The sequence below is a fragment of the Bifidobacterium santillanense genome (assembly GCF_018555385.1).
Taxonomy (GTDB): Bacteria; Actinomycetota; Actinomycetes; order Actinomycetales; family Bifidobacteriaceae; genus Bifidobacterium; species Bifidobacterium santillanense.
Genome location: NZ_JAFEJS010000012.1, coordinates 1 through 55,455, shown reverse-complemented (window position 1 = coordinate 55,455; position 55,455 = coordinate 1). Strand labels below are relative to the sequence as shown.

Sequence of the window (55,455 nt, the reverse complement as noted above, 5' to 3'; positions counted from 1 at the left end):
AACCCTCAAGAGGGAGGTAAGGAAACAATGAAGGCATATATCCAAAGGCTCGGCCGTGCGCTGATGCTGCCGGTCGCATGCCTGCCGGCCGCGGCGCTCTTCCTGGGCGTCGGTTACTGGATCGATCCGAGCGGATGGGGCGGCAACAACGTCGTCTCCGCCTATCTGTGCAAGACCGGATCCGCGATCCTCGACAACCTCGGCCTGCTCTTCGCGGTCGGCGTGGCCGTCGGCATGGCCCGCGAGCGCGACGGCGCCTCGGCCCTGTCCGGCCTCGTCGGCTTCATGACCGTCACGACGATCATGGGCTCGGCCTCGATGTTCCTCGGCTTCGACGCCGAGAACCCGCCGGCGGCCTTCGCCCCGGGCGCCATCGGCAACAAGAACGTGTTCTTCGGCATCATGGTCGGCTGCGTGGCCGGCTCGCTGTACAACAAGTTCCACAAGACCAAGCTGCCCGACTTCCTGGCGTTCTTCTCCGGCCGCCGCTGCGTGCCGATCCTGACCGCCGCCCTGATGTCGGTCATCTCGCTGGCCCTGCTGTTCATCTGGCCGCTCATCTACAACGGCCTGGTCGCCTTCGGCGAGGGCATCATGGGCATGGGCGCGGTCGGCGCCGCGATCTACGCGTTCTTCAACCGCCTGCTCATCCCGACCGGCCTGCACCACGCCCTCAACAACGTGTTCTGGTTCAACCTCGCCGGCATCGACGACATCACCAAGTTCTGGAGCGGCACGGGCGGCCTCGACGGCAAGACCGCCGCGGTTCTGGCCACCGGCGGCTTCCACCCGTGGGGCACCTATGTCACCGGCATGTACCAGGCCGGCTTCTTCCCGATCATGATGTTCGGTCTGCCGGCCGGCGCGTTCGCGATCTACAAGAACGCCAAGCCGCAGAACAAGAAGGCCGTGGGTTCCCTGATGCTCGCCGGCGGTCTGGCCGCGTTCCTGACCGGCGTGACCGAGCCGCTCGAGTTCTCCTTCATGTTCGCCGCCTTCCCGCTGTACGTCGTGCACGCGCTGCTGACCGCCCTGTCGGTGTTCATCGCCGCCTCGTTCCAGTGGATCGCCGGATTCAACTTCTCCGCGGGCTTCATCGACTGGTTCCTCTCGCTCAACGTGCCGCGCGCCCACATGCCGGTGATGCTGCTCGTGCAGGGCGTCGTGTTCGCGGTCATCTACTACTTCGTGTTCGACTTCATGATCAAGAAGTTCAACATGAAGACCCCGGGCCGCGGCGATGACGACGAGTCCATCTCCTCCGCCGCCTTCGACGACGCCCCGGCCGCTGCCACCGCCTCCAAGGCCGGCGACAAGGACTCCGCGCTCGCCGCGAAGCTCTACGAGCTGCTCGGCGGCAAGGCCAACGTCGTCGACATCGAGAACTGCGTGACCCGTCTGCGCATGGGCGTCAACGACACCTCCAAGGTGGACGTCGACGCGATCCGCAAGCTCGTGCCGGGCGTCAAGGTGCTCGACGCGAAGAACATCCAGGTCGTGGTCGGCACGCAGGTGCAGGCCGTGGCCGATGCGATGGAGGAGATCCACCGCAAGGCGTGACGGCTGCGCCATCGGTCATCGCCCCCCACGCCGACCGGTCCCGTCGCATCGCGCGTCGATGACGGGACCGGAGCATCCTTCCCCGCCCGGCCGCAGACGTCCGTCACGGCCGGGCGGCCGGTTGCGTACGGTCATGCGTGATGGTGCGATCGACGCCGATTACGCACGATCGCGGGCGATTGCAGGCGATTGCGCGGCGCCGTGGTGTAGCGTGGATGTGTACCTTCAGTACTTCGATGTTGTTCGACCCATCAAATCAAGGAGGATCATCATGGGACTGTTCTCGGGTCTGTTCCATAAGGACGAGCCCGCCGAGGAGACCGCCGCGCCGAAGACGCTGACCGTCGTGGCCCCGGTCGACGGCACGTACAAGCCGGTCGAGGAGGTGCCCGACGACACGTTCGCCGCGAAGATCCTCGGCGACGGCTTCGGCGTCACGCCCGCGTCCGGCACGGTCGTGGCACCGGTGTCGGGCACGGTGACGACCGTCGCCGACGCCAAGCACGCGGTCGGCATCACGACCGAGGGCGGCGTCGAGGTGCTCGTGCACATCGGCGTCGACACGGTCCAGCTCAAGGGCGAGCCGTTCGACATGCTCGTCGCCCCCGGCCAGAAGGTCACGGCCGGCAAGCCGATCGAGCGCGTGGACGTGCAGGCCGTCAAGGACGCGGGCAAGCCCACCGACGTCATCGTCGTGTTCACCAACCCCGCCGCGATCGCCTCGCTCGATCTGACGGCCTCCGGCGCCGTGACCGCCGGCCAGAACGTCGGCACGATGACCGTAAAGTGACGTTCCGGGCGGCGCCGAAAACCCGGATCGGCTTACCTACCGAGCCGTGCGCGCCACCCACTGGCGGAAACCTCTCGCTTGGGCACCCCTGAGCGAGAGGTTTTCACCATGATATGGCGGGAATCTCTCGCTCAGACGCCCTCGTGAGAGGTTTCCGCCACTTTATGGCAGGACCATCTCGCGTGGAGGCATCCCAGCGAGAGATTTTTGCCACCATATGATGAAGCCGTCCCGCTGGGAGAACCCGGTGGGACGGCTTCGTTCGTATCCGGCGATATCCGGTGGCCGGATCACTCGCTCACGTCGAGGGCGAGGAGGTCGTCGACGGTCTGGCGGCGCAGCATCAGGTGGGCGCCGTCGGCCGAGACGGCGGCGACGGCCGGGATGAGCGCCTGGTTGTAGTTGCTGGCCATCGTGCGGCCGTACGCGCCGGTGACCGGCACGGCGAGGATGTCGCCGCGGTGCGTGTCGGCGGGGAGCCTCACCTCGTGCACGACGATGTCGCCGGACTCGCAGTGCATACCGACGACGCGCGCGAGCATCGTCTCGGCGGAGCCGCGGCGGTTCGCGAGGACGGCGGTGTAGTCGGCGCCGTACAGGGCCGGGCGGATGTTGTCGCTCATGCCGCCGTCGACGGACACGTACACGCGCTCGGAGATCGGGTTGCCGGCCTTGTCGGTCGGCTGCTTGCCGTCGTGGGCGCTCAGCGTGACCGGCTTGACGGTGCCGACGCGGTACAGCGTGACGCCGGCCGGGGCCACGATCCAGCGGCCCGGCTCGAAGCTGATCGCGGGCGCGGGCATGCCGAGCGCGCGGTTGATCGCGCCGACCGCCTCGGCGAGGCGCTTGAGCTCGACGCGCACGTCCATCGAGTCCTCGCCGTCGGTGTAGGCGACGGAGTAGCCGCCGCCGAGGTCGACCTCGGGCAGGGTGTAGGCGTCGGTCGCGTAGAAGGTCTTGCGCAGGAGCATCATGCGCTTGGCGGCCTGGATGAACGCGTCGGCGTCGTGGATGTTCGACCCGATGTGCGAGTGGATGCCGACCAGCTCGAGCACGTCCTGATGCGCCTGGATGTCCTTGAGGACGGCGAGCGCCGGGCCGTCGGCGACGGCGGTCATCGCGGCGGCGAGCGCCTTGTCTTTCTCGGAGACCTGCTCGTGGCTCAGGTCGTACGGGTACTTGACGTCGTACTGCAGCTCGCGCTCGGGCCTGCCGTCGTCGTCGCGGCGCTCGGCGAGGCGCGCGTTGGTCGCGGCCGGGGTCACGTCGGCGAGGTCGTCGAGCACGGCGAGCACGTCGGTGTCGGCGCCGGCGGGCAGCAGCGGGACGCCGAACTTCTGGTCCTCGTGCGCGGTGGAGATGTACTCGTGGCCGCCCGCGTGGATGCCGGAGGTGACGCGCAGCATCACCTTGGCGCGCTTGCCGAGCTTGGCCGCGATCGCGGCGATGCGCGCCGGCTCGTCGGGCGAGTCGACGACGATCTTCGCGAAGCCCTGCTCGATCGCGAGCGCGATCTCCTCGTCGGACTTGTTGTTGCCGTGCAGCACGAGGCGGCGGCCGGGGGCGCCGGCGGCGAGGGCGATGCGCATCTCCCCCATCGAGCAGGTGTCGACGAGCATGCCGGCGGCGGTGACGAGGCGCACGATCTCCTTGCTCAGGAACGCCTTGCCGGCGAAGCTCACGTGCGTGGTGGAGTTGGTGAACGCGTCGGCCGCGGCCCTGACGAAGTAGCGGGCGCGGTTGGCGACCTCGTCGGTGTCGATGAGGTAGAGCGGCGAGCCGAACTCGTCGAGCAGCGACTCGGCGGTGCGGCCGTGGAACGTGACGGCGCCGGACACGGGGTCGAGGGCCGAGGCCTCGGGCCAGATCGGGGTGATGGCCATGATGGGCGCCCCCTACATCTGCTCCGGCGCGGTGACGCCGAGCAGGTCGAGGCCGGCGGCGATCACGTCGCGCACGGCGTCGTTGAGCTTGAGGCGGGCGGCGGCGCGGGCCGGCTCCGGGGCCTTGGCGATGCGCAGGGCCTTGACGGCCTCCTCGTCGCCGCGCTCCTCCGGGTCGGTCAGGTCCATCGGGACGACGCGCTCGACGTTGTACCACTTGTGGTACGCGGCGGCGAGGTCCTCGAGGTAGTGGGCGATGCGGTGCGGGGCGCGCTTGTCGCCGGCCTCCTTGACGACCGCCGGCCACTGGGCGAGCGCGGCGAGCACCTCGCCGTCGGCCTCGGTGTCGAGGAGGGCCAGATCGGCGCCATCATACGCGATGCCCGCGGCCTCGGCGTTGCGGTCCACGTTGCAGGAGCGCGCGTGCGCGTACTGCACGTAGTACACCGGGTTGTCGTTGGAGTGGCTGGCGAGCAGGTTGAGGTCGATGTCGACCGGGGAGTTGTAGTCGGTGCGGGCCAGCGAGTAGCGGGAGGCGTCCACGCCGATCGCGTCGACGAGGTCGTCGATGGTGACGACGTTGCCGGCGCGCTTGGACATGCGCACGGCCTTGCCGTCCTTCATCACGTTGACGAGCTGGCCGATGAGGATCTGCATGTTCTCGCCCGGCTTGTCGCCGAACGCCTCGCACATCGCCATCATGCGGCCGATGTAGCCGTGGTGGTCGGCGCCGAGCATGTAGATCGCGACGTCGGCCGGATCGTGCTCGCGGTGGCGCTTGTTCCAGTAGTACGCGATGTCGGCGGCGAAGTACGCGAACTCGCCGTTCGACTTGATGATGACGCGGTCCTTGTCGTCGCCGTGCTTGGTGGACGCGAACCAGGTGGCGCCGTCCTTCTCGAAGATGTCGCCGCGCTCGCGCAGCTCGGCGATGGCCTTGTCGACCTCGCCGTCCTGGTAGAGGCTGTTCTCGTGGAACCACACGTCGAAGTGGACGCGGAAGTCCTTCATCGACTTGCGGATCTCGTCGAACATCATCGGCACGGCGCGCTTGCGGAACTCCTCGCGCACCTCGGAGTCGGACTCGCCGACCGGCTCGCCGTCGGCGTTGAGGCCCTGGTCCTCGTGCTGGAGGGCGGTGAGGTCCACGCCGTCCTTCTCGGCCTCGGCCTGGACGCGACGGGCGATCTCGTCGATGTAGGCGCCCTTGTAGCCGTCGAACGGGGTCTCGGTCTGGTAGCCCTTGTCGCCGAGGCCGTTGTCGTGCGCCCAGGCGGCGACGAGGGACTTGGCGAAGCGGTTGATCTGCTCGCCGTGGTCGTTGAAGTAGTACTCGCGCACGACCTTGGCGCCGTTGGCCTCGAGCACGCGGGCCATCGAGTCGCCGGTCGCGGCCCAGCGGGTGCCGCCGATGTGGATCGGGCCGGTCGGGTTGGCGGAGACGAACTCGAGGTTCAGGGTCTCGCCGCCCAGGTGGCCGTTGCGGCCGAACGCGGAGACGCCGTCCTCGGTCTTCGGGGCGTCGAGGACCTGGTCGACGACCGCGGCGGCGGACGCGGAATCGAGGGTGATGTTGATGAAGCCGGGGCCGGCGACCTCGACCTTGGCGACGCCGTCGGCGGCGGTCAGTTCGGCGGCGAACAGGTCGGCGAGGTCGTGCGGGCGCATGCCGGCCTTCTTGGCCAGCTGCATCGCGGCGTTCGACGCCCAGTCGCCGTGGGCGCGGTCCTTCGGACGCATGACGGCGAATTTGGCGACCGGCGGGATGAGATCTTCGGTGAGGTTGCCGGCCTTTCCGGCGGCGACAAGCTCGTGGGCAATACGCGAAATGAGTTCGCTCAACGCTTCAGGATTCATTCTTCCAAGGATACCGATTACGGAGACAGGTTCTCCTGTTGCGTACGTGTCCGCGGGGAATCGGGATTTTCCATTCGCGACACGCTCCAGGCCGCTCGGCCAAGCCTACGGTCGCGAACGGAAAATCCCGATTCCCCGCTCCGTTGCGTCGGCACTGTCACCTTGGTGGTGGTGATGCGGGGTTGAGGTCACTCATGGTTCGGCTGGAGCGTCGGTGGGGGTGCGGCGCTTTTCTAGGAGGTGGTGGGTTAGGTAGCAGAGGGCTACGAAGGGGATCATGCAGTAGAGGGTGGAGCGTTGGGTGTCGTCGAGGATGACGAGAACCAGGGCGCCGATGCACATCACGATGGCGAGCCACGGCAGGACCGGGAATCCGGGGGCGCGGTAGCCCAGCTCGTCCGGGGTGCGGCCGGCGGCGGCCCACTCGCGGCGGAAGCGGATGTGGCACACGCACACGGAGAACCACACGACCAGGGTCGCCAGTCCCGAGACGGCGACGAGGACCAGGTACACGGTCGAGGCGGCCACGACGCTCGAGAGCAGCGCGAGCAGGGAGCCGGCCATCGAGAACAGAACGGCCCACACGGGCACGCCGTGGAAGTTGGTCTTCGCGAAGCGGGCCGGGATCAGGCGCTCCTTGGCGAGCGACCACACCATGCGCGAGCACACGTACAGGCCGGAGTTCGCGGCCGAGAGCACGGCCGTCAGCACCACGAAGTTCATCACGTCGCCGGCGAACGGCATGCCGATCGACTGGAAGACGAGCACGAACGGGCTGGTCTCGACGCCGGACTCATGCCATGGGATCAGCGCGGCCATCACGGCGATCGAACCGATGAAGAAGATGGCGAGGCGCAGCACGGTCGTGTGCACGGCCTTCGGGATCGCTTCGGACGGATCCTTCGTCTCGCCGGCGGCGACGCCGACGACCTCGGTGCCGGAGAACGCGAACACCACGGTCAGCAGGGTCGAGAAGATCGGGGCGATGCCCTGCGGGAACCAGCCGTCGGCGTAGAAATTGCGGAACAGCGGCGCCGAATCCTGACCGGAGATCGGGATCGCGCCGAAGATCGCCAAAAGGCCGATGAGGATGAACGCGACGATCGCGAACACCTTGATCGACGCGAACCAGAACTCGGCCTCGCCGTACAGGCGCACGGACAGGATGTTGAGCAGGAACACGACGGCGATGAACACGGCGGACCACGCCCACGTCGGCGAGCCCGGGAACCAGCGCTGCATCAGGAGCCCCGCGGCGGTGAACTCGCTGGCGAGCGCGACCGCCCAGTTGAGCCAGTAGAGGATCGCGATCGTGAACGCGGTGCCGGGGCCGATGAAGCGCTTGGCGTACATGTGGAAGCTGCCGGCGTACGGCATCGCGACGGACAGCTCGCCGAGCGAGACCATCACGCAGTAGACGAGCAGCGAGCCGACCGCGTATGCGAGGATCGCGCCGAGGGGACCGGCCTGGTGGATCGTGTATCCGGAGGACACGAACAGGCCGGTGCCGATCACGCCGCCGAGCGAGATCATCGTCAGATGGCGGGATTCCATCTTCCGTTCGAGGCCGGTTCCGTCGTCGGCGCGGTCGGTCCGTTCCGACCGATTGTCGGCCGCGATGTCGGATCGGGGGCGGCCGTCCGCGGTCTCGTTCATGGTGCCGTCGATCTCGGTGTCGGCCATCTCGCTCCTTCGTCCGTGCTGTTGACGCCTACGTCATGATAGCAACGACGGCGCGGAGGTCTCCCGGATCAGGCCGGCGGCGACCCGCATGGAACCATCGTCATGACGACGTCCGCGGTCCCCGGACGAACAACCGCACCCCGATCATCGCATCCGAATTGCTTCGGTCCGACAATCGGGGTGCGGTTCAGCGGTTCGGATGGCGAAGGCCCATTCGAACCGGCGCATCATCGATTCACAGCACGGCGATGGCGTCGATCTCGACGAGCGCGCCCTTGGGGATGTCGTTGCCGCCGAAGGCCACGCGGGCGGGCTTGACGGAGCCGATGAACACCTCGGCGTAGCGGGCGTCGACCTCCTTGAAGTCCTCGACGTTCTTCAGATAGATGGTGGCGCGCACGACGTGCTCGATGCCGGTGCCGGCGGTGTCGAGGATGTGCTTGATGTTCTTCAGGGCCTGCGCGGCCTGCTCGCCGGCGGTCTCGCCCGCCAGCTCGCCGGTGGCCGGGTCGATGCCCAGCTGGCCGGAGACGAACACGAAGCCGTTGGCCTTGACCGCCTGGCTGTACGCGCCCAGCGCGGCCGGCGCCTCGGAGGTCGCGACCGCTTCCATCTTCTCGCTCATGATGTGCTCCTTCTACGTGCTGTCCGGCCGTCATGGCCGGTCGTCGTTCGTTGCCGCGTACGTTCCCGGGGTTTCCGAGGTCGGAACCACACGAACCGTACGTTACCGTCAGCGTAGCGTACGTTCGTTGCGGCCCGGGGGCCGATGACCACATTTTTCGTACGCGGGCGCCGAGTCAACGTACGTTTTCACGGGGTAGGCCCGTACTGGCCCCGTTCCCCGTACTCTGGCGGATGGCCGGCGTACGCTCCGCGGGGGTCCGCCCCCGGATTACCCACGGTCAGCGGCCGACGCCGGGATACCACGGGATCGAGCCGCCCTTCGCGCCGTTCAGGGTGACCGTGTGGCGGTCGACGGTGCCGAGCGTGCGGCGGGTGTTGCCGCCGAGGATGCCGTCGGCGCCGAGCCTGAGGCATTCGTTGCCCTCGCGGTAGTCGTCGCTCACGCCGGCGAACACCGGCACGCCGTCGCGGCGGGCGCGGGCGAGCACGGCGAGGTTGATCCGGTCGCCGCGCATCACGACGAAGCTGGCGTCCTTGGGCCATTCGACGAGCGGACGGCCCTTGGGGCTCACGCACTTGCCGACCGTCCAGCCGGGGTGGCGCCTGTGGACGATCGCGATGTCCTCGTCGTTGGTCGACATGAACATCGCGCGATCGGCGAACCGCTGGTCCTCGACCTGATCCATCACCGCGTCGTCGAGCTTGGCCGGATGACGCGGATTGCTCTTGAGGTGCAGCAGCAGGCCGAGATGGTCGGACGAGCGCCGCGCGGCGCCGATCGCCTCGGCGAGCGTGGGAATGTGGTAGATCTCGCCGTGCTGGGTCATCGGCATGCGCTGCAGTTCGGCGAGCGTCACCGACGAGACCGGCACATCGACGCCGGCGGCCGACAGACGGCCGGTGCGCCCGTCGTGGAAGACGACGGGGACGCCGTCGCGCGTGAGCCGCACGTCGATCTCGGAGTAGTCGGCGCCGCGCGCGCCCGCGTTGGCGATGGCGTGCAGCGAGTTCTCGGGCGCGGAGTCGTCGCCGCGATGGACGATGGCGAGCGGACGCACGCGCCACCGGGCGTCGTGCATGACCGACGCGGGGCCGACGCCGGCGACCGGGCCGTCGATGCCGTCGCGTTCGCGGCGACGCAGGTTCGCCGCCACGGCGACGCCGGTGACGAGCGAGAGGGTGATGAGCAGGACGACGAGCTGCACGAGCAGGGTGCGTCTGAGGGAGCGGTCCGAAACCGTGATGCCGGTCGTCCCCATACGGCCGAGCGGATCCGGCGAGACCTCCCCGCGGACGGCTCCCCCGCCTCCGGGACCTCCGGGACCTTCGAGACCGGCGTCGTTCCGGCCGAACATGTCGCGCTTCATTCCCGCCATCGCACACCTCCTGATGACCGATCGCCGTCCTCCCGGACCTGGCACCCGCATCGGACTGGACGCCGGCGAAACTGGGAGACGGCTGGAAGTCCACCATCGTGGACACCGTTCGTTCACCTCATTATGGTGTCGTTGGCTGGGCCGCAACCCGCTTTTCAACCCATGTTCATGGTTATCTCAGGGAAATCTCAGGGTCACCCCGGAAAAGGGAAGTCTGCCGCATGCGGACGTTCACATATGAGGTACGGGACCGGACCCGGGATACGGGGCGCGGGCGTCCGACCCGCCCCACGGACGACGAAGGCCCGCCCCCGAACGGGGAGCGGGCCTATCCGTGGGCCCAAAGGGGATCGAACCCTCGACCTTCTGTTCCGGAGACAGACGCTCTATCCACTGAGCTACGGACCCATGCCGCGTTCCACGCGGGCGAGCCGCGCGACGCAACTCCCCCACTCTACACCACGTTCGCCTCCGACGCATCCCCCGGCCCACCGACGCGGGCGGCCGCGGACCCGATGGGTCCGGAAATCCCCCGATTCCGGCCCATGACGGCGGTTGCGAGACGAATGACGATACACTGGGCTTATGTCCGAGCCTGTGAACGATTTCGAATACGAGCGTCGGTTCTTCTGCCGCGAGATGCCCGCCGAATACGACGACGGCGACCTGCCCACGCTGATCCTGCAGAGCTACTACGTGCACGCCGACAACTACGCGCTGCGCATCCGCATGAAATCGCACGACCTCGACATCGCGATGACCCCGGACCTCGACCCGCTGGACGTGCTCGCGCGCTACCGCGACCGCTTCTCCTCCGCGTACGTGACGGTCAAGGGCCCCTCGGTGGGCGGCACGCGCTACGAGATGGAGCACGCGATCGACACGCGCATCGCCGCGGAGCTGGTGCAGCGCGGCGGCTCGCCCATCATCAAGAACCGCTATTCCGTGTGGATCGCGGAGGACGGGTGGAGCGTGGACGTGTTCGGCGGGGCGAACGCGCCGCTCGTCGTGGCCGAGGCGGAGCGCGCCACCCCGGTCACGAACCTGACGATCCCGAAGTTCTGCATCACGGAGATCACCGACCAACCGCGCTTCAACAACGACGGGCTGGCCGGTCGCCCGTTCAGCCAATGGCGCGACGAGTTCGAGCAAGAGCTCGCCGAGACCGGCCCGCACTTCCAGCCGTACTTCGGCCGCAACCGCATGGAGACGGAGGACTGGCCGTTGACGGCCCAGTAGACGCGAACGGGGTGTGGCCGAATCCGGTCGGACTCGGCCACACCCCGGCGGGCTCACCTGCCCCGAGGGGCCCGGCGGCTCAGTACATGAGCGTCGCGAGACGGCGGCGCGCGGCCTTCAGACGCGCATCGGTCGGCTCGGGGATGGCGAAGTACTCGAGCAGACGCTTGCGCACCGGCTCGATGTCGGCCTTGTGGCCGGCGGCGACGAAGTCGAGCAGACGGTCGAAGGCGTCCTGGATCTGGCCGCCGATCATGTCCACGTCGGCCACGGCGAGCTGCGCCTCGACGTCGTCCGGCGCGGCCGCGGCGGCGGCGCGCACCTCGCGCACGTCGGCGTCGGCCGAACGGGCCAGCAGCAGCGCCTTGGCGCGTTCGCGCGCGGCGACGTGATCGTTCGGATCGGACTCGAGCACCTGCGCGTAGGCGGCCGCGGCGCCCGCGTAGTCGCCGGCCTGCGCCAGCTGGTACGCCTCCTGATGCTCCGGCGGCACGACGTTCGCGCCCGCCGGGGCCGCCTCGTCGTCGCCGACGGCCTCGGACGGGTCGCCCGAATACGGTGCGGTGCCGGTCACGCCGGACTGCTGCGCCATCGAGACGATCTTCGGCAGCACCTGCTCCTTGATCTGGGTGAGCTCGTCGTCCGTGGCGACGCCCTGCAGCAGCGGCATCGGGCGGCCCGCGATGAGGGCGAACAGCGCCGGTGCGCCCTGCACCTGCAGCGCCTGAGCGATCGAGGGGTAGGACGCGATGTCGATGCGGGACATCTGCACCTGGCCGTTCATCGCGTTGACCGCGGAGGCGAGCTCGCGGGCCATCGGGAAGAGACGGTCGTCGGTGGGGATCCACAGGAACAGCAGGATCGGGAACGTGGCCGAGGTCTGCACCATCGCCTGGAACGTGTTCTCGGTGGTGTCGATGACGTAGCCGCCGGCCGCGGGCGCGCCGCCCTCCTGGCCGGGCTCGGCCTTCACCTGATGCGCGAGCGCCTCCAGATCGACGGCCCCCGCCAGCGAGACCCCGGGATTGAACTTCGGCTGATCAGCCATACCACGCCTCCAGAAAAAATCGGACGAAAACAAAACGATGCCGCCACATATCTTAGTGGCGGCATCAACCCGAAAGGCGCGAATATCGCGTTCCACGAAACGCAAGGACCGCCCCACGCGAACCGACCGCGAGTCTCACAAGACTCACGCATACGGGATATACGAGGAACGGGTCGTGCCGCGCGTTGTCGGACCGTAGGCTTGGCCGAACGGCCTTGAGTGTGTCCGACGACGCGCGGCACGACCCGTTCCGGTCACGCGCGAATGAAGGCAGACTACAGCGCTTCGACCTTGACGGCGTAGCGTTCGGCGCCGACGGCGGTGATCTTGGCGTGGGATCCGGCCGGCGGGATGTACATCGCGATGACGTTCACGTACGTGACCTTCATCGTGCTGGTGGCCTTGCCGTCGCCGAACAGCGCCTTCTCGTTGTTGTTGGCGGGCAGCGACTCGCGCCCCTCGCCGGCCTGACGCGTCCACACCGAGTCGATGCGCGCGACGACGAGGTCGCCGCCGTCGGTGGAGCGCATCACCTTGATCTGGTCCTTGGGCACGGTGAAGGTCTGCTCCTGCGTGCCCTTGTTGGCTTCCATGCCCTGCTGCACGGTCTGGTCGAGGGTGCGCAGCTCCTGGCGCAGCAGGTCGTCCTCGAACTTGCCGTTGTACTCGCTCGAGGCGTCCTTGTTGAGCAGGTCGGCGTACATCTCCACGGCCTTGGCCGGGGTGGCGACGAGCTTGGAGTCGTTCACGGTGCCCATCTCGGTGCCGAGGCGCGGCACCTCGAACTTCGGCAGTTCGGCGCCCTGGAACAGTCGCGCCAGGCCCCACAGCTTGTAGTTCTCGCGCGGGGAGTTCTGCGTGAGGACGAGCAGTCGCTTGGACTGCTGGTCCTCGGTGGTGGTGGTGATCGTGTACACGGTGCGCGGCCACCCGTCGTCGGTCGGGATGACCGTCTGGGTCATGCCGCGCGGGATGGTGGCGAGCTTGTCGAGCGAACCGGTGACGCTGGCGACGGCGAGCTGGCTGGTGCGGATCTCCAGTTCGGGGCCGGTCAGTCTGGCGGACAGCCCGTCGGCGCTCTTGGCCTGATCGGCGGCGTCGATCGTGTCGAGGATGCTCGAGCGGATCTTCTCCTCCTGCTTGACGGTCAGGTCCGGGGCGTGCGTGGAGGAGTCGGCCGAGGCGACCTTCGGCACCTGGCCCTCGCACGCGGCGAGGGAGACCAGCATGCCGGCGGAGAGCACGAGGGCGACGGCCTTCGTGGCGACGCGGCCCAGGCGGCCGAATCGGGTGGATCGTGCGTTCATGGTCGTCATGTCCGTCATCAGCGGCCTCCCTCCTGTTCGTCGTGTTCGTCCTGTGCGCCGTTCGCGCCGTTCGACTGCGCGGCGTCCTCGCTGGCCTCGCGCGCCAGTCGCGCGAAGTACGCCTGCAGCTCGTCCTGCGAGATGACGGAGGTGGCGCTGTCGTCGACGACCTGATCGACCGCCGGCGGCTGCGTGCCGACATCGCCCTGCTGCTGCGCGGCGTCGGCGACGAGGTTGCGCGACGACGGATCGACGACGACCGGCTCGTCGACGCGGACCACCGGGATCGAGGACGTATCCGAACCGACCGCGTGACGGCGGCGCGGACGCCCGTCCTTCGGCGCGAAGCTCGGCTTGATGGCGTTGAGGCTGCCGGTGAACGCCTCGGCGATGGAGACCTCCTCCTCGCTGGGCCTGGGCGCGCTCTCGACCATGCGCTTGCGGCGCTTGTGCGGCGGCATCGCGAAGACCGTGGCGGTCAGGACCGCGAGGACCGCGAGCAGGCCGCCGAGGAAGTACATCGGGGTGGCGTAGTCGGGCAAGGTCCTGCGCGTCCACGTGAACGAGACGTCGGCGGACGTGTTGCCCTCGCCCAGATCGACCAGCGCGACGTCGGTGATGGCCGTGGACTTGGTCCTGATCGTGGTCGTGCCATCACCGCACTTCACGGAGCGCCACATGTCGGAGTCGGCGAACGCGACCGCATCGGAGGCGTCGCCCTCATCGGAGGCGGACGCGGAGCCGGCCGACGCCTTCTCGGTCGAGAGCGTGGTCCAGTCCGACAGGCCGGTCAGTCGGACGTAGGAGCTGCCGGCGAGCCAGCCGGTCGCGTCCTTGGACGAGGCGATCGCGACGCACACGGTGCCGGATCCGCCGTCGGCCGCGACCGTCACCTGATCGTCGACCAGTCCCAGCACGTCCGGGTCGGTGACGATGTAGCGCGAGCCCGTCACCTTCGCGTCGGCGGTGATCGTGCGGCTGGGCTGCCAGATCGTGGCGTTGAGCAGTCCCAACGCGACCGCCGCGACGGCCATCAGACCGAAAATCGGCGTGACCACGCCGCGCATGATCGTGGCGTGGCGCTTCGCCTTGCGCGCGGAGTCCTCCGCGCTTTCGGGTTCCTTGTTGCGTTTGGTAAGTCTCATAATATGGCCATTCTACAGTCCCTTGCCGAGCGTGGGGAAGGCCCATCGCCGACCGCCCGCGCCCGATCGTCCCGCTCCGGGCGGAAAATCGCGGTTTGCGGCTAGGGTGATACGCATGCGTAAGCCCAAGATTCACACCCTGTTCCGTTCCGCATTGGCGGCCGTCTGCTCGCTGGCCATGTGCGCGACGCTGGCCGCCTGCGGTGGTTCCTCCTCTTCCGACACGTCCTCCAAGAAGTCGTCCTCGTCCTCCTCGAAGTCCGATTCGTCCAGCTCGTCGTCGTCCGATTCGTCGACGAAGATGGATCAGATCGCCGGCATCACGGCGACCGGCACCCCGGGTCAGAAGCCGTCCATCAAGTTCAAGACGCCGATGACCGTCCAGAACAACACGTACGCCGTCCTGCAGGAGGGCGACGGCGCGACGATCGAGAAGGGCGACCGCGTGTGCGCCCAGGGCATCGCGATCAACGTCAAGGACGGTTCGGAGCTGATGAGCTCGTGGGAGAAGAACACCCCCGACTGCTCGATCTCGCTGACCGACGCCAACCTCGCGCAGGTCCCGCCGTACACGAAGATCGTGGGCCTCAAGCTCAACTCGACGATCGCGTTCGGCATCAACGACTCCAACAGCTCCGGCACGTCGTACATCATCGCGTACACGCTGATCTCCAAGTCGAAGGATCTGACGAAGGCCGAGGGCACGCCGGTCGCGGACATCCCGTCGAACCTGCCGAAGGTGACGCGCGCCAAGAACGGCAAGCCGTCGATCGACATGAACGGCCAGGGCTCGGTGGACAAGATGGTCGTGCAGACGCTCATCAAGGGCGACGGCAAGGAGCTGACCGACTCGAACACCGCCGTGGTGAAGTACACCGGCTGGCTCACCGACGGCACGCAGTTCGACTCCTCGTGGGACAAGAACACCACGTTCGACGCGGATCTGTCCGACTCCGGCCAGATCATCACCGGCTGGAAGGAGGGTCTCAAGGGCCAGACGGTCGGCTCGCAGGTGCTCCTGATCATCCCGCCGGACAAGGGCTACGGCGACAAGAAGTCCGGCTCGATCCCGGCGAACTCGACGCTGGTGTTCGTGGTCGACATCCTCGCCGCGTACTGATCCGGCCGTGCCGTATGCGCCGCGCGCGACGTCAGAGCGCACCGGCTGTATTTCCTAGGCAGGTTTTGCGTTTCCTAGGCAGGTATATGCGAATGCCCATATCCGAATGCCTTGGAATCATGGGAGGATCGGGCTCGCAACGCCCACCCGCCTGCCTAGGAAACGCAAAACCTGCCTAGGAAATGGGTGGAGTGACGGATCGAGACCCGTCACTCCACCCATTTTCGTATCGGCGGGCATCCTCGGCGCCCGCTGACGGCCCATCATCGGCTCAGAACAGCCGCAGGGAGTCGTCCTCCGTGCCCTTCATCTCCTCGTAGTCGAGGATGAGGCAGCGGAAGCCGCGGTCCTCGGCCAGGACCCGCGCCTGCGGGGTGATGGTCTGCGCGGCGAAGATGCCGTGGACCGGGGCGAGCAGCGGGTCGCGGTTGAGCAGCTCGCAGTAGCGCGTGAGCTGTTCGACGCCGTCGATGCCGCCGTGGCGCTTGATCTCGATGGCCACGTGCTCGCCGTCAGCGTTGACGGCCATGATGTCGACCGGGCCGATGGCGGTCGGGTATTCGCGGCGCACGAGCTTGGCGCCCTCGCCGATGCGTTCGATCTGCTCGGCGAGATAGCGCTGGAGATGGTCCTCGACGCCGTCCTTGACGAGGCCCGGGTCCTGACCGAGGTCGTAAGACTGGTCGGAGTAGACGTGGTGCAGCGTCACCTCGAGCACGTCGGAGCTCTTGGCCGCGCTCACGCGCAGGACCTTCTCGATCGGGGATTCGTCGCCGTCGTCAGCGTTCGCGCGCGACTCGGGGTCGATCTCTTTGATCGTGCAGGGGGCGGCCATCCAGTTGAGCGGCTTGTAGGAGCCCAGTTCGGAGAAGATCAGCAGGCTGTTGTCCGCCTTGATGAGCAGCACGCGCCTGGCGGGCGGCAGGGAGGCGTTGAGTCGACCGGAGTACACGGCGGAGCAATCGGCAACAAGGATTCGCATAGCCCACCACTGTAGCGTATGGGCCCGCGCGGCCCGCATCCCGCGCATGCGGATGCGGGCCGACGGGCGCCGCGGCATCGGACGGCTCGCCGCGGAACCTCACAGCGCGGCGAGGACGGCGGCTCCGAGGATGACGAACAGGACCGCGACGAGCAGCCCCTGCAGCAGCGCGCACAGGAACCTGGTCCATTGCGGGTCGAGGCCGCGACGCACCTCGCCGTTCCACACGAACGAGGTCATCCACACGATGCGTGTGACGGTGGCGAGCGCCCACAGCAGGATCGCGAGCGGATCGAGCCGCACGAGCGCGAGCAGGAACGCCGCGAGGTTCATCGCCGCCCACGGTGCGAGCGCGTGGACCACGCGGTCGTGGAACGTCCCGAACGGGGTGGGGTCGCCCTCGATGAGCAGCATGAGCCATGCGATGCCGATCGACCCGTAGTCGAACAGGGAGAACACGATCCACGACGCCAGGAACACGGCCGGGGCGATCTTCGACAGCGCGCCGGCCGAGGCGGGACCGAGGACGGGGACGGACTCGAGGACCGTGACGCCATGGGCCACCACGAGCAGGCAGGCCAGCACGGAGAACAGCGAGATCATCAGGATGGCGACGGGCGCATACCACGGTCTCGCGGACTCCGCCGCGGACGGCCTGACGAGGCATGTCCTCAGCCACCCGCCGAACGCGCGAGCCTCCGTCTCGAGGCGGGAGCGGTGGGAACCGGACCGGTGACCGCTCTCTTCGGCCGTCGGGGCGGGCTGCGGCTCGGATGGCCGTTCGGTCTCATGCGGGGGTTCCTCGGCCGGAACCGGATACGGCTCGGCCGGCGGAACGGGAGGCGCGGATGGCTCCGGCGCGATCTCGCTGTCGTCCCGAGGCGCCTGCGGTTCTGCAGGCTCATGGGAATCCTCGGCATCCGCCGGTTCCGGTTCCATGTCAACCGGCGATTCATCAGTCTCCTGCGGCTGCTCGGCATCCGCCGGTTCCACAGTCGCCGGTTCGGTGGCCGCCGGTTCGGTGGCCGCCGGTTCGAGCGTCGAGGCGTTGATCAGTTCGGACAGCTCGGACAGGGCGTCGATCGGGGCGTTGATCACGTCGTCGGGACGCGCGATCAGCTGCGTGGCCATCGTCTCGTCGTTCCCATCGCCCTTCTCGGCCGGCGGCGGCACCAAACGCGTCTGGCCCGTGGCGACCCGATCGGTCAGGAAGTGCATGTCGATCGCCTCGGTCGGTTGCGCGTGGTCCGACTCCTCCGGCGGGACGGGCGGCATGACGGTCGTCTTCTCGGCCTCCGGCACCTGCCCGCCCGGCGCCGGCTCCTCGCCCTCTGGCGTGCGCGCGGCCGGCGACGGCGTCTCGGCCTCGGGCACACGCCCGGCGGGCGACGGCTCCTGCGGTACGTCGGGCATGAACGGGGTCATGACGTCGCGGAAGATGTCCTGCTGCGGGGGAAGCTCGGGCTTGGCCGAAGGGGCTGGCGGCATCGGGGCCGGGGACGCCGCCGAAGCCGGGGTGCTCCCCTGTGCCGTCCATTGGGACGCCGCGGCCGCAGCCCCGGGCACCATGGGCGCCCCGGAAGCCGCATCCCCCCGATTCGCGAACGGGTGGCCGCACTGGCGACAGAACCGCGCCTCGTCGGGGTTCGACACCCCGCATTGCGAACAGTATTTCATGGCGTCCTCCTTGCCTGACGACCTTGACGACCCGCGGACCATGGGCTCACGGCCGCGGGCTCACGCACCACGCGCGTGGACCCGCGGACGGACGATATGCATTCCGCGTCCATTGTCACCCCATTGTCGCCCCATTGTCACCCCATTGTCATCGCGAACCGTCACCCGCCGCAAGTCGCACCTCGAATCGGGAGAGGCGCCGGACCCCCTCCCCTGGGATCCGCAGCACCGTCGGCGAGACTCCCAGACTCCCCCGCCCGCACGGCGCCGGACATGCGAAAGCGCCCCGGTACCCGAGTGAACGGGCGCCGGGGCGCTTCATGCGTTCGCGATGCGAAGGGTCACTGCTCCGTGGTGGAGTACTGCACGTCGCGGCCGCGCTCGACGGCCACGGTGAGCTTGTTCGAATCGAAGGAGATGAATCCGTCGGTGACTTCGAACATATGACGGTCGTCGTCGGGTTCAACCACGGTGACCGTACCCTGCTTGATGACCGTGAGCACCGGCTCATGGTTCGGCAGGATGCCCATGCCGCCCTCGTAGGCGGGGATGGTCACGCTCTTCGCCTCGCCGTGCCACACGGGGTGGTCGGCCGCGACGATGTTGACCTGCATCGTGGTCTTGTCCGATCCAGCCATCACGCACCCAGTTCCTTCTGCATGTTGTGCCACTTCTCCTCGAGGTCGTCGATGCCGCCGATGCCGGAGAACGCCTGCTCCGGGACGTCGTCGTACACGCCGTCGCAGATGCGGGTGAAGGCCTCGATGGTCTCGTCGGCCGGCACGTAGGAGCCCGGGCGACCGGTGAACTTCTCGGCCACGTAGAAGTTCTGGCCGAGGAACTGCTCGATGCGGCGGGCGCGGTTGACGGTGGTCTTGTCCTCCTCGGAGAGCTCGTCGATACCGATCAGGGCGATGATGTCCTGCAGCTCCTTGTTACGCTGCAGAATCGCCTTGACGCGGTTGGCGCACTCGTAGTGGGCCTGGCCGACGTAACGCGGATCGAGGATTCGCGAGGTCGAGGACAGCGGGTCCACGGCCGGGTAGATGCCCTTGGACGCGATGTCACGGGACAGCTCGGTCGTCGCGTCGAGATGGGCGAAGGTCGTGGCCGGGGCCGGGTCGGTGTAATCATCGGCCGGCACGTAGATGGCCTGCAGCGAGGTGATGGAGTGGCCTCGCGTCGAGGTGATGCGCTCCTGCAGAGCACCCATCTCATCGGCCAGGTTCGGCTGGTAGCCCACTGCGGAAGGCATACGGCCCAGCAGCGTGGACACCTCGGAACCGGCCTGCGTGAAGCGGAAGATGTTGTCGATGAACAGCAGCACGTCCTGGTTCTGCACGTCGCGGAAGTACTCGGCCATCGTCAGAGCGGTCAGCGGGACGCGCAGACGGGTGCCCGGCTGCTCATCCATCTGGCCGAAGACCAGGGCGGTCTTCTCCAGAACGCCGGCCTCGTCCATCTCGCCGATCAGATCGTTGCCCTCACGGGTGCGCTCGCCGACGCCGGCGAACACGGAGACGCCGCCGTGGTTCTGCGCCACGCGCTGGATCATCTCCTGGATGAGGACCGTCTTGCCGACGCCTGCGCCGCCGAACAGACCGATCTTGCCGCCCTGCACGTACGGGGTCAGCAGGTCGATGACCTTGATGCCCGTCTCGAACATCTGGGTCTTGGACTCCAGCTGATCGAACGCCGGCGGGTTGCGGTGGATGGGCCAACGCTCCTTGACGGTGATCTTCTCGTCCGGCTTCTTGTTGAGGATGTTGCCCGCGACATCGAAAACGTGGCCCTTGGTCACGTCGCCGACCGGCACGGAGATCGGGGCGCCGGTGTCGTACACGGCGGCGCCGCGCACGAGGCCGTCGGTCGGCTTCAGGGCGACGCAGCGCACCGTGGAGTCGCCGAGGTGCTGTTCGACCTCGAGGGTGATCTCGGTCGACTTGGCCTCGCCCTCCTCCTTGGCGCCCGTGTTGACGATGGTCACGTGCAGGGCGTTGTAGATGTCGGGCAGATGGCCCACCGGGAATTCAACGTCGATGACCGAGCCCTGGACACGGGTGACGCGTCCGTGAATCGGCTCGCCGTTGGTCTCGGAAGCCGCAGTGGTCTGGTTTACAGCCATAGTGCGTTCCTACTCTTCCTTTGTATTCAGAGCATCGGCACTGCCGATGATCTCGGTAAGTTCCTGGGTGATCGAGGCCTGGCGCGAGGCGTTGAGCTTGCGCGTGAGGGTGTCGATCAGGTTGCGTGCGTTGTCGGTGGCCGTGTGCATCGCGTTCTGGCGGCTCGCCGTCTCGGAGGCGGCGGCGGTCAGCAGGCATTCGTGGATGCGGGACTGGATGTACTTCGGCAGGATCGCGTCCAGCACCTCGTCGAGGCTCGGCTCGAAGGCGTACAGCGGCGACATGTTCGCCGTGTCGACCTCCTGGTCCGGATCCGGCACGGAGGCCGTGTTCCCGACGATCTCGACGGGCAGCATGCGCAGCACGCGCACCTTCTGCACCACCATGTTGATGAACTCGGTGTAGACGATGTAGAGCTCCGAGACTCCGCCCTGGTCCGCCGGCTTCATGTAGGCGTCCATCAGGGTGTTGGAGATGGTCTCGGCGATTTCCACGCCGGGCTGGTCGGTGTCGCCCTCCCACGTGGCCACGACGTCACGGTTGCGGTACTTGTAGTACGTCGAACCGCGACGCCCGTACACGAACAGCTCCGGCTTCTTGCCTTCACCCTCGAGACGGGCGAGCAGCGTCTCCGTCTCTCGGATGATCGAAGAGGTGTACGGGCCGGCCATGCCACGATCCGAGGTGAGGGCGAGAACGGCCACGCGCGGGTTGTTCTCGTCCTTCACCGCGATCGGATGCGTGATATGGGTGTGCGCCACCAGCGCTTGCACGGCATCGAAAATCGCATCGGTGTACGGCTTCGCGTTCAAGGCGACGTCACGTGCCTTGGCGATGTGCGAAGACGCGATCATCTCCTGGGCGTTGAAGATCTTCTCCAACGACTCGGTGGAGCGGATGCGTGATTTCAATGCGAGTTGCGAGCCCATGGCTTATTTCTCTCCCGCCACGATCTTTTCCTGCTGGACCGGTGCGGACTGGGACACGACGGGCTTCTTCTCGACCAGCGGCTTGCCGTTGGAGGAGACGAACGTCGCGCGGAACGCGTCCACCGCCTTGTCGAGGGCGGCCTCGGTGTCCTTGGTGAAGTCCTCGGTCTCGCGGATGGTCTTCAGGATATCGGTGTTGTGATCAAGGTAGTCCAGCAGTCCCTGCTCGAACGGGAGCACGTCGGCCAGATCGAGGTCGTCGAGCTTGCCGTGGGTGCCGGTCCAGACGGACACGACCTCCTGCTCCATCGAGTACGGGTGGAACTGCGGCTGCTTGAGCAGCTCGGTCAGGTGCGCGCCTCGCGTCAGCTGGGCCTTGGACGCGGCGTCCAGATCGGACGCGAACATCGCGAAGGATTCCAGCGAACGGTACTGCGCCAGGGAGATCTTCAGCGTGCCGGAGACCTTCTTGAGCGCCTTGGTCTGCGCGGCGCCGCCGACTCGGGAGACCGAGATGCCGACGTCCACGGCCGGACGCTGGTTGGCGTTGAACAGATCGGACTGCAGGAAGATCTGACCGTCGGTGATGGAGATCACGTTGGTCGGGATGTAGGCGGACACGTCGTTCGCCTTCGTCTCGACGATCGGCAGACCCGTCATCGAGCCGCCGCCGAGGTCGTCGGAGACCTTGGCGCAGCGTTCGAGCAGACGGGAGTGCAGGTAGAAGACATCACCCGGGTAGGCCTCGCGCCCCGGCGGACGACGCAGCAGCAGCGAGATCGAACGGTAGGCCTCGGCCTGCTTCGACAGATCGTCGAAGACGATGAGCACGTGCTTGCCGTTGTACATCCAGTGCTGGCCGATGGCCGAGCCGGTGTACGGGGCGATGTACTTGAAGCCGGCGGAATCGGAGGCCGGGGAGGCCACGATGGTGGTGTACTCCATGGCGCCCGCGTCCTCGAGGCTCTGGCGCACCGAGGCGATGGTGGAGCCCTTCTGGCCCACGGCCACGTAGATGCAGCGCACCTGCTTCTTCGGATCGCCGGATTCCCAGTTCGCCTTCTGGTTGATGATCGTATCGATCGCGATGGCGGTCTTGCCGGTCTGGCGGTCGCCGATGATGAGCTGGCGCTGGCCGCGGCCGATCGGGGTCATCGCGTCGATGGCCTTGAGGCCGGTGGACAGCGGCTCGTCGACCGGGTGACGGTGCATCACGTCCGGGGCCTGGGCCTCGAGGATGCGCCTGCCTTCGCTCTTGATCTCGCCGAGGCCGTCGATCGGCTTGCCCAGCGGGTCCACGACGCGACCGAGGTAGCCGTCGCCGACGGGCACGGAGAGCACTTCGCCGGTGCGGCGCACTTCCTGGCCCTCCTCGATTCCAGCGAAATCGCCGAGGATAACCACGCCGATCTCACGGGCGTCAAGGTTGAACGCCAGGCCGAGCGTGCCGTCTTCGAACGTCAGCAGCTCATTGGCCATGCAACCAGGCAATCCCGTCACGTGCGCAATGCCATCACCGGCCGTGGCGACATAACCCACCTCCTGGGTGGGCGTGCTGCTCGGCTGGTACGACGACACGAAGTCGTCGAGGGCCTTGCGAATCGAGGCGGGATCGATGGTCAGTTCTGCCATGATCACTCCTTCATTGTTTTTCTTGGGTTCCCAAGTCTTGCTTTGCTCAGTCTTGCGACTGGTGTGGGCACGGATGTCCGGGCCCGGCACGGCACGGCCGTCGGCTCAGGCGCCGGCCTTCACCGTGCGGTGCAGGTGCTGCAGCTGCGCGACCACGGTGTTGTCCGTGACCTCGTCGCCGATCTGGATGCGCATGCCGCCCAGCACGCTCGGGTCGACCACCGGGTTGATGTGCACCGGACGGCCGGCCTTGGCCGTGTAGATCTTCTCCAGACGCTCGCTCTGCTCCTTCGTCAGCGGGCTTGCGGTGGTCACGGTGACCATCGACTCGCCCATGTGGCGGGAGAACTTGTTGATGAGCCACTGGATGGTCTCCAGATAGCGACGGCGACGCAGGTTGCAGGTCGCGTGCTCGGCGAGCCTCATCGTGACGACGTTGAGGTTCTTGCCCTCGAACACCTCGCGGAACAGCTTGACGCGGGCCTCGCTGGAGGCCTGGTCGTCGTACAGCTTGGCGCGCACGACCGGCAGACCCAGCAGGGCCGAGTGCAGCTCGGACAGCTCGATGGACACCTGCAGCGTGGTGCCGGTGGCATCCGCGTAGTACATCATGGCGTCCACGCCGAAGTCCTCGACCGCGTTGGCGATGTCCCTCGCGCGCGACCAACGACGGGCGACCAGATCGAGCATGATCTCCATCGTCATCGGGTGCTCGGCGCCCTTGAAGAGCTCCTTGAGGACGGCGGTCTTGTCGGCGACCGGCCTCGAGGGGTCCGTCAGCGCGCGCTCGAGCGCGATGTTGCGGTCCAGCACACCGGTGATCTTGAACAGCTCGTTGCCGATCCGCCACGCGTCCTTGCCGGTGTCGCGCAGCTTCGGGGCCAGCGAATCACGCGACTCGCGGTCAGCGATACGCGATGCCTCTCCTCGCATGGTCACCTCCCTTTCCGATTGCGGTTGACGATGTCCAACATCACTTCTTGTCCAGCTCGTCGAGCATCGAATCGATCATCGACGACTGCACGTCCTTGCTTTCGAGCTTCGCGCCGAGGATCTTGCCCGCCAGCGCGGTGGCCAGCGTGCCGACCTCGCCCTTCAGGGAGACCAGCGCCTGCTGCTGCTGCGACTCGATGGAGCGCTGCGCGTTGGCGGTGATCTGCGCCGCGTCGGACTCGGCGCGGGAACGGGCGTCGGCGATGATGTGCGATGCCTCCGCACGGGCGTCGTCGCGGATCTTGGCCGCCTCGACGCGGGCGGTGCTCAGCTGGGCCTCGTACTTGGCCTTCGCCGCATCGGCGTCCTTCTGGGCCTGCTCCGCCTTCGCGATGCCGCCTTCGATCTTGGCGGCGCGCTCGTCGAACACGGCCTGGAACTTCGGCATGAAGAACTTGTAGAAGAACAGCGCGACGATCGCCAGGATGATGAGCGACCACACGATGTCGTAGACCTTGGGGATGAACAGCGAGATGCCGCCCTCTGCCGCGAAAGTCATATTCGTTCTCCTTTCGTTTGCTTCACTTTCCTTCGACTACCACGTTGCGCGACGGCGCCCGGCGCGGTCCCGCGGGGACACACGCGAACCCGACGCGCGCGGCAATCACTGGAAGAGGAAGCCGGCGACCAGTCCGAGGAGGGCCAGGATCTCGACGAACGCGAGGCCCAGGAACATCAGGGTCTGCAGGCGGCCGCCCATCTCGGGCTGACGCGCGGTGGACTCGATGGTCTTGCCGATCAGGATGCCCAGACCGATGCCGGGGCCGATGGCCGCGAGGCCGTAGCCGATTGCGTTGAGATTACCAGAGACCTCAGCGAGGGTGATGATATCCATGGGGTTGTTCCTTTCTGGTTTTTCTTCGGTAACGAAGGAAATCTTGGAAAATCTTGAATTGCCGTTCCGGCTTCGCCTTATTCGGCTTCCGGGTAGCTCATGTTGATGTACGCAGTGGTCAGCATCGCGAAGATGAACGCCTGCAAGCACGCGACCAGCATCTCGAACAGGGTCATGAACAGGCCGGCGGCGAAGGTGCCGATGCCGAGGATGGCCATGATCTTGTTCGGGCCGTCGATGAGGAACCACTGGGTGGCCGCGAGGCACAGGGCCACGGTGATGTGGCCGGAGACCATGTTCGCGAAGAGTCGCAGGGTCAGGGAGACCGGACGGATCACCATGAGCTCGAGGATCTGGATCGGCGTGAGCAGGATGTAGATCGGCGCGGGCACGCCCTTGGGGAAGAGCTCGTCCTTGAGGAAGGCGCCGAGGCCCTTCTCTCGGATGCCGGCGATCCAGTACTGCACGAAGCACCATCCGGCGAACACCAGAGGCATCGTGATCGTGGCGGTGGCCGCGATGTTGAAGCCCGGGATGATGCCGCACAGGTTGAAGACCAGGATGGTCAGGAACATGGTGGTGATCATCGGCACGTAGCGCTTGCCGCGGTTCTCGCCCATCACCTGATAGACGATCTGGTCACGAACGAAATCCAGCACCCATTCGACGGCGGCCTGCCAACGGCCGGGGATCAACTTGACGCGCGCGGCGGTGACGCCGAGCACGATGAGCATGATGGCCGTGGCCAGGACGCGCACCAGAATGATGCGGTCCATCGCGAACGGGGTGCCCGGGAAGATGATCTGGGGAAGGAGGAAATCATTGATGGTGGGGAGCTCCGGTCCTTCGGCGGCCAGAGTGAGCCCGATCAGGGCATCGTTCATTCTCGCACCTCCTGCTTCTTGAAATCAGCTGTCAGTCTATACCCGACGGGAGGGCGAATATGTCCGAGACGTTACCGCATGGGATGCGTCATACGATGCATCACGCGACCGTCTCCTTCTTCCTCTCGACCGATTCCGGCACCGGCTGCCGCGGCGGGCGCGCCCGGACCCGAACGCGATCGTCGCAGCATTCGGCTCCGAATGACTGAACTGTGATTATTGGCCTGTGTTCGGACAAAATCAAACCCGCGCCAAGGCCCGTGGACGTGTCCTGTTGATTGAGGCTGTTTTCCAGCGCTTTCCCGGGCGTTTCCTTCGCCATCTATCTCTTGGACAACAGGACTTTCGCTGTCTATATGACATCGACTGCCAGGCCGGAAATTTGTAAGCCCTTACCGTGAGAACCCTCCAAGACACGCCGCCAACGGACGCCCCGATACCGGACACAGGGGCGTCCGGCGCCTGAATTCGCCGTCGTTCCGCAACTTTTCGCGTCCACGATGCGGACAGGCCACGGTTCGCCAGTCGGACCAAGGTGAGCCACCCTGCGGACGGTTCACGGTCGAACGGCCCGGCCGGCGCCGGATCAGTGCCGGATCACGCCGTAGCCGTCGCGGATGAACGGCGCGAAGTCGTCCCCGCGCGGACCGCCCGGCTCGTGACGGATCGAGCGGTCGGTGCCGAGGCGCTTCTCGGCGCGCAGCTCCGGTACCTCCGCGAGGTCATACGGCGTGGTCTGGTACACCCAGTTGAGCCAGTTGCGCCACAGCAGGTTCGCGTGCGCGCGCCAGGCGAACAGCGGCTCGAGCGACGGGTCGTCGTGCGGGAAGTAGTTCTCCGGGAACGGCACATTGTCCATTCCCTTCTTCATGTCGCGCTCGTACTCCTCGGCGAGCGTGTACTTGCCGTACTCCCAGTGGCCGAGGGCGAACACCTCGGAGAAATCGCGCGTGGCGATCAGGCCCGGGCCGGAGCGCGGCCCCCACGTGAGGATCTGCAGGTCCGGGTTGGCGCGCACGTCGTCCTCGTTCACGCCCGCGAGGCGCGAATGCGGCTGCAGGGCGATCTCGTCGAAGCCGTTGGTCAGGAAGCAGTACTCGTCCTGCAGGTACTGCGGGAAGACGCCGAACACCTTCTTCGCGTAGTCGACCTTGCGCACGCCGTAGCGTTCGTGGAGCGCCGCCATCGCGCCCCAGCACAGGTACATCGTGGAGAAGACGTGGGTGGACGCCCAGTCGAGGATCGACCGGAACTCGTCCCAGTAATCGACCTGTTCGAACGGCATGTGCTCGACGGGCGCGCCGGTGACGACGAAGCCGTCGTAGTAGTTGTCGCGGAACGCGTCGAGCGTCTCGTAGAACTTGACCAGATGGTCGCGGCTGACGTGCGTGGCCTCGTGCGTGGAGGTCTTCATGAAGTCGACCTCGACCTGCAGCGGGGACTTCGAGATCAGACGCAGCAGCTGGGTCTCGGTCTCGATCTTCTTGGGCATGAGGTTCAGGATCACCAGCCTGAGCGGGCGGACGCGCTGACGCTCCGCCTCGGGCTTCTCGAGCGCGAAGATGCGCTCCGAGTCGAGGATGGCTCTGGCCGGAAGGCCGCTGGGGATCTTGATAGGCATGTCTTCATTATGGCCACTATGCGGATATGCGGCGCGGCGGGCCCCATAGCTTGTGGTTATGGCCGCTTATCACCACGTCGGTTTTCCACGCCCCCACGGCGCGACACGCCGGGGTTGACGTATTTCGATTCGACGGTAAATTAGATAGAGCTGTCGCAAAGACAAGCCGACGCGGGGTGGAGCAGCTCGGTAGCTCGCTGGGCTCATAACCCAGAGGTCCTAGGTTCAAATCCTAGCCCCGCTACTAACAGCGGAAGGCCGTCAACGTAATCGTTGGCGGCCTTTTTCGTATCCTTCGGCGTTCCCCTACCGACGGCCCTTCCACAGCGATTGACGATGGCGTGACATGGCTACTAAACAACCGGCGCCGCAATGGCGCGAATCGATAGACAAATGGCTGGCCTCACTGAGGGCGGCCGGCTACTCCGAACAGACGCGCAAGACGCGCCGCTACCAGATACAGGCCCTCAGCCTCGGCCTCGGCGGCAGCCCCTTGGACGTGACCGTCGAGGACATCGTCGAGTGGTACGCGGACCACGACTGGAAGCCCGAGACGCGCAAGAGCTCGCGGAACGCTGCCGTGTCGTACTTTCGATGGCTCAAGCACTCGGGACGGCGCCCAGACGACCCCTCCGAGGGGCTTCCCAGCGTGAAGCGACCGCAGGCGCACCCCAGACCATGCCCGGACAGGGTCATTCTGGCCGCTCTGGGCCGCGCAACCGAGTCGGAACGGCTGATGATACGTCTCGGCGCGGAAGCGGGCCTCAGAAGGGCCGAAATAGCGTGCGTAAGCTCCGACGACGTCATGGACGACCTTCACGGCAAGAGCCTCATAGTCCGAGGCAAGGGCGACAAGCAACGCATAGTCCCCCTCTCCGACGATCTCGCCGCCGAGATACTGAAGCACAAAGGCTACCTCTTCCCCGGACGCTGGGAGCCGCACTGCGAGCAGTCCTACATAGGCAAGCACGTCGGCGCTCTCCTAGGGGGCGGATGGACGACGCACAGCCTGCGGCACCGGTACGCGACGATGACCTATCAGGCCACGGCCGACATCTTCCTCGTGTCGAAGCTCTTGGGGCATGAGAGCGTGGAGACGACGCAGCGCTACGTCGCGCTGCCGGACTCGCGGCTGAGGGTCGCCGTGGACGCCGTCGCCTTGGGCGCTTAGGTGCCATGTCCGGGCCGCAACCGTCTTGGCTACCGGCAAGCCCGCTCTTTCGGCTCACGCCTTTGCGACGTCCGCCGCTCCTAGGCTGCGACTTCGTGCCGCCGGTTCGATCGCACCGGCCCGTGGGGCTCCATGGCACGTCCCATTGTGCCACAAACGCGAAAAAGCCCCCACCCTATGGGGGTGGGGGTGGTTTGTCAGGCCTCGGGCTTGTCCGGGGCCTTGGCGGTGCGCGCGGCGGCCAGTTGGGCCTTTACCGCGCTTGCGCCGATCACGGCGCCGATGAGGGTGCCGCTGGCGTTGAGCGTGATGATGATCTGGTTGGAGTACGGAAGGCCCCACGCGGGGCCGACGGTGCCGACGAAGGTGCTCACCGCGGGCAGGACGAGCAGGCCGACCCATTTGAGCACGTCATAGACCTTGTTGGGGATGAGCCACCGGGGCACGTTGTCCTCGTTCATCTCCATATCCTTTCACCAGTAGAGGGTTTCGCCGACGTAGATCAGGTTGGGGTTACCGGACCGGTAGCCTCTGATCTGCGAGACGCTGACGCCGTTGGCGGCCGCGATCGTGCCCAGTGTCTCCCCTGCCCTGACGGTGTGGCGTCGCGTGGTGGACGTGGTGGTCTTGGACGCGCCGCGGTAGGTGACGGTCTGGCCGGGGTAGATGCGGTTGATGTTGCCGCTGGGCACGCTCCACGCGGTGACCGGGTAGAGGCCGGTGCGCTGGGCGATCGCGCTCATGGTGTCGCCGGCGCGGACGGTCACGCTCGTCGAGCCGGACGAGCCGGACGACGTGGAACCGCTGGAGGCTAGGAGCTGGTTGACGCGGGCCTGTACCTCGTCGAAGCGGCTGCCGAGCAGCGTCTTGCGCTGTGGCATGTTGCCGTATTCGCCGCGGATGACGGCGCGGGCGAGGGTGTCGGTGTCGCCGGTCGGGGTCGAGGGCTTGGGTTCCTCGGGGGTGACGGTCGGCGGGGTGACGGGCTTGGTGTCGGCCTGTCCGGCGTACTTGGCCCATGTGACAGCGTCGCCGTAGAACCAGTTGACGTCCACAGCCTGACCGACGCCGGCGACGTTGCCGCTGCTGGAGTACTGCCATGCGGCGGCGAAGCTCCACGGGCTGACGTTGTAGGGCACGTTGCCGGGGTTGCGCAGGCGGTCGCCGGTGTAGCCTCTCGGGTAGCCGGCGACCCACAGGCCGTAGTCGGCCGAGGCGACGGCCCTCCAGTCGCCGGACTGGACGACGCTGGCGCTCATGTAGATCAGCGGTTTGACGCCCCACGCTTGGGTGACGCGGTCGAGCCATCGTTTGGCCCACCATGTCTGCGTGTTCCACTTGCCGCCGGGCTCCCAGTCGAGCACGGGGATGACGCCCTGATTGACGTAGCCCTTGGTCTGACTGATGAACCAGTCGGCTTCCTTCTCCGGGCTGTTGCCGAGGTCGGGGCGGGCGAAGTGGTAGACGCCGCGGCGGATGCCGGCGTTGGCGAAGCCGGTCATGGAGCAGTCGGCGGACTTGTCGGTGTAGCCGGCGCCTTCGGTGACCTTGACGAACGCGAACGACGTTCCGGCGTTCTTCGCGGATTGGGCGCGGCTGGTGTTGACGCAGCCCTGCCAGTTGGACACGTCCACGCCGCTGTCGGCGGTCGCGATCGCCGGGGTCGCGAGCATGATCGTGGCGCAGCAGGCCGCGGTGATCTTGGCGATGGGGTTGCCTTTGTTGTGGTTCAAAGGGGTTTCCTTCCTACTAAGTGAGCCCGCCGGTTTGGCGGGCTCGGGTCTCTTCTATGCGTGGTTGTCGGGGATTTTCGCGTGTTGGATGTAGTCGTTCATGGCGGTGCCGGTGCCGTTGCCGCCGAGGGCGGCGTAGGCGTCGTAGATCTGTTCGGCGGTGTGCTTGTCGTCGATCGGGCATGAGCCGCGGGCGACGGTTTCCTGCTGTATCTGCTGCAATTCCCGGAACAGCAGGATGCGGATGCCGTCGCGCATGGGGTTGTGCGAGTCGACTTTGTTCAGTAGCCACGGGACGAGGGCGCCGAAGCCGCCGGAGCCGATGATGGCGACGACGACGGTGATGGTGGAGGGGTCTGACATGGGTTTCCTTTCTCGATTCGGTCGCAGAGCTCCAGATAGAGCGCGTCCATCGATCGTTGTGAGCGGCGGGCGTCGAGATGGTCGAGGCTGCCGCGCCATGAGGCGTAGGAGCTGCGGAAGGTGACCATGCTCATGCGCCCCTCGCTCACTTGGCGGGCGAGTTTCTTGAGCTTGCGGCGTTCCCTGACGATGGTCTTGCGCGAGGGTCGTATGACGATGCGCCCGGTCTCGGTGATCGTCCACTTCTTCTTGAGCCATGTGAAGCCGTGGGACAGCTTCACGATCTTGGTTTTGCGGGGGTTGACTTGGATGCCGAGTCGCAGGGCTTCGGCCTCGATGTGCGTTAGGGCGTGTTCGAGGCGTGGTTTGTCGTGGTCGATCACATACGTGTCGTCCATGTACCGGCCGGTGGCCTCGCAGCCGGATTGCTGTTCGAGCCAATGGTCGAGCCGGTTGGGGTAGGCGACGGCGAACACCTGCGAGGGTTCCGAGCCGAGGCCGAGGCCGTGGGTGCCGTCCTCGCGGTCGACGAGCTGGCGGACGAGGTGCATGGTGCGAGGGTCCGTGATGTATTCGCCGGCCTGCCGGATGACGCCCTCGTGGGGTATCGAACCGAAGTAGTCGCTGAAGTCCACGAGCAGTATCCAGCCGTCCCGCCCGTATCGCCTGTAGTGGCGGACGAGCTGGCGTTTGAGTCGGTCCATCGCGTACTTGGTGCCCCTGCCCTTCATGTTCGCCGAGTTGCCGGCGGTGAACGAGGGCGTGTAGACGGGGCGGATGAGCTGGGTGGTGAGGGCCTTCTGGACGACCTTCTCGGGGAACTTGGCGGCTTGGATGTGCCGGAGCTTGCCGCGTTCCATGAGGTCGAACCTGCGGAGCGGCATGGTGACGTCCTCCCCTGTGGCGAGCTTGTCGCGGGTGGCTAGGAGCTGGCGCATGAGGTGGGTTTCGTAGGCTTGGGTGCCGGTCTTCCATCGGACGCCTTTGGCCGCGTCGTGCGCGGCCTTGTGGAGGGTGTTGAGGTCGAGGATGCGGTCATACGAGTGCTCCGCTTGGCGGGCTTCGCGGTTGGCTTGGCGTTTGGCGTCGCGGCGGCGTCGCCTCGCCTCGCGACGGTCTTGGTTGCTCATGTGGTCTTTCATATGAGGGCACCCGGCGCCATCTCGGTGCGCCGTCGGGGTCAGGTGGCGTAGGCGCGTGGGCATGGAGCCGGTTCGACGGCGAGCGGCAGTGTCCGGCCATGCACGGTAGCGGGTCGCCCCGCGCCGTCCGGGTGCTTGTTCACGCTCGGCCCCATAGGGGCTTCGCGATGGTTGACGGCCCCTTCAACAAAGAATCCCTCTGCGTTCGCTTTCGCTACTTGGGCTGGGGCCGGATGAATCCGGTTGGTGAATCAGGGCAGGGCAGCGCCGTTCGTGTTGTTGGCGTTGTTGTTGTTCGCGGTGCCGTCCGTGTTGACGTTGGGCACGTTGTTCGTGTTGCCGGAGTTGGCAGAACGTTACTGGCCGTCAACCAAGTCATGAGGGAGGAAGCCTTTGTCGCGCGCGGTCTTCCTGTCCGCCGCCATACGGTTCCTGAGTAGGAGCTTTTCGCGTTCGAGACGGGCGATGGTGCGATCGAACCTATTGAGGTCCGTGTTGTCCCAGATCGCTTTTATCAGGGCCATGTCGTCCTCCAGCACGTCGCACCAGCCGACGGCGTCCATGAGATGCCGGCGTCGCAGCTCGTAGGCCTGCCGGTCGGTCGGGTAGACGTCGCGGGCGTGGATGACCGACCGGACCAAGGCGTGCGCGTCCTTCACCGTAGGCAGCGCCAACGTGAAGCGCATGGACTTGGGCACGATCTTCTCCGAGCCCATGAGGCGGATGATCTCGACGCGGATGTCCGTGGCGAGTACCTGCCATTCGAGTGGGCTTGTCTTGCGTTTGCCGACCGGCACGCTCATAAGGCTTTCCTCCAGTGGAAGGCCCCGCGCTAGGGCGCGGGGCGTGGACGGCTAACCTGCGGTTAGCCGAGGTTGAAGCAGGGCAGGGCAGCACCGTCCGCGCTGTAGGCGCCGTAGCTGTCCGCGGTGCCGTCCGTGTAGACGTAGGGCACGTAGTCCGTGCCGCCGGAGCGGGCAGAACGTAGCCAGTACCAGTTATTGGCGCCGGTGCGCTTGCGGTTGGCGTCGCTGCGGGACAGGACGACGTAGGCGTTGTTCGGCGGGGTGCCGCCCGCGGTCTCGGCCGAGTAGGTCTTCTTGCCGAACGCTTCCCATTCGGAGGGCGGGAAGACCTTGGACGCGACGCCGCTGCGCTGGCCGTTGTAGTTGGTGAACGGCACCTTGAGACTGATGATGCTGTTCTTGACTGCCGTGGGCAGCGAGTTGTAGAAGGTGCCTTCCATCCATGTCTTGAGGGTGGACGAGCTCCAGTCGTTGGAGCCGCTGGTGGAGTAGGCCATCGCGGTCGGGAAGAGTTTGTCCGGGACGAACGTGAAGTGGTGCTTGCCGTTCGTGCTGTCGCCGCTGATGTAGTACTGATCGCGGCCGTTGCACACGTACTTGTAGGTCGTGCCGCCGGCGGTGATGGTGAAGTAGTCGCCGGGGATGATCGCGTTGATGTTCGCGTCGCCGGCCTTGGCGATGGCGGCGACCATTTCGGCGGGCGTGGTCTTGCCGGTGTCGTCGAACGGCGTCCAGCCCTCCAAGAGCTCGACTCCGGCCTTGATTTCCTTGCCGACGTAGGTGCCTGCCTTGGCCTTGGCGAGGTTGTCGGTGTAGTACTTGACCTTCTCGTCGTCGGTGGGTCCGGTCTGGATGGCCGTGACGGCGACGGTGGCCTTGACGGTCGGGTCGCTCTTGGATGCGGCGGTGATGGTCGCCTCGCCGCCCTTGAGGTAGCTGATCGTGTACGTGGTACCGGACTTGAGGGCCACACTGGCGATCGTCGGGGCGCTGGAGGTGACGACGAGGGTCTTGTCGGTCGCGTTCGTCGGTGCGACGGTGAAGGTGACATCGACGGACGTCTTGGTGTCGCCTTGGACGGTGGGCTTGTCGACGGTGATCGCGGTGACGGGGACGCGCACGGTGATGGTGAGCTTGGCCGTGGCGGCGGGGTTGCTCTTGGATGTCACGGTGACGATAGCGGTGCCGCCGTCCGTGCCTTCCTTGGCGGCCACGGTGTACGTGCTGCCGGCGCCCTTGGTGAGGGTGACGAGGTCGGGCTTGTCGACGGCGACGGTGAACCGCTTGTTGCTGGCGGTGTCCGGGGCGACGGTGACGGTGAAGTCGGTCGATTCGCCGGTCTTCAAGGTGGCGGCGGTCTTGCTCAGGGTGACGCCGGTGACTGGTACGGCGGGTTTGAACGAGCCGTAGAGGGTTTGGATGACTACCATCAGTTCTCCTTCATGGTTGCGATGCGGATGGTGATTGGTCCGTCGGGTTCGTTGGTGCAGATCATGCGCAGCGAGCCGTCGGGGACGTCGGGGTTGTCGGTGTGGTCCTGAATGACCGGGTTGGCGTTGATGTAGGTCTCGACGTTGTCCACGCTGGTGGTGGCGGGGCTGACGAGGTTCACGGCTTGCAGGCCGGTGATGGCTTTGGTGGCGGTGAGGTTGTCGTCGAAGTCGGCGACGGCGAAGGTGGCGTTGATGATGTGGGCGCCGCCGAGGGCGGTGAGCTTGTTGTCCACGATCTTGACGGTGGTGTCGTCCACGTTCACGCCGATGCCTTCGGTGGACACGTCGAGCGCGCCCGTCGGCTTGGCTTTGGCGGAGACTTGGCCGTCGGTGACGGTGATGCCGTTTCCGGCGGTGACGGTGGCGTTCGAGCCGTCGGCGCCGCGGGGGATGCCGAAGTCGAAGGTGACGTCGCCGTTGTCGTCGGTGGTGCCGGTGACGGTGACCTTGCTTCCGGGGTCGAGGGTGGTGACGGTGCCGATCTTGACGAGGGGCGTGTGGCCATCCGCGCCTTCGAGGTTGCTCATGACGAACTTGAGGGTGCGGTCGGTGGGTGTGCCGCCGGCTTCGACGTGGACGTCCGGGGTTCCGGTGCCGGGTGTGTATTCGAGGGTGATCGATGAGATGGCGGCGGTGTTCTCGCCTCGTTCGCCCTGTGGGATGTCGAACGTGGCGTGGTAGGTGTGGCCGGTCTTGGTCAGGGCCACATTGGCCTTGGTGCCGGGTGCGACGGTGTTGGTTTGGTCGACGACGAGGCCGAAGCCGTCCACGGCGGCCTTCGCTTCGGCGGCGCTTGCTGCGGCGGCGTCCTCGGATGCCTTGGCGGCGGTCTTGGATGCGGTGGCGCTGTCGGCGGCTTGGGTCGCGGTGGTGGCCGAGCTGGCGGCGTCGGTCGCGGATTCCTCGGCCTGATCGGCGTAGCGGCCGGCCTGTGCGTCGCTGGCGGCCGCCTGCGCGGCGGATTCGGCCGCGGCCGTCTCGCTGGCCTTGGCGTTGGTCTCGGAGGTCTTGGCCGCGGTCTCGCTGGCCTTGGCGTTGGTCTCGGAGGTCTTCGCAGCCGCCGCGGAAGCCGCTGCGGCGTCCTCGCTCGCCTTGGCGGCGTTCTGCGAGGCAAGGGCCGCGGCGGCCGAGTCGGCCGCGTTGCTTGCGCTGGTGGCGGCTGCGGCTTCCGATGCCTTGGCGTTGGTCTCGCTCGTTTTGGCCGCGTCCTGCGATGCCTTGGCGGCGTTCTGCGAGGCGAGGGCCGCGGCGGCGCTTGCTGCGGCCTCTTCCTTGCTGGTGCCGATGTCGGCGAGGTGCTGGGCGGCCAGTTTCTCGCTGTCGGCGGCGTTCGCGGCGGATACCTCGGCCTGATCTCGCGCGGCCTCGGCTCGGCGCACGGCTTCCTCGAACTCGCCGGCGGCGTCGCCCGAGGTGACCTTGAGGACGCCGGACTCGACGTAGAGCGTGAAGGGGCGGGTGACGACGGTGCTTTCGTTGGCCTTGCCATCGTTCTGGGTGAACTGGAGGCCGAGCGTCTTCTTGCCGGTGGACTGGATGGCGCTGGATGGGATGGGCGCCTCGAAGGTCGCGGTGGCCGCCCCCGTGACGGGGGTCATGGTGATTCGGTCGCCGAACACCTTCGGGTTGTCCGGCTCGGGGTCGTAGAGCAGTCGTGCGGTGATACCTTCGGGGTCGACGTCCTTGCCGCCGTTGGTGAGGACGGCGCGGACGACTCGCCCGTTGCGGTCGCCGGTCACGGCCGCGATCTGCGGCATGTAGTCGGACGCGGTGTCGCAGCGCAGCGTGATGGCCTTGTAGTCGTTGAGCTTGTCTGCCATTGGTTTTCCTTTACTTCAGGGACAACGACGCCGATGGGACGGGGATGTCCATTTGGTCGTAGTCGGCTTGGGTCCACACCTTCTGTTCGCTCTCGTATTGGTCGAGCAGCGTCTTTGCCCCGGCGGTGTCGCCGTCCACGAGCAGCCTGAGCACGTCGTGGAGCTTGCCGAGCGGGATTTCCTCGATGCCGGCCGGCATGCTCGTGTAGGCGTCGGGGCTGTCGAGGTCGAGCCCGTCGTCGGCGAGCGCCATGAGTTTGGTGTCGAGGACGTTGGTGCTGGCGGTTGATGCGCTGGCGGCTTTGGTGACGGTGCCGACGCCGTCGGCGCTGACCATGACGTGGTAGTTGCTGTAGACGATGGCGCTGTAGTTGTTGGTGACGTCGATGCGGGCGTTGTGGCTTGGGGTGAGTAGTTGGATGCTGTCGTCGGTGGCGTAGACGTGGTATCCGTGGTTGCCCATTTCGATGCCGCGTACTCCGGCCCATCCTGAGTCGCTGGCGACGAGGTAGCTGTTGCCGGTTAGGAGCATGTAGCAGGCGGTTGGGCTGATGCCGACGCATGGGTAGTCTTGGCCGCTGGCGGTGTGGAGGACGGTGCTGCCGGATTGGCCTTGTGGGTCGTCGCCGACTTCGAGGAAGGGGTTGTTGCCGAGGGCGCTGGCGCGGAAGAGGCTTGAGTAGCTGGTGCTTCCGGCGATGGTGAAGAGTTCTCGGCCGCTGGAGACGAGTTTCATGGCGTTGCTGCCGCCTACGGTGAGGTAGTTGTTGTCGTCGGGGCCGATGGTGTTGCCTCTGAGGCTGACGTTGCCGTTGTAGTCGGTCATGGTGCCGGCGTCTCCACCTGAGCCGGTGACGTGGAAGCCGCTGGCGTCGATGGTGGTGGTGGTCCATTTGCCGTCGACGTAGCCGCTGATGCGGATGGTGCCGTCGGTGATCTGGATGCCGCCGCCGCTCGTGAGGTCCCATGTGTTGCCGGCGCCGTCGGTGATGCGGCCTCGTTTGAGGATGACTTCGCCGGTGTTGAGGTTGATGCTGACGGTGTTGGCGTTGTTGTGGATGATGCCGCTGGTGAAGTTGATCTCGCCGGTGTCCAGATTGAAGTAGCTGCTGCCGCCTTGGATGATGCCGGTGACGATGGTGTCGGCGACGAGGCCGGCGCCGGTGCCCATCGTCCGCCATGCCCACGTGCCGTCGCTCTTCCGGCCGTTGGCGATGCGGAAGTAGCCGCCGCCGATCTGGATTGCCATCGTGGCGTCCCGGTCGCTGCCATCGGCGCGTAGGGGCTTGTCGTAGACGATGATGCCCTCGTTGGGCTTCAGGTACGTATAGCCGCCGGTCTGGTTCATCTTGCCGTTGAGGCCGTTGATGACGCCGTCCAAGTAAGGGCCGGTGAGGTTGGCGGCATCGTCCCAGACGCCCGAATGGGACCATAGTTGCTGCACGGTGTTCTGGACCTGTTTGTTGGTCTTCGTGAAGCTGGGGGTCACGTTGCCGAACGTCAGGGTGGTGCCGCTGGCGGATTCGAGCAGGTCTTCCTCGATCTTGAGGACGCGCGCACTGATGCGCAGCGGGGTCGGGAAGAGGCGGTCGACGACTTGGATGGTGTCGCCGATGCCGATGCCCTTGACGCCCTGACCGGCCTGTTCGAGTTGGATGCTGTTGATCTCGTAGGTGACCGACGGGGTGCTCCACTTGGTGAGCTGGGCCTTGCCCAAACGCAATAGGGTGGCGGGGTCGTCGGAGTCGTATTCGATGAAGCCCTCGGAGGGGAGGATTTCCCCGTTGGGGCCGGGGCGCCCGTAGAGCTTCAGCAGTGCGGGGTCGGTGACGTCGATGTACTTCTTGCCGTTGTTGACGGTGTCGATGCTGACCTTGTCGTCGCTGGTGTTGCCGTCGGCGCCGATCTTGCTCTTGCCGTACACGTACAGGCGGGTGATCGGACGCCGGCTGTCGGTGGCTACCCTGACGCCGGTCAGGTCGCGCCCCCATTCGATGCGCCGGCCGAGCATGTCGCCGGTCGAGGCCAGAAGGTTCACGGTCCGGTTCACGATGCGCGTGCCGGTCTCGTCCGGCTCGCAGGTTTCCTCGATCTCCAGATCGTAGGTGTTGGCGATCTGCTGGAGCATGTCGAGGGCGTTGGTCTGCGAGATGTCGAGGTCGGCGGTGTTCGCGCCGTTGGACTCGACCTTGCCGACCTTGAAGCGGGTTTGGTCGAGGCAGTACGCGAGCGCGCCCTGTGCTCCCCCGTTGAGCTTGTATCGGTCGATGCCTTTGAGGCTGAGTTCGTTGAGGATGGTGGGGGCGGTGACCTGCCAGTAGGGTTTGCCGGCCGTGTCATGGACTTGTTCGGGCACGCTGACGCTGTGTTCGCGCCAGACGCCGCTCTTGTCCCTGTAGGCGATGATGTCGCCCTGATCGACCGGGGTGCCGGTGGTGATGGTGAGGGTGTTGGTGCCGTCGGTGCCGAGCTCGCGCGACGCCTTGACGACGTCGTGGAGCTGGCCGTCCGCGAGGGGCTGGCCCCATCGGTCCATGTGGAGGAAACGCATGATCATCCTTAGATGAAGTAGAGGGGTTCGTATTCAATCCAGCCCGAGCAGCCGGTGAGGGTGATGGTGGTCTGCGGGCTGGCGAGTTCCGGGTAGTCGCTGTCCAAGGTCGGGGCGATCGGGGTGCCGTCGAGTGTGGCGGTGCCCTGTTCGCTGTCGACAGCGAGCGTCCGGCCTGCCGCGAACGCGGTTTCCTGCGTGAAGCGCAGCGTGTTCGCCCCGTCGTTGACGCTGATCTCGGTGACGTTCTTGGTGGTCAGGTCGAGGGTTGGCATGGCGAGCCGGTTGCCCTTGATGCCGAGCTGGTTACGGCCCTCGTTGAGCGCGAGGCGTTCGCGGGGGCCGTGCTGGACGCTGTCGTCGGTGGACAGGGTGAGCGTGGTGCCAGTGCATAGGTAGCGCATGCCGGGCAGTATGACGTCCTTCCATTCACCGATCTGGAGTGTCCCCCGGTATTCGCCGTCCCACATGCGCTGCCACCAGATGCTCGTGCGCATGCCTTGGTATTCGCCGAGGCGTTGGCGGAGCTGACGTTGGTCGAGTTCGTCGGCGGTCATGACGATGTCCACGGTGATGTCGCAGCCCTTGTCGTCGTAGGCCCGGCCTTGGCGGTCTCTCAGGGTTTGGTCCAAGAGGCCGTGCCGGCCGGGTATCGACGTGCGGGTGAGCCGTGGTTCGGCGGCTCCGACGGTGATGCCGTCGGAGCCGATGAAGCAACTCCAGTAGGACAGGGGGTGTCCGCCGAGCAGCAGGCTGTCGTCTCCGGGGCGGTAGTTGAAGCGGCTCACAGTAGGGTCTCCATTTCCTGTAGTTCGCCGATGCGACGGTTGAACGCGGGCGCGAGCGCCAGCGCCGCCTCGCGTTCGTTGGTGTAGGTGATCACGAGCGGCAGCTTGCTCAGGGCCGCGGTGAACGCGGTCTCAAGGTCGGCCTGCGTGGTCTGTCCGGTCTGGGCGGGGACGATGCCGGCGGCCTGCGGGGTCGCCATGTGCTGCGTGTAGTCGGCAGGCGGGGTGATGTCCGTGTCGATGGGTTTGACGGTGGGCATCATGTCGTCGGCGGCGGATTGCACTGTGGCGGCCATGTCGGTCATGCCGGCGGCGAGGCCGAGGCCGATCATGCGGCCGACCTGATCGCGGAACACCCGGGACGGGGAGTGGATGCCGAGCGCGTTCTTGGCCTTGTCCACCAGTCCGCTGAGCGCGTTCTGGATGTTGGAGTAGAGGCCGCCGATCGCGCCGCTGATGCCGTTCCACAGTCCTCGGATGATCTGCGAGCCGGCGTTGACGAGCCATGAGCCGGCCGACGAGAAGAATCCTTGGATGCGGCCCGGTATGCTGCCGATCGTGCTCATGAGGCTGCTCGCCATGCTGCTGGCGGCGCTGACCATGCCGTTGAACGCGGCTTGGATGGCGTTCACGCCGGCGCGGATGGCGTTGCCGATAGTGTTCATGACGTTCGTGATGACCGACGCGATGGTCTGGAACGCCTTGCTTACGAGCGATTGCAGGCCGGTGATCACGGCGCCGGCCGCGTTCACGCACGAGCTGATCGTGTTGACCACGGCTTGGAACGCGGTGGACACGGTGGACACGATCGTGCTGACGATGTTGCCGATCACGGTGAGGATGCTCTGGAACGCCGCGGACACGACGCTGAACGCCCCCGACACGGCCGACGCGACGACGGCGAGCGCGCTGATGATGTTGGACACGGCGCCGGCGATGACGGCGAGGATGTTCGTGATGACGGTGATGACGGTTCCTATGGCGGCGACGACGCCGGAGATGACGGACACGACAACGCTGAGGATGGTCTGGATGACGGGGAGTATCATCTGGATGCCGCTGAGCACGATCGATATGACGCTGGTGACGATGGACGCCAGTCCGCTGATGGCGGGCATGATCGCGGTGACGAGGTTCATGAGCGCGGTCATGATGTTCTGGATGACGGGCATGAGCGCGCTGACGAGCTGGGTGATGAGCGGGTAGACGACGTTCATGATCTGGGCGACGGTCTGGACGACCTGCGTGATGACCGGGACGAGCTGCATGATCACGGGGAGCAGTGATTGCACGGCTTGGCTGATCATGGGCAGTATCGATGTGACGAGGCTGCCGACGGTGGTGATCACGAGGCCGATGATGGGCATGAGCGCGCTGAGCATGCTTTGGATGCCGGGCAGGATGGCCGCGATGCTGCCGCCGAGTACCGATGCGACGCTGGTGAGCATGGTGACGAGCGGCGGGAGGGCCGCGGCGGCGATCTGCTGGAGTTGTCCGCCGAACTGGGTGAACAGGGTCTTGACGAGGCCGAGGGGGCTGACGAGGCCCATGATGGTGGTCACGACGGTCATCAGTCCGCTGACGGTGCCGCCGTTGGCGGTGAAGGCGGTGGAGAACGCGGATGCGACCTGTTGGACGATGCCGACGACGGAGGTGAATACGGACGAGATGGTCGAGCCCACCGATTGGAGCGCCGGGCCGATTCCTTCGCCGATCGACGAGAACACGCCCTTCATGGAGGATGCGAGGTCGACGGCGCGCTGTCGGATGAGCACGACGGCGTCCAGAAACTCGTTGCTCCATGAATCGCTGTTGAAGGCGTTGGCGAAGGCGTCGTTGATGTCTCCGGTTTTGATGAAGTTCACCAGTCCGCTGATGCCTTCGGTGAAGTGCGAGGTGAACGTCGAGATGGCGCCGGTGGCGGTCGACATGGCGGATTGCACGGTGCCGATGAACGCCTGAACCGGGGCGGGCAGGTATTGGGCGATTTCGCCGAGGGCGGCGCTCAGGCCGGACATGATGCCGGCTGCGATCTGGGCGACGCGGGGGGCGACGTTCTTGGCGACGGTGATGACCGATTCGACGAGCTGACTGGTGAGGGTCTTCATGTCGGCGTCGTTCTTGCCGAGCTCGGTGAGCCAATTGGTCCACGAGGCCTTCATCATGCCGATGCTGCCCTCGATGGTGGTGGCGGCCTCGCGGCTGGTGGTGCCGGCGATGCCGAGGCTGGCCTGCATGACGTGGATGGCGGCGACGACGTTGCTGAAGCTCATGCTTGAGCCGTCGACGGTGACGCCGAGCTCTTTCTGGACGTCGGTCATCTTGGAGGCGTCGGCGATGAGTCGCTTCATTTCCTCCTGCGTGCCGCCGTAGCCGAGCTTCAGGTTGTCCAGCATGGTGTAGTTCTGCTTGGCGAAGCCTTGGTACGCGAACTGGAGTGCGCCCAGATCGGTTCCCATCTTGTTGGCGTTGTCCGACATGTCGACGATCGCCATGTTGCCGTATTCGGCGGCCTTGGCGGTGTCGCCGCCGAGCGAGCTCACCAGAGAGGCGGCGAACGAGGTGACTTGGTTCATGTAGTCGTTCGCGCTGACGCCGGCGTTCTTGTACGCTTCGGCGGCGTACTTCTGCACGGTTTGGCTGGATTCCTTGAAGAGCGTGTCGACGCCGCCGACGGCCTGCTCGTAGGTGGCGTAGGCGTCGAGGGCTTGCTTGCCGATCGCGCCGAGCGCGGTCGTGGCGACGCCGGCGGCGGCGATGCCGGCCTTGCCGACGGTGGCGAGCACGTTGCCGATCTTGCCGGCGCCGCCCTTGAGGCTGGACGTGAGGCTGGAGCCGAGGGACGTGCCCATGTCCTTGCCGGCCTTGTCGCCGGTGCTTTTCGCGGCGTCGCCGAACGCGCTTTCGATGGCCTTGCCGACGCCCTTCATGCTGGGCACGATCTGGACGACGGCTTGGGCGATTTCGATGGACATGGGCGGTCCTTTCTAGGAGCGGGGGCGTGCGAGCATGGCGCGCATGCTGTCGACGTCGAGTCGTGCGGTGTCCTTGATGGGTTCGGGCTTGGTTCCGGGGCGTTGGAGCTGGCCTTTGAACCGGGCGCCCTTGCGGGCCGCCTCGGGGGTCTTGGCCCATGCGAGGAAGGCAAGCGAGTCGGCGATGTTCGCGAGCAGTTGGTGGATGGCGTCCCATTCGGCGCGGGGGTCGAATTGGCTCCAGATGCGCGCGTTGTCGGGCAGCCATACGGCCAGATCGGCGGCGCGCATGGGTCGGATGCCGTGGCCGATCTGATCGATGTCGAGGTGGTAGAAGCGTTGGAAGTCGGCTCGTAGCGCTGCCGGCGATTTCGCCAGCATGGCTACGAGCTTCACGAGTTTGGGACGATCTGGGCCATGAGGTCGCTGACGAACGGGCCGACCTTGCTCATGGGGATGCGGCCGGTGTCGGGGTCGCGCAGCGCGTCCTTGATCTGGGGCCATGCGCCGCCGCAGATTTTGCGAAGGAAGGGCACGACGGCGAGCCCGTCGCCGTCGCCGTCGGCGGTCTGGATGTCGTAGAGCCATTCGAGCATGTCGAGGTCGTCGAACACGTCGGGGTCGACGTCGAAGGTGACGTTATGGACGGTGACGGTCTTGGTTTTGGTTGCGGGCAGTTTGCGGTCCTGCGGTTTCTTGGCGCCCATCGGGGTTCCTTTCGGGGAATATGGGAAAAGCCCCGTCGGAGTGACGGGGCTTTTCGGTGTCGGGGTGTCAGGCGAGCACGATGACGCGCACCTTGATGTCCTCGCTTGGTTCGGCTATGCAGGTGAAGCGCAGTGAGCCGGCGGGGATGCTGGTGTCGTCGTCGTGGTCCTTGACGGTGATCGTGGATTCGTTCCACGCGGCGATGTTGTCGTCGTCCGGGATGGGGGCGACGAGGTTGAGGGAGCCGAGGCCGGCCACCGGCTTGGTGACCGGCTGCTCGGCTAGCTCGTCGGCGGTGACGGTCAGGTTCAGCGACTTGAAGCCGCCGATGGTGCCGCCACCTGTTTTCAGGTTGTTGACGGCGCGCGCCAGTCCGTCGAGCGTGACGAATTTCTCGGCCATGACGCCCTCCTATCAGGCGAAGAGCGCGTCGATCTCGTCGTTGGTGGCGGCCACCAGATCGGTCTTCTGGTAGTAGCCGGACAGGTCGGTCATGCCGGCGGCGGAGTCCCACTTGTTGGCGGTGGTGGCCGCGTCGCCTTCGCCGGTGGTGACCTCGACGCACATGATGTTGGTGCCGGCAGGAAGGTTCTTTCCGGCGCCCTCGACGAAGTCCGCGGTGGTCGTGAAAGCGTTCGTGATGTTGTACACGTCGCCCTTCTTGGCGTCCGCGACGGCGGGCAGGTCGGCGAACGCGGACGAGCCCTTGGCGTTGTAGACGCTGGTAACGGCGGCGGTGATCTGATCCTGAAGCGCGGTCTTGGCGTCGGAGACCTTCTTGTCGACGGACGTGGCGGTGTCGTAGCCCTTGCCGGTGATGGCGGTCTCGACCTGTTCGGCGGTCTGGTAGCCCTTGCCGTCGAGGGTCTTGGTCACGTCGTCGGCGGTCTGGTAGCCGAGCTTCTTGACGTCGTCGACGGCGTTGGTGCGCGCGGTGCCGGCCGCGGTGTTGGCGATCGTGGTGGCGGCCTCGGTGGTGGTGAACAGCGTCTTGAGCTTCGCGAGGAAGGCCGAGAGGTTGTCGAGGTTGATGAACTTGGTGGCCATGATGGTTCCTTTCGGTTGGATGGTTGGTTATGCGAGGGGCGCGGGCAGGATGGCCGTGCCGAGGGCCCGGGCCTTGGCGCCCTGCGTGGTGTTGTCCACGACGGTGACGATCTGGCCTTCCGCGCCGGCGATCTCGCCGGTGTCGGGCAGTGCGGCCCAGCCGGAGGCGAGGTCGACGACGGTGTCGTAGGACACGTTCGGGGTCTTGTCCGCGTCGGTGACCATGTAGCGGCGCTGGAGGCCCGTGCCGGGCGCGGCGGAGACGGTGACGGTCTGGCCGCCGGAGCGTGCCGCAGCCTTGACCTCGATCACGGCGAGGCCGGTGAACAGGGCGTTGATGTCGTCGTCGGTGGCGGATTCGATGTCGCCCGCCGCCGCGGCGAGCTCGTCGAGCTTGGCGGGAAGGCGGGTGCCGTCCACGTCGACGTCCTTGGCGTTGACCATCGGGAACGTGCCGTTGTTCTTCGGAGCGAGGGTGTCGATCAGTTCGATTGCCATTTCAGCTCACCTCCACGGCGGTGTTGCCGAGACCGGCGTTGGTGGATTTGTAGACGACGTAGGACACGGTCGCGCCGCTGGCGTTGGTGTGGTCGAACGTGGTCAGCAGGCTGAAGCCGCCCTCGAAGCCGCCGACCTTGAACGTCGGGGTGCCCCATGAGGCGGGGAAGGCGTAGTAGATGTGCTGGCCGGCCGCGGCGTTGACGGTGAACGTCTTGGCTCGGTTGGTGGCGAACTCGCCGGTGAAGCCGTTGACGATCTCGTCGGTGACGCCGGCGGCGGCGAGGCTGGCGGCCACGCCCCAGCGGCGGGTGTCGTAGAACGTGACGCCCGCGGTCTTGGACGAGGATGCCTTGCGCGCGTCGGTGGCGGTCAGGGTCCACGTCTTGTTCGCGGTCAGGTTGACGCCCTTGAGGGTGGTGCCCTTGCTGGCGACGTCCTGTGCGTCCTTGTCGAGGGTGAGCGCGGTCGGCGTCTTGTTGACGGCCCATGCGAGGGTCACGTCAGCGACGGTGGCGCCGCGTTCGGCCTGCGCGGGGCTGGCGGTGAACGACGTGACGGCGATCTTGCTGTAGAGCGTGATGGTGCCGTCGTCGGCGATGTCGAAGTCCGCTCCGGGCTTGACGATGCCGGCCTTGTCGGCCGTGGCGATGCCGCCGCCTTCGCCCTTGAGGGCGAATTTGGCCTCGTTGGCCGTGTCCTGCTTCGTCTTGAAGCGGGACAGGCCGTCGAGGGTGACGATCTTGTCGGCCATTTATACCTCCTTGGTGGTTGTGGTGGACTCGAAGAGCTTGTCTATCTCTTCGAGGCTGGCGACGGTGATGGATGCGCCGCCGCCGGCGACTCTGTCGATGTACGCCTTGATGGACGTACCGTCTTCCATGACGATGCGGCAGCGTTGTCCTAGGGATTTCTGGACGTCGCCGTCATCGTCTTGGTTTTCGAGGGTGAAGGTGAGGGGCTTTGCCATTAGGCACCGGCCTTGGCGGTCACCGTGACGGTGATCTGGGCGGTCTTGCCGCCGACGGTGACGGTGATGGTGGCGGAGCCTTCGGCCTTGCGGGTGATGGTCAGCGTCTTGTCCTTGACGGACACGGATGCGATGGTCTCGTTGTCGGAGACGGCCTTGACGAGCGCGTCGGTGGCGTCGGCGGGCTCGTAGGAGACCTCGACGGTGTCGGTGGTGCCGGCCTCGCCGTTGCTTTCGGTCTTGGACAGCGTGACGGTCTCGACGGCGATCGGGTTGGCGATCTTGGCGATGTATTCGCGGGACGAGGCGCCGTCGAGCAGTTCGGACGGGTTCGCGGCCATCGTCACGTCGTACATGATCGCGTCGCCGGCGCTGTAGGAGGTGTCGCCGTAGGCGTTCACGGTGGCGTCGGCGATGACGATGCGCTTGACTCGCTGGCCGGTCATGAGGATTTCGAGCACCATGACGATCGATTCGCCGGTCGGCATGCTGTGGTTGATGACGAAGCCGCCCTCGTCGTCCACGGTGACGTTGCCGGCGCCGTAGCGGAGCTTGGCGGAGTGCTCGTTGAGCTCCAGCATGCTGAACTGGTAGGTCTCGCCGTAGGAGCTGATTTCGGAGAGCACCTTGACGCCGCCCATGTCGTTGACGTCGGTGGTGCCGGTGTCGACGGCGTTGGTGATGCCGTCCTCCGAGATGTAGCCGACGCAGACGAAGGCGTCGTCGAGCGGGGTGTTGGCGTCGGTCGGCAGCGGGGTGCCGGTGGGCGCCCACCAGACGCAGCCGGTGGCGATCGGCTTGCCGAGGGACACGTTGCTCTTGGTGTTGTGCTGGGTTGTGCGGTCCATGATGGTCCTTTCATGAAAAAAGCCGCCTCATTGGGCGGCTTGGGTGACTTGGACGAGTACCTGATAGCGGGCGTGCGGCGGGGGGCCGGGGAACGGCAGGTTGGTCACGCTTTCCACTTGGGTGTCGGCGATGTCGGCGAGCGCTGTCATTTCGAGCATGCGGATGCTGACGGTGCCGGCGGTGTAGGCGGCCTCCGAGCGGTTTTCGGCCCAGATTTGCAGGGTGATGAGTGGTGTTGCGCTGTATCGTCCTTGGGTGCCGCCGGTGCGTTCGATGGTGATGAATCGTGTGGGGCGGTTTGGTGGGACGGTGAGCGTGACGGGCCAATCCTGTAGGTGTGGGTCGCTGTCGAGCCATTGTTTGACGAGTTGTTCGATGATCATTGGCCTATGGCTTTCGTGAGGGTGTCGTATTTGGCGTTGTCCACCATTGCTTTGACTGCGGCGGTGTCGCCGTGGCCTGTGGTCACGAGGGCGATGCTGCCTCGGTCGGTGGTTCTGGCGGGTGCTGTGCGGTATTCGGCGCCTTTGACTTGGCTGAGGCCGTTGGCTCGGTTGGTCATGGCTTGGGCTTGTTTGTTGAGTTCGGCCATGACGCCTGCTGATTGTCGGATGGCTTTGAAGCCGGCGTTGTTGAGTTTGACGGTGCCCATTTATCCTCTTTCGTCCTGTAGTGGCACGGTGAGGTTCCATTGCGTGGGGGTGAGCCCGCCCGTGTAGGGTCTGGGGTCGCCGATGACCGTGTATTCGGTGCCGTCGATGGCGATCTTGCAGCCTCTGAGGCTGTGGTAGGGCCATGTGCGGGGGAAGTGCGCGGTTTTGGCGACGGTGATGCCGTCGGGGCGGGTGGATTCGGTCGCGTTGGAGCCGTTGCCGTCTTGGATGAGGACGTTGGGCACGGTTTCCTCGGTGCGTTCCCACTGGGGTTCGCCGTCGGAGGTGAATCCGTGTTGTTTCCTGCGGATGAGGGTTATGGGTTCGCCCTGCATGTCAGTGTCCTTGTCCTGTGGCGAGGTCGTAGGCCCAAGGTGTGCCGTCGCCGCCGAGCGATTCCTTTTCCGAGGCGGTCAGGTAGATGTCGCCTGACGGGTTCGCGTAGGTGTAGGACTCGCTGTAGCTGCCGGCGGTCTGGGTGCCTTGGGTGATGCCTGTGGTTTCGTCTCTGGCGAGCATGGCGCGTTTGACGACCGCGCAGGTGATGCGTTTGAGGGTCTGCGCGGTCGCTTGGCGCCAGTTCGGGCAGGTGGTCACGATCAGGTCGGAGGCGTCGGCGATGAGCGCTTCGGCCTTGGCCTGTTCCGCCGCGGTGAGCGCGTGCCATCTTGCTTCGAGGTCGGGGACTTCGGCGAACGGCGGTGTGATGCCGCCGCTCGGGGTGTCCCTGCCTTCTTTCACTGGCAGGCCGGTGAGGGGAATGGGCTCGTCGGGGTATCCGTTGGGCATCGCTTCCCCTTTCCGGTTACTTGTCGGCCGCGAGGCCGGCCGTGCGCATGCTCGTGATGAGCGCGTTGAGCTGGCGTTTGGTCTCGTTGGCTTCGGCGGTGAGCGCGGTGACGATGGTCTTGAGTTCGGCGACCTGTTCCACGACGGCGTCGAACTCGGCTTTGGTGGGGGTCTCCCCCGCCGCCGCCGCGCTCGTCTTGGTCGGGGCCGCGGCGTCGGTAGCCTTCACACTTGCGGTGACGGCGGCCTTGGTGACCGGGTAGGTGGCGGGTTTGCCGGTGATCGCGTCCCATGCGATGGTCGTGGTACCGCCGGCGAGCGGGCTGCCGTCGGGTTTCACCAGACGCACAGGGATGGCGAGGACGTCGGGCAGTCCGCCGTCCTCGTCTTCCTGCACTACGAGCGTCTGGGTGAGCGGGGCCGGCATCACTTGCCCGCCTTGGTGGTGGTCGTGGTGTCCGGGGTCTTGAGGACGGCGAGGCCCTTGGGGTCGAGGATGGCGTAGGAGTAGATCGCCTCGGTGCGGTAGGCGACCTGATTGTAGGCCTTCAAGTCCTTGCCGATCTGATCGGGGTCGCCGTAGCGGATGATCTCACTCCAGATGTCGCGCACCATGCCCCACTTGATGAGGCTGAAGTCGCCGAGGAACGCCTTGATGCCGGTGTCCGGGGTGATCAGGCGGCCGTTGACGGTGCCGGAGGTGGCGGCGCTGATGCCGTCGAGGGTGCCGACCTGAAGGTTGATGGGCACCTCGGGATAGAAGCGCTGGCCGGTGGACGGGACGCGGACCTTGCGCAGTTCGGCGGCGGTCTTCTTGGCGAGGGCGATGCCGGTGATGTCGTACTCGTCGGAAACGGCTTCGGCGAGGGTGTCCAGATCGGCCACGATGTCGTCGGTGGCCGGCACCTGCACGGCCTGACCGGACAGGGGCTCGAAGCCGGCCAGCGTGGCCTTCTTCTTCGGGTCGAAGCCGTGGTAGACGACGTAGTCGAGCACGCGGCCGAGGGCGGCGGCCTGATCGTCCTGAATGTGGGAGATGATCTGGAGCTTGGCGTCGTCGTCCGCGAAGGTCAGCTCGTCGGAGACTCGGGTGGTGGTGACGACCTTGAAGCGCTTGCCGACCACGGGGGTCAGGGCTTCCTCGTAGGAGGTCTTCTGCTCGCCCTCGGCTACGACCTCGGCCTCGGAGGAGCCAGTGAAGACCATGTAGTCCTTGTCGATGAAGAGCTGGGGTTCGGACGGGGAGAGCGCGGCGATGGTGGACGTGTCCTTGGCGCGCTTGGTGACGACGGTGGCGACTTCCTTGGGCAGAAGCACCTTGCTGGATTCGAGTGCCATGATGGTTCCTTTCGGTTAGTGGTTGTTGTTGGGGTCAGATTCCGAGGCTGCGCAGGTAGCCGAGCATGTTTTCGTTCGGGCCTTTGCCGGACGGCTGCCGGTCCACGCCGTGGACGGCCGGCGCCTTGGGCTTGGGATGCAGCAGCGCGTTGATTCGCTTGGCGTGGGCCTGAATCGCTTCGAGACTGTCGCCTTCGAGCACGTCAGCGGGCACGCCGGTCTCGGCGGAGACCTGCGCCTTCCATTGCGACTGCTGGGCGGCGGCCTCGTACTTGGCTACCTTGTCCTCCAGTTCCTTGACGTGCTTGGCGGCCTTTTCCTGCTCGGACATGGAGGCTTCCTTGAGCTTTTCCAGCTCGTCGGCGGCCTGCTTGTTGGCCTTGGCGCGTTTCTCCCACTCGCGCGAGTGCTTGAGGGCCTCGTTGTACTTGGCCTCGTAGTCGATCGGCTCGTCGGCCGCGTTCTCGCCGGCAGGCGGGGTCGTGACGTCGGAGCCGCCCGCGCCGGCGGGCGCGTCGATCAGACGGATGTGTCGAGGCCACTGGTGGCGGAACATGGTGGTGTCCTTTCCTCTGGGTTTCGCCCTTTCCGGGCATTAAAAAAGCCACCCGTGCGGGTGGCTAAAACTTGAAGGCCCTTTTGGGCATGAAAAAAGCCACCCGATCGGGGTGGCTTTCGGCTAGTCGGCGAGCGCCGTGGTGATGTTGGCCTTGATCTGTGTTTCGGTGAGGCCGTGGACGGGGTTGTCGTCGAAGTAGCCTTCGCCGTATTCGGCTTGGTATCGCTTGAGTAGGTCGAGGTATTCGGGGTCTGCGGTGTCGTCGTAGACGGGGGTCATGGCGTTTATCCATGAGAGGTTCGATTGGCCTTCCTCGTCGAACGGGAAGGTGTGGAACGGTGTGATTTCGCCGGTTTCCTTGGAGATGAGGCGCGTGCAGTCATCCGCTTGTTCCAAATCGGGCGGGGCGTCCGTGGGCACCTTCCAGTAGTTGGCGTTTTCGTAGCCTTCCGGGCTGGTGGTGCATTCGCCGGCGTAGATTCCCGCCATAATGTCGCGTGCTTGTCGATAACTGACTGTCATTGGTCTCACCTCCTTGTCTCGGGCTTATATTCTATCATTCCTGCGGTTTGATTTCCTTGCCATCGGGGGCGATGGCGGGGACACTCGGGTCGCTGTAGTCCCAGTCGACGTACTCGTGCCACGAGTCGATGAGTTGCTGATCTGTGATGTCCCATCGTTTGGCGTTGGCCTCGTCGACGGTTGGGGCGTGGTCCTTCTCTCCGATTACCCACGGGTTCGGGGTGGGAAGTTCGGCGCCGAAGTTCATGTCGTGATCGGGGGCAAGCGCGTCGGATGGCACCATGTCGTCGACTCGGATGTAGGCGGATTTACCTCGTTTGACTCGGCTGAGGTACTTGTCCGGGTCTCGGCCGTCGCCTTGCAGATCGTGCATCTTGATGGTCTTCTTGCCGTTTTCCATGACGATTTCGGCGTTCCACACATGTCCGCCGCCGCCCCATTTGGTCTGCCATTGTCCGCGGATGAAGAACCGGGCGCCAACGGGGTAGGCGTTGAGCTCTTCGAGGATGCTGGTGGCGTTGCGGCGGGGTGCGCCGTCGGTCCATCGGCGTTGCTTGCCGTCGCGGGTCTGCCAGTTGGATATGTAGAGGTGACTGTAGTTGCTGTGGTCGTTCTTGCCGAGCGGTGCGGCGGTGACGTCGTAGCCGCGCAAGCGTAGTTCGGCGATCTGGCAGCAGCGTTGGCAGTTGTTGGCGTAGGCGTCGTAGATTCCGGGCGCGGTTGTGCCGATGTGCGGGTTGACGATCTTGGCGGTGAGCTGCGAGAGGGATTGCAGCGGCTTGCCGGTCTTGTAGAGCTTGTCCAGTTCCGGCGAGCGGGTTTCTGTCTTCGGGAAGACGCCGTCGGTGAGCAGATCGGCGAAATTGCGGCGCATGCGGGCCAGTGCGGCCTTCATGCCGCCGCCGCCTTGGGTCGACTTCTTCCACATGTCGTAGAGCTTGGAGGGGTCGTAGCCGTCGATCTGAGTCTTGCCCCACGAAGGCACGATCTTGCAGTCGCAGTTCGAGTGGTATTTGTTCCACTTGCCGGCGGTGTCCTCGCTGAGGTACACGAAGCCGCGGGATGCGAGCATGGAGCAGAACGCGCAGGTTTTGCCTTGCGGGACGCGCGCGTAGCGGGGCTTGGTGGGGTCGTTCTTGACGTTGAACATGGTGGTGAGCCTTGCGTTGGCGTTGATCATGTCCTTGGCGAGCGTGGCCCAGTCCTCGTCCGTGTAGTCCTTGGTCTTCATGGCCCACAGGTCGTCCATAGTCAGTCCGGCCTTGCTGCGGCCGTTGACGACGTCGGTGAACTTCAAGCCCGTGAAGTCGGTGGAGTTGTAGCCGCCGGCGACCTGCCAGAAGGCTCGGTCGCCGGACACCTGCGATTCAGTGAAGTCGCCGAGGTCGGCATTGGCGGCTTCGGCCCATGCGGCGCGCACGTTGCGGTAGTAGTCGTTGGCGATGATGTTGGCCTGACGGGAGTAGTCGTCGAGCAGGGCGCGGGCGGCTGCCGCGCCTTCCTCGTCGTAGGTGGCGTTGGGGACCATCGTCTTGGCTTCGAGGATGAGGTCGGAGAGCTGTTCCTGATAGTCGTCCCACAGGTCGTTCAGATGGGCGTTGAACGCCTTACGCTGCGCTGGGCTGAGGTTGCTCAGCGGAAGGCTGTTGCTGTCCATTGGCTACAACCTCCGTTCCTGTCGTGGTGGTTTCGTCCGCGGTGTGAAGTCGGGCGCGCAGCGCGTCCACGGCCTGTTCGCTGCGCTTCTGTTTCTCGTAGGCGCGGTGCGCCTTAATCTCGTCCCACGACAGGCCGGCGCGGGTGAGGCCCACGTCGCTGTCAGCGAAGTCGGGGTTGGTGCTGGCGACCTTCTGGTACCAGTCGGCGCGGGCGGCGTCGCTGGTTTCCTTGACGGGCGCCCAGATCGGTCGCAGCTCTCGCACGGCGTCGGGGTCGGCGCCCTGATAGGCGAGCGCGATGCCCAGCGCGTCCTTGACGGCTCGGCCGAAGCGCTTGTTCTGTCGGTCGGCGGTTCGCGAGAGCTTGCGTTCGGCTTCGGCCATCGCCTCGGCCGAGGCTGGGTTGTCCATCGTGACGCCGAGGTCGTTGACGGGGATGTCGGTCTCGCTGGACACCATGAGCGCGATGGTGCGGAGCATGTCGGCGTGCGGGGTCATGGTGGCCTGCTGGAGCTGCTGCATGGTGGGCTTGTCGCCGTTCTTGTTGGCGGGCATGCCGTTCATGACGGACACGATGGACGACCATGTGTCGTTCGTGAATTTCTTGGACGCGCCGAGGAACCACACGCGGGGTGCGGCGTAGAACTCTGCGGTGGCTTCCATGCGGACCATCGTGCGCAGGCCGAAGTCGGTGAGGTTCATGAGGGTGCGGCTGATGCGGCTGTAGCCGAGCGGGTGGGAGAGCTGCGCGTCGTAGGCGAGCGGGACGACGCTGGGCCGGTCGAGGTTGGTGTCGAGGCGCTGGGCCTGCCATGTGCCTTCGCTGTTGTCGATCTCGTAGACCTTGCCGGGAAGCCATACGTTGAACGCGGTGATGTGGCCGGTCTTGTTGTCCTTGTCGGTGATGGTCAGGGCGGAAGCGAGTCGGCGCCGGCGGCGGTCCCAGATGCCGGCGCTCCAGTCGGCCGAGCGGGGCATGATCAGCATGCGGCCGGTGTCGGGGTCTTCGCTGATCGTGAGGAACGAGCAGCCGTGCGTGTAGGCTGACACGATGCTTTGGGAGACGGCGACGTCGAGCTCGTTGTCCTCGGCGAGTTCGTTGACCTGTCCCTGAAGGCTGTCGGGGGCGTCGAAGCCCTCGAAGACGCTGAGGTCGGCGAGCGCGCGGACGGCTTTGTTGGGCCAGCCGATCATGGGGCGAGCCATTTGCTTCATCTGTTCGGGGATGCTGTAGGAGACGCCTTCGTAGTGGTATTTGCCTTCGTAGTAGATGCTGCGCAGGACGTTGCGGGCGTAGTGGTCGCGCCATGTCTTGAGCAGGTCTTTGACGGTGGGCATGTCCTGCTCGTCGACGCCGGTGATCTGGGTGATGTTGGCGGATTCGACGGCGAGGTAGGCGTCGCGGGTTATGGGGTTGCTGACGGCCATGCCTTGGGTGTCGGTGGTGTTGGGCATCAGTACCATGCCTCCGTTTCTTGGGTGGGGTCTCTTCTGGTGGTCATGGCGCCGTGGAGGGCGATGGTGGTGGCGACGAGGGGGCTGATGTCGGTGTCGTCGTCGGGTCGGTTCCAGCCGAAGAGTCCTTGTTTGTTGATGGGTCGGATGGTGGCTTTCTTGACGGCCTGCCATAGGGGTTGTTGGCCGTCTTCGGGTAGGTGTGTGAGGGTGCCGTCCTTGAGCATGTCTTGGAAGCGGCCGCAGGCTTGTCCCATCGCCGCGCTGTTGGTGACGGTGACATGGATGCCTGCCTCTTGCAGGTCGGTCATGAGGCTCATGGCCGGGCTTTGGGCGTCGATGACGACGGCGGCGGTGTCGTCCCAGACTCGTTCCAAGAGTTGGACGGCCCACATGACGCCGTCCTTGTCGGTGTCGCGGTATTCGGCGAGTTCGATGTGGGCGGTGCCGTCGTCGTATTTCATGCACGCGCCGATGGATAGGCGGGTGCGGCTGGGGTTCATGTCGATGCCGAAGCTCATGACGCCGTCGGGGCGACGCTTGTCGATGGTGGCTTCGTCCCATTTGGCCTGATCGATGGCGGTGTTGGTCTGGTTTTCGTCCCAGATGCCGAGGGCTTCGCGGCGGAAGTGTTCCTCGGTGAGGCTGTCGAGCAGGTTGAGGACGGCTTCGTCGCTGGTGTGCGACGGATAGCTTGGGTTGGCTTTCTTCCATTGCTCGCGGTCGAGTAGGTCGGCGTTGCGGTCGGCGCAGTATTCGACGTAGAGGCTGGAGTGTGCCCGGCCGGAGAGTGCTTTGGTGCGTAGGCGGGTGAAGGTCTCGCCGTTGTCCCTTGGTCCGGGCGGGGTGCCCATGTAGATCGTCTGGGGGTTGTAGGCGCGGTTCTGGGTCGGCAGCATTGCGGCCATAGCGCTGTCGGAGAGGTGCTGGCACTCGTCGATGACGAGCAGGCCGACCTTCTTGACGCCTCGCAGGGCGCCACGCTCTCGGGCTCGGAAGAAGATGCGGCTGCCGTTGCGGAAGCGTATCTCTTCCTTGCCGGCGGCGAGGGTCACGCCGTGGTCGGGGTCCACAAGGCTTGCCATTTCGGGGCGCAGCACGATCGCGGTCATGCCCTCGAACGTGTCCTTGATGACGCCGAAGTGGTGCGCGGTCCACACGGCTCGAAGGCCGGGGTTCTGCGCGCACCGGTGGATGACGACCCAACCGATGTCGAACGTCTTGCCGGTCTGGCGGGGAATGGACAGGACGACGTTGCGGGCCGCCCAGAATCCCTCCACGCTCAAAGCGAGCGCGTACCGGTTGATCTGGCGTTGCCATGTGTCGAACCGGTCGCCGGCCGCGTTGGCGAGCGCGTTGAGGCTGGGTTCTTGGGTGGAGTGCATGCCGTCGGGGACCACGATGCGTGCGGCTCCGTCAATCTTGGGTGTCATCGTCGAGGATGGCGTCTTCCACGTCGAGCGCTCGGGACACCGGGTCGTCGGTCTTGGCGGCCTTGTCGATCGCGTCGATGGCCTCGGACAGGTCCGCCAAGCGCTTGATCAGGGACGACAGGTCGCGTGGCGCTACGTTGCCTTCGTCGAGCTTGTCGGCGATGAGGTTGCGCATGGCTACCAGCAGCCGCCGGCGGTCCCCGGAATTGGCGGCGTTCCTAAGCGTCTTCGGCTTTCGGACGGCCTTCTTGGCAGCGGGTTTACGAGCCCTTGCGACCATGAGTGTCACCGTCCTTTCTGTGGAATTTTTCCCCGGGGGTAAAACGGCGCTTTGCCCGTGGTCGCCGCCTCCCGGCCGGGTGGGGTGGCCTCCCCACCCCTTCGCTGCGATTTCATTCGCCGAACCAGTCCGACGAGCGAACGGGCGGCACCGGGCGGGGGGAGGCGAATGGCGATTTGCCTTCCCTGATCAGCCGGGCCACCGTCTCACGAGCCCATTGCAACGAATGCGTCGACTTGACGCGATTACACCAACGATGAGCCGCACCACTGTTCGCAGACGACAACGAACCACCACGAGCCAACGGCACCGTCTCGTCCACCACGAAACTCAACGGATGCGGCGCTCGCAGACCATAGTCGATGGGACGACCGCAGATATAGCAATCAGCTCCCATCAACTCCCACCTTCTACGCTCCAACCGCCGCTTATGCCCGTTCGCATAACGAGGGTTCACGCTCATGGCAGGCGCTCGCTGTCTGTGTGCTGCGTCTGTGTCGTGTTGGTGTGGCCGGGCTGGTGGGTGGTGGGGTGCATGGG

General features: G+C 65.9%; 55 protein-coding genes, 2 tRNA genes and 1 pseudogene. 6 read left to right on the top strand and 52 right to left on the bottom strand.

Features of this window, described 5'->3' with window-relative positions:
* The first annotated feature begins 27 nt into the window (after positions 1–27).
* Complete coding sequence (gene nagE, locus JS528_RS09780) at positions 28–1,560, top strand: N-acetylglucosamine-specific PTS transporter subunit IIBC (RefSeq protein WP_214358871.1); 1,533 nt, start codon at positions 28–30, stop codon at positions 1,558–1,560.
* A 271-nt stretch (positions 1,561–1,831) separates the two neighbouring features.
* Entirely contained in the window at positions 1,832–2,350 is a 519-nt protein-coding gene (locus JS528_RS09775) for a PTS sugar transporter subunit IIA (RefSeq protein ID WP_214358870.1), read from the top strand.
* Between the two features lie 290 nt (positions 2,351–2,640).
* Here the strand turns inward: JS528_RS09775 and JS528_RS09770 are convergent, their stop codons facing one another.
* The 6 genes from JS528_RS09770 to JS528_RS09745 form a co-directional block, all read right to left on the bottom strand.
* Complete coding sequence (locus JS528_RS09770; protein WP_214358869.1) at positions 2,641–4,233, bottom strand: diaminopimelate decarboxylase family protein; 1,593 nt, start codon at positions 4,231–4,233, stop codon at positions 2,641–2,643.
* 12 nt (positions 4,234–4,245) lie between these two features.
* Complete coding sequence (argS, locus tag JS528_RS09765) at positions 4,246–6,090, bottom strand: arginine--tRNA ligase (protein ID WP_214358868.1); 1,845 nt, start codon at positions 6,088–6,090, stop codon at positions 4,246–4,248.
* Positions 6,091–6,282: 192 nt separating this feature from the next.
* Positions 6,283–7,644 (bottom strand): amino acid permease, encoded by a 1,362-nt coding sequence (locus tag JS528_RS09760; protein WP_214358900.1) that lies wholly within the window; start codon positions 7,642–7,644, stop codon positions 6,283–6,285.
* Between the two features lie 364 nt (positions 7,645–8,008).
* Positions 8,009–8,398, bottom strand: coding sequence for a Rid family detoxifying hydrolase (locus JS528_RS09755; protein WP_034527123.1), 390 nt, complete (start codon positions 8,396–8,398; stop codon positions 8,009–8,011).
* A 280-nt stretch (positions 8,399–8,678) separates the two neighbouring features.
* The gene (locus JS528_RS09750; protein ID WP_214358867.1) at positions 8,679–9,776 is read right to left on the bottom strand and encodes a glycerophosphodiester phosphodiesterase family protein; all 1,098 of its coding nucleotides are present in this window, start codon (positions 9,774–9,776) and stop codon (positions 8,679–8,681) included.
* A 335-nt stretch (positions 9,777–10,111) separates the two neighbouring features.
* Positions 10,112–10,184 (bottom strand) — tRNA-Arg (locus JS528_RS09745).
* A gap of 177 nt (positions 10,185–10,361) precedes the next feature.
* On the opposite strand from JS528_RS09745, the gene JS528_RS09740 reads away from it, so the two are divergent.
* A complete protein-coding gene (locus JS528_RS09740; protein ID WP_214358866.1) occupies positions 10,362–11,015 on the top strand; it encodes a CYTH domain-containing protein in 654 nt (217 codons plus the stop codon).
* 79 nt (positions 11,016–11,094) lie between these two features.
* Here JS528_RS09740 and JS528_RS09735 read toward each other — a convergent pair whose 3' ends face one another.
* The 3 genes from JS528_RS09735 to JS528_RS09725 form a co-directional block, all read right to left on the bottom strand.
* Complete coding sequence (locus JS528_RS09735; protein ID WP_214358865.1) at positions 11,095–12,063, bottom strand: co-chaperone YbbN; 969 nt, start codon at positions 12,061–12,063, stop codon at positions 11,095–11,097.
* A gap of 275 nt (positions 12,064–12,338) precedes the next feature.
* On the bottom strand, positions 12,339–13,370 hold the full coding sequence (locus tag JS528_RS09730) for a DUF8094 domain-containing protein (protein WP_420838212.1): 1,032 nt from the start codon (positions 13,368–13,370) through the stop codon (positions 12,339–12,341).
* 17 nt (positions 13,371–13,387) lie between these two features.
* The gene (locus JS528_RS09725; RefSeq protein ID WP_240541450.1) at positions 13,388–14,515 is read right to left on the bottom strand and encodes a hypothetical protein; all 1,128 of its coding nucleotides are present in this window, start codon (positions 14,513–14,515) and stop codon (positions 13,388–13,390) included.
* A gap of 115 nt (positions 14,516–14,630) precedes the next feature.
* Between JS528_RS09725 and JS528_RS09720 the strand changes: the two genes are divergently transcribed.
* Positions 14,631–15,635 carry an FKBP-type peptidyl-prolyl cis-trans isomerase gene (locus tag JS528_RS09720; RefSeq protein ID WP_214358864.1) on the top strand — a complete coding sequence of 335 codons (1,005 nt, stop codon included), beginning with the start codon at positions 14,631–14,633 and terminating at the stop codon, positions 15,633–15,635.
* 271 nt (positions 15,636–15,906) lie between these two features.
* Here the strand turns inward: JS528_RS09720 and nucS are convergent, their stop codons facing one another.
* From nucS to JS528_RS09660, 13 genes and pseudogenes are all read right to left on the bottom strand, one after another.
* Entirely contained in the window at positions 15,907–16,617 is a 711-nt protein-coding gene (gene nucS / locus JS528_RS09715; protein WP_214358863.1) for an endonuclease NucS, read from the bottom strand.
* 99 nt (positions 16,618–16,716) lie between these two features.
* Positions 16,717–18,105, bottom strand: a complete 1,389-nt coding sequence (locus JS528_RS09710; protein WP_240541449.1) for a hypothetical protein — start codon at positions 18,103–18,105, stop codon at positions 16,717–16,719.
* A gap of 123 nt (positions 18,106–18,228) precedes the next feature.
* Positions 18,229–18,294: pseudogene (locus JS528_RS11905) on the bottom strand (zinc-ribbon domain-containing protein); the annotation flags it as partial.
* A 341-nt stretch (positions 18,295–18,635) separates the two neighbouring features.
* On the bottom strand, positions 18,636–18,932 hold the full coding sequence (locus JS528_RS09705; RefSeq protein WP_214358861.1) for a F0F1 ATP synthase subunit epsilon: 297 nt from the start codon (positions 18,930–18,932) through the stop codon (positions 18,636–18,638).
* Entirely contained in the window at positions 18,932–20,419 is a 1,488-nt protein-coding gene (gene atpD, locus JS528_RS09700; protein ID WP_214358860.1) for a F0F1 ATP synthase subunit beta, read from the bottom strand. Before atpD ends, JS528_RS09705 begins: the two co-directional genes overlap by 1 nt.
* A gap of 9 nt (positions 20,420–20,428) precedes the next feature.
* A complete protein-coding gene (locus JS528_RS09695; RefSeq protein WP_214358859.1) occupies positions 20,429–21,349 on the bottom strand; it encodes a F0F1 ATP synthase subunit gamma in 921 nt (306 codons plus the stop codon).
* A 3-nt stretch (positions 21,350–21,352) separates the two neighbouring features.
* Entirely contained in the window at positions 21,353–22,981 is a 1,629-nt protein-coding gene (gene atpA, locus JS528_RS09690) for a F0F1 ATP synthase subunit alpha (protein WP_214358858.1), read from the bottom strand.
* Positions 22,982–23,086: 105 nt separating this feature from the next.
* Positions 23,087–23,914: a F0F1 ATP synthase subunit delta gene (locus JS528_RS09685; RefSeq protein ID WP_214358857.1), complete on the bottom strand. Its 828-nt coding sequence runs from the start codon at positions 23,912–23,914 to the stop codon at positions 23,087–23,089.
* Positions 23,915–23,954: 40 nt separating this feature from the next.
* Positions 23,955–24,473, bottom strand: coding sequence for a F0F1 ATP synthase subunit B (locus tag JS528_RS09680; protein WP_214358856.1), 519 nt, complete (start codon positions 24,471–24,473; stop codon positions 23,955–23,957).
* 105 nt (positions 24,474–24,578) lie between these two features.
* Entirely contained in the window at positions 24,579–24,809 is a 231-nt protein-coding gene (gene atpE / locus JS528_RS09675; RefSeq protein ID WP_214358855.1) for an ATP synthase F0 subunit C, read from the bottom strand.
* 77 nt (positions 24,810–24,886) lie between these two features.
* Complete coding sequence (atpB, locus tag JS528_RS09670) at positions 24,887–25,693, bottom strand: F0F1 ATP synthase subunit A (protein ID WP_214358854.1); 807 nt, start codon at positions 25,691–25,693, stop codon at positions 24,887–24,889.
* 100 nt (positions 25,694–25,793) lie between these two features.
* Positions 25,794–26,015, bottom strand: a complete 222-nt coding sequence (locus JS528_RS09665) for a hypothetical protein (RefSeq protein WP_214358853.1) — start codon at positions 26,013–26,015, stop codon at positions 25,794–25,796.
* Positions 26,016–26,279: 264 nt separating this feature from the next.
* On the bottom strand, positions 26,280–27,314 hold the full coding sequence (locus JS528_RS09660) for a homoserine O-succinyltransferase (protein ID WP_214358852.1): 1,035 nt from the start codon (positions 27,312–27,314) through the stop codon (positions 26,280–26,282).
* A 170-nt stretch (positions 27,315–27,484) separates the two neighbouring features.
* On the opposite strand from JS528_RS09660, the gene JS528_RS09655 reads away from it, so the two are divergent.
* Together JS528_RS09655 and JS528_RS09650 are read left to right on the top strand one after the other, a co-directional pair.
* A tRNA-Met gene (locus tag JS528_RS09655) sits at positions 27,485–27,558 on the top strand.
* A 102-nt stretch (positions 27,559–27,660) separates the two neighbouring features.
* The gene (locus tag JS528_RS09650; RefSeq protein ID WP_214358851.1) at positions 27,661–28,485 is read left to right on the top strand and encodes a tyrosine-type recombinase/integrase; all 825 of its coding nucleotides are present in this window, start codon (positions 27,661–27,663) and stop codon (positions 28,483–28,485) included.
* A 197-nt stretch (positions 28,486–28,682) separates the two neighbouring features.
* On the opposite strand, the gene JS528_RS09645 is transcribed toward JS528_RS09650, so the two are convergent.
* The 30 genes from JS528_RS09645 to JS528_RS11645 all read right to left on the bottom strand — a co-directional run bounded on the left by JS528_RS09645 (position 28,683) and on the right by JS528_RS11645 (position 54,915).
* The gene (locus tag JS528_RS09645; protein ID WP_214358850.1) at positions 28,683–28,946 is read right to left on the bottom strand and encodes a phage holin; all 264 of its coding nucleotides are present in this window, start codon (positions 28,944–28,946) and stop codon (positions 28,683–28,685) included.
* A 12-nt stretch (positions 28,947–28,958) separates the two neighbouring features.
* A complete protein-coding gene (locus tag JS528_RS09640) occupies positions 28,959–30,218 on the bottom strand; it encodes a GH25 family lysozyme (RefSeq protein ID WP_214358849.1) in 1,260 nt (419 codons plus the stop codon).
* A 54-nt stretch (positions 30,219–30,272) separates the two neighbouring features.
* Positions 30,273–30,581: a hypothetical protein gene (locus tag JS528_RS09635; protein ID WP_214358848.1), complete on the bottom strand. Its 309-nt coding sequence runs from the start codon at positions 30,579–30,581 to the stop codon at positions 30,273–30,275.
* A complete protein-coding gene (locus JS528_RS09630) occupies positions 30,500–31,711 on the bottom strand; it encodes an RNA-directed DNA polymerase (protein ID WP_214358847.1) in 1,212 nt (403 codons plus the stop codon). The genes JS528_RS09635 and JS528_RS09630 overlap by 82 nt, the downstream gene beginning before the upstream one ends.
* A gap of 368 nt (positions 31,712–32,079) precedes the next feature.
* Complete coding sequence (locus tag JS528_RS09625; RefSeq protein WP_214358846.1) at positions 32,080–32,526, bottom strand: hypothetical protein; 447 nt, start codon at positions 32,524–32,526, stop codon at positions 32,080–32,082.
* 62 nt (positions 32,527–32,588) lie between these two features.
* A complete protein-coding gene (locus JS528_RS09620) occupies positions 32,589–33,959 on the bottom strand; it encodes a DUF6273 domain-containing protein (protein ID WP_214358845.1) in 1,371 nt (456 codons plus the stop codon).
* A complete protein-coding gene (locus tag JS528_RS09615; RefSeq protein WP_214358844.1) occupies positions 33,959–35,842 on the bottom strand; it encodes a hypothetical protein in 1,884 nt (627 codons plus the stop codon). The genes JS528_RS09620 and JS528_RS09615 overlap by 1 nt, the downstream gene beginning before the upstream one ends.
* A gap of 10 nt (positions 35,843–35,852) precedes the next feature.
* Entirely contained in the window at positions 35,853–38,393 is a 2,541-nt protein-coding gene (locus JS528_RS09610) for a phage tail spike protein (RefSeq protein WP_214358843.1), read from the bottom strand.
* Positions 38,394–38,401: 8 nt separating this feature from the next.
* A complete protein-coding gene (locus JS528_RS09605) occupies positions 38,402–39,181 on the bottom strand; it encodes a phage distal tail protein (protein WP_214358842.1) in 780 nt (259 codons plus the stop codon).
* A complete protein-coding gene (locus JS528_RS09600) occupies positions 39,178–42,156 on the bottom strand; it encodes a phage tail protein (RefSeq protein WP_214358841.1) in 2,979 nt (992 codons plus the stop codon). The genes JS528_RS09605 and JS528_RS09600 overlap by 4 nt, the downstream gene beginning before the upstream one ends.
* A gap of 12 nt (positions 42,157–42,168) precedes the next feature.
* A complete protein-coding gene (locus JS528_RS09595) occupies positions 42,169–42,552 on the bottom strand; it encodes a DUF5361 domain-containing protein (RefSeq protein ID WP_338069785.1) in 384 nt (127 codons plus the stop codon).
* Positions 42,549–42,863, bottom strand: coding sequence for a hypothetical protein (locus JS528_RS09590; RefSeq protein WP_214358840.1), 315 nt, complete (start codon positions 42,861–42,863; stop codon positions 42,549–42,551). The genes JS528_RS09595 and JS528_RS09590 overlap by 4 nt, the downstream gene beginning before the upstream one ends.
* 67 nt (positions 42,864–42,930) lie before the next feature.
* The gene (locus tag JS528_RS09585; protein ID WP_214358839.1) at positions 42,931–43,266 is read right to left on the bottom strand and encodes a hypothetical protein; all 336 of its coding nucleotides are present in this window, start codon (positions 43,264–43,266) and stop codon (positions 42,931–42,933) included.
* 12 nt (positions 43,267–43,278) lie between these two features.
* Entirely contained in the window at positions 43,279–43,911 is a 633-nt protein-coding gene (locus tag JS528_RS09580; RefSeq protein ID WP_214358838.1) for a hypothetical protein, read from the bottom strand.
* Positions 43,912–43,938: 27 nt separating this feature from the next.
* Positions 43,939–44,409, bottom strand: a complete 471-nt coding sequence (locus tag JS528_RS11650) for a hypothetical protein (RefSeq protein WP_240541448.1) — start codon at positions 44,407–44,409, stop codon at positions 43,939–43,941.
* Between the two features lies 1 nt (position 44,410).
* A complete protein-coding gene (locus JS528_RS09570; RefSeq protein WP_214358837.1) occupies positions 44,411–45,163 on the bottom strand; it encodes a hypothetical protein in 753 nt (250 codons plus the stop codon).
* A complete protein-coding gene (locus JS528_RS09565) occupies positions 45,164–45,379 on the bottom strand; it encodes a hypothetical protein (protein WP_214358836.1) in 216 nt (71 codons plus the stop codon).
* Positions 45,379–46,227 carry a phage tail tube protein gene (locus JS528_RS09560; protein ID WP_214358835.1) on the bottom strand — a complete coding sequence of 283 codons (849 nt, stop codon included), beginning with the start codon at positions 46,225–46,227 and terminating at the stop codon, positions 45,379–45,381. The genes JS528_RS09565 and JS528_RS09560 overlap by 1 nt, the downstream gene beginning before the upstream one ends.
* Before the next feature lie 27 nt (positions 46,228–46,254).
* Positions 46,255–46,611 carry a hypothetical protein gene (locus JS528_RS09555; protein WP_214358834.1) on the bottom strand — a complete coding sequence of 119 codons (357 nt, stop codon included), beginning with the start codon at positions 46,609–46,611 and terminating at the stop codon, positions 46,255–46,257.
* Complete coding sequence (locus JS528_RS09550) at positions 46,608–46,880, bottom strand: hypothetical protein (RefSeq protein ID WP_214358833.1); 273 nt, start codon at positions 46,878–46,880, stop codon at positions 46,608–46,610. Before JS528_RS09550 ends, JS528_RS09555 begins: the two co-directional genes overlap by 4 nt.
* On the bottom strand, positions 46,881–47,216 hold the full coding sequence (locus JS528_RS09545; protein ID WP_214358832.1) for a hypothetical protein: 336 nt from the start codon (positions 47,214–47,216) through the stop codon (positions 46,881–46,883).
* A gap of 1 nt (position 47,217) precedes the next feature.
* Entirely contained in the window at positions 47,218–47,670 is a 453-nt protein-coding gene (locus JS528_RS09540) for a Gp19/Gp15/Gp42 family protein (protein WP_214358831.1), read from the bottom strand.
* Between the two features lie 16 nt (positions 47,671–47,686).
* Positions 47,687–48,097, bottom strand: a complete 411-nt coding sequence (locus tag JS528_RS09535; protein ID WP_214358830.1) for a hypothetical protein — start codon at positions 48,095–48,097, stop codon at positions 47,687–47,689.
* Positions 48,097–49,008: a phage major capsid protein gene (locus JS528_RS09530; protein ID WP_214358829.1), complete on the bottom strand. Its 912-nt coding sequence runs from the start codon at positions 49,006–49,008 to the stop codon at positions 48,097–48,099. Before JS528_RS09530 ends, JS528_RS09535 begins: the two co-directional genes overlap by 1 nt.
* Positions 49,009–49,042: 34 nt before the next feature.
* Positions 49,043–49,564, bottom strand: coding sequence for a DUF4355 domain-containing protein (locus JS528_RS09525; RefSeq protein WP_214358828.1), 522 nt, complete (start codon positions 49,562–49,564; stop codon positions 49,043–49,045).
* 123 nt (positions 49,565–49,687) lie between these two features.
* The gene (locus JS528_RS09520; RefSeq protein WP_214358827.1) at positions 49,688–50,089 is read right to left on the bottom strand and encodes a hypothetical protein; all 402 of its coding nucleotides are present in this window, start codon (positions 50,087–50,089) and stop codon (positions 49,688–49,690) included.
* 34 nt (positions 50,090–50,123) lie between these two features.
* Positions 50,124–51,746, bottom strand: a complete 1,623-nt coding sequence (locus JS528_RS09515) for a VG15 protein (RefSeq protein ID WP_214358826.1) — start codon at positions 51,744–51,746, stop codon at positions 50,124–50,126.
* On the bottom strand, positions 51,697–53,211 hold the full coding sequence (locus JS528_RS09510; protein ID WP_240541447.1) for a phage portal protein: 1,515 nt from the start codon (positions 53,209–53,211) through the stop codon (positions 51,697–51,699). The genes JS528_RS09515 and JS528_RS09510 overlap by 50 nt, the downstream gene beginning before the upstream one ends.
* Positions 53,202–54,635, bottom strand: a complete 1,434-nt coding sequence (locus JS528_RS09505; RefSeq protein WP_214358825.1) for a terminase — start codon at positions 54,633–54,635, stop codon at positions 53,202–53,204. The genes JS528_RS09510 and JS528_RS09505 overlap by 10 nt, the downstream gene beginning before the upstream one ends.
* A complete protein-coding gene (locus JS528_RS11645; RefSeq protein ID WP_240541446.1) occupies positions 54,619–54,915 on the bottom strand; it encodes a hypothetical protein in 297 nt (98 codons plus the stop codon). Before JS528_RS11645 ends, JS528_RS09505 begins: the two co-directional genes overlap by 17 nt.
* Positions 54,916–55,455 lie beyond the last annotated feature (540 nt).

Excerpts from the sequence above, each read along its gene's own strand:
- JS528_RS09730 (WP_420838212.1), bottom strand. The coding sequence starts at position 13,370 with ATGAACGCACGATCCACCCGATTCGGCCGCCTGGGCCGCGTCGCCACG.
- JS528_RS09750 (WP_214358867.1), bottom strand. The coding sequence starts at position 9,776 with ATGGCGGGAATGAAGCGCGACATGTTCGGCCGGAACGACGCCGGTCTC.
- JS528_RS11650 (WP_240541448.1), bottom strand. The coding sequence starts at position 44,409 with ATGGCAATCGAACTGATCGACACCCTCGCTCCGAAGAACAACGGCACG.
- nucS (WP_214358863.1), bottom strand. The coding sequence starts at position 16,617 with ATGCGAATCCTTGTTGCCGATTGCTCCGCCGTGTACTCCGGTCGACTC.
- JS528_RS09625 (WP_214358846.1), bottom strand. The coding sequence starts at position 32,526 with ATGAGCGTGCCGGTCGGCAAACGCAAGACAAGCCCACTCGAATGGCAG.
- JS528_RS09510 (WP_240541447.1), bottom strand. The coding sequence starts at position 53,211 with ATGGTACTGATGCCCAACACCACCGACACCCAAGGCATGGCCGTCAGC.
- JS528_RS09710 (WP_240541449.1), bottom strand. The coding sequence starts at position 18,105 with ATGCCGCCAGCCCCTTCGGCCAAGCCCGAGCTTCCCCCGCAGCAGGAC.
- JS528_RS09555 (WP_214358834.1), bottom strand. The coding sequence starts at position 46,611 with ATGATCATCGAACAACTCGTCAAACAATGGCTCGACAGCGACCCACAC.
- JS528_RS09650 (WP_214358851.1), top strand. The coding sequence starts at position 27,661 with ATGGCTACTAAACAACCGGCGCCGCAATGGCGCGAATCGATAGACAAA.
- JS528_RS09630 (WP_214358847.1), bottom strand. The coding sequence starts at position 31,711 with ATGAGCAACCAAGACCGTCGCGAGGCGAGGCGACGCCGCCGCGACGCC.
- JS528_RS09545 (WP_214358832.1), bottom strand. The coding sequence starts at position 47,216 with ATGCAGGGCGAACCCATAACCCTCATCCGCAGGAAACAACACGGATTC.
- JS528_RS11645 (WP_240541446.1), bottom strand. The coding sequence starts at position 54,915 with ATGGTCGCAAGGGCTCGTAAACCCGCTGCCAAGAAGGCCGTCCGAAAG.
- JS528_RS09530 (WP_214358829.1), bottom strand. The coding sequence starts at position 49,008 with ATGGCACTCGAATCCAGCAAGGTGCTTCTGCCCAAGGAAGTCGCCACC.
- JS528_RS09615 (WP_214358844.1), bottom strand. The coding sequence starts at position 35,842 with ATGGCAGACAAGCTCAACGACTACAAGGCCATCACGCTGCGCTGCGAC.
- JS528_RS09770 (WP_214358869.1), bottom strand. The coding sequence starts at position 4,233 with ATGGCCATCACCCCGATCTGGCCCGAGGCCTCGGCCCTCGACCCCGTG.
- JS528_RS09505 (WP_214358825.1), bottom strand. The coding sequence starts at position 54,635 with ATGACACCCAAGATTGACGGAGCCGCACGCATCGTGGTCCCCGACGGC.
- JS528_RS09685 (WP_214358857.1), bottom strand. The coding sequence starts at position 23,914 with ATGCGAGGAGAGGCATCGCGTATCGCTGACCGCGAGTCGCGTGATTCG.
- JS528_RS09540 (WP_214358831.1), bottom strand. The coding sequence starts at position 47,670 with ATGCCCAACGGATACCCCGACGAGCCCATTCCCCTCACCGGCCTGCCA.
- JS528_RS09735 (WP_214358865.1), bottom strand. The coding sequence starts at position 12,063 with ATGGCTGATCAGCCGAAGTTCAATCCCGGGGTCTCGCTGGCGGGGGCC.
- JS528_RS09740 (WP_214358866.1), top strand. The coding sequence starts at position 10,362 with ATGTCCGAGCCTGTGAACGATTTCGAATACGAGCGTCGGTTCTTCTGC.
- JS528_RS09580 (WP_214358838.1), bottom strand. The coding sequence starts at position 43,911 with ATGGCCACCAAGTTCATCAACCTCGACAACCTCTCGGCCTTCCTCGCG.
- JS528_RS09665 (WP_214358853.1), bottom strand. The coding sequence starts at position 26,015 with ATGGCGAAGGAAACGCCCGGGAAAGCGCTGGAAAACAGCCTCAATCAA.
- atpD (WP_214358860.1), bottom strand. The coding sequence starts at position 20,419 with ATGGCTGTAAACCAGACCACTGCGGCTTCCGAGACCAACGGCGAGCCG.
- nagE (WP_214358871.1), top strand. The coding sequence starts at position 28 with ATGAAGGCATATATCCAAAGGCTCGGCCGTGCGCTGATGCTGCCGGTC.
- JS528_RS09550 (WP_214358833.1), bottom strand. The coding sequence starts at position 46,880 with ATGGGCACCGTCAAACTCAACAACGCCGGCTTCAAAGCCATCCGACAA.
- JS528_RS09610 (WP_214358843.1), bottom strand. The coding sequence starts at position 38,393 with ATGCGTTTCCTCCACATGGACCGATGGGGCCAGCCCCTCGCGGACGGC.
- atpA (WP_214358858.1), bottom strand. The coding sequence starts at position 22,981 with ATGGCAGAACTGACCATCGATCCCGCCTCGATTCGCAAGGCCCTCGAC.
- JS528_RS09760 (WP_214358900.1), bottom strand. The coding sequence starts at position 7,644 with ATGGAATCCCGCCATCTGACGATGATCTCGCTCGGCGGCGTGATCGGC.
- JS528_RS09775 (WP_214358870.1), top strand. The coding sequence starts at position 1,832 with ATGGGACTGTTCTCGGGTCTGTTCCATAAGGACGAGCCCGCCGAGGAG.
- JS528_RS09705 (WP_214358861.1), bottom strand. The coding sequence starts at position 18,932 with ATGGCTGGATCGGACAAGACCACGATGCAGGTCAACATCGTCGCGGCC.
- JS528_RS09515 (WP_214358826.1), bottom strand. The coding sequence starts at position 51,746 with ATGGACAGCAACAGCCTTCCGCTGAGCAACCTCAGCCCAGCGCAGCGT.
- JS528_RS09725 (WP_240541450.1), bottom strand. The coding sequence starts at position 14,515 with ATGAGACTTACCAAACGCAACAAGGAACCCGAAAGCGCGGAGGACTCC.
- JS528_RS09590 (WP_214358840.1), bottom strand. The coding sequence starts at position 42,863 with ATGGGCGCCAAGAAACCGCAGGACCGCAAACTGCCCGCAACCAAAACC.
- JS528_RS09525 (WP_214358828.1), bottom strand. The coding sequence starts at position 49,564 with ATGTTCCGCCACCAGTGGCCTCGACACATCCGTCTGATCGACGCGCCC.
- JS528_RS09600 (WP_214358841.1), bottom strand. The coding sequence starts at position 42,156 with ATGTCCATCGAAATCGCCCAAGCCGTCGTCCAGATCGTGCCCAGCATG.
- JS528_RS09535 (WP_214358830.1), bottom strand. The coding sequence starts at position 48,097 with ATGCCGGCCCCGCTCACCCAGACGCTCGTAGTGCAGGAAGACGAGGAC.
- JS528_RS09755 (WP_034527123.1), bottom strand. The coding sequence starts at position 8,398 with ATGAGCGAGAAGATGGAAGCGGTCGCGACCTCCGAGGCGCCGGCCGCG.
- JS528_RS09585 (WP_214358839.1), bottom strand. The coding sequence starts at position 43,266 with ATGGCCGAGAAATTCGTCACGCTCGACGGACTGGCGCGCGCCGTCAAC.
- JS528_RS09570 (WP_214358837.1), bottom strand. The coding sequence starts at position 45,163 with ATGGCCGACAAGATCGTCACCCTCGACGGCCTGTCCCGCTTCAAGACG.
- argS (WP_214358868.1), bottom strand. The coding sequence starts at position 6,090 with ATGAATCCTGAAGCGTTGAGCGAACTCATTTCGCGTATTGCCCACGAG.
- atpE (WP_214358855.1), bottom strand. The coding sequence starts at position 24,809 with ATGGATATCATCACCCTCGCTGAGGTCTCTGGTAATCTCAACGCAATC.
- JS528_RS09660 (WP_214358852.1), bottom strand. The coding sequence starts at position 27,314 with ATGCCTATCAAGATCCCCAGCGGCCTTCCGGCCAGAGCCATCCTCGAC.
- JS528_RS09620 (WP_214358845.1), bottom strand. The coding sequence starts at position 33,959 with ATGGTAGTCATCCAAACCCTCTACGGCTCGTTCAAACCCGCCGTACCA.
- JS528_RS09680 (WP_214358856.1), bottom strand. The coding sequence starts at position 24,473 with ATGACTTTCGCGGCAGAGGGCGGCATCTCGCTGTTCATCCCCAAGGTC.
- JS528_RS09565 (WP_214358836.1), bottom strand. The coding sequence starts at position 45,379 with ATGGCAAAGCCCCTCACCTTCACCCTCGAAAACCAAGACGATGACGGC.
- JS528_RS09560 (WP_214358835.1), bottom strand. The coding sequence starts at position 46,227 with ATGGACCGCACAACCCAGCACAACACCAAGAGCAACGTGTCCCTCGGC.
- JS528_RS09520 (WP_214358827.1), bottom strand. The coding sequence starts at position 50,089 with ATGACAGTCAGTTATCGACAAGCACGCGACATTATGGCGGGAATCTAC.
- JS528_RS09635 (WP_214358848.1), bottom strand. The coding sequence starts at position 30,581 with ATGTCAGACCCCTCCACCATCACCGTCGTCGTCGCCATCATCGGCTCC.
- atpB (WP_214358854.1), bottom strand. The coding sequence starts at position 25,693 with ATGAACGATGCCCTGATCGGGCTCACTCTGGCCGCCGAAGGACCGGAG.
- JS528_RS09695 (WP_214358859.1), bottom strand. The coding sequence starts at position 21,349 with ATGGGCTCGCAACTCGCATTGAAATCACGCATCCGCTCCACCGAGTCG.
- JS528_RS09720 (WP_214358864.1), top strand. The coding sequence starts at position 14,631 with ATGCGTAAGCCCAAGATTCACACCCTGTTCCGTTCCGCATTGGCGGCC.
- JS528_RS09645 (WP_214358850.1), bottom strand. The coding sequence starts at position 28,946 with ATGAACGAGGACAACGTGCCCCGGTGGCTCATCCCCAACAAGGTCTAT.